At 65.1% G+C, this 55546-nt stretch carries 52 protein-coding genes (1 of these 52 cut by a window edge); 30 read left to right on the plus strand and 22 right to left on the minus strand.

All coding sequences use genetic code 11. The features are described 5' to 3' along the window. The first annotated feature begins 158 nt into the window (after window positions 1-158). On the plus strand, window positions 159-1490 hold the full coding sequence (locus tag ABIB95_RS39385; RefSeq protein ID WP_063985201.1) for an MFS transporter: 1332 nt from the start codon (window positions 159-161) through the stop codon (window positions 1488-1490). A gap of 101 nt (window positions 1491-1591) precedes the next feature. Here ABIB95_RS39385 and ABIB95_RS39390 read toward each other — a convergent pair whose 3' ends face one another. Both ABIB95_RS39390 and ABIB95_RS39395 read right to left on the minus strand, forming a co-directional pair. Further along, window positions 1592-1945 (minus strand): type II toxin-antitoxin system PemK/MazF family toxin, encoded by a 354-nt coding sequence (locus tag ABIB95_RS39390; RefSeq protein WP_063985200.1) that lies wholly within the window; start codon window positions 1943-1945, stop codon window positions 1592-1594. Further along, window positions 1942-2133, minus strand: coding sequence for an antitoxin MazE family protein (locus tag ABIB95_RS39395; protein WP_354098666.1), 192 nt, complete (start codon window positions 2131-2133; stop codon window positions 1942-1944). The genes ABIB95_RS39390 and ABIB95_RS39395 overlap by 4 nt, the downstream gene beginning before the upstream one ends. Window positions 2134-2342: 209 nt before the next feature. Here ABIB95_RS39395 and ABIB95_RS39400 point away from each other — a divergent pair, with 209 nt between their 5' ends. From ABIB95_RS39400 to ABIB95_RS39440, 9 genes are all read left to right on the plus strand, one after another. Then, a complete protein-coding gene (locus ABIB95_RS39400; RefSeq protein ID WP_354248011.1) occupies window positions 2343-3449 on the plus strand; it encodes an efflux RND transporter periplasmic adaptor subunit in 1107 nt (368 codons plus the stop codon). Between the two features lie 233 nt (window positions 3450-3682). Next, window positions 3683-6820 (plus strand): efflux RND transporter permease subunit, encoded by a 3138-nt coding sequence (locus ABIB95_RS39405; RefSeq protein ID WP_085399104.1) that lies wholly within the window; start codon window positions 3683-3685, stop codon window positions 6818-6820. Between the two features lie 33 nt (window positions 6821-6853). Beyond that, window positions 6854-7453, plus strand: coding sequence for a TetR/AcrR family transcriptional regulator (locus ABIB95_RS39410; protein ID WP_063985197.1), 600 nt, complete (start codon window positions 6854-6856; stop codon window positions 7451-7453). Between the two features lie 176 nt (window positions 7454-7629). Beyond that, window positions 7630-8253, plus strand: a complete 624-nt coding sequence (locus tag ABIB95_RS39415) for a flavin reductase family protein (RefSeq protein WP_282524423.1) — start codon at window positions 7630-7632, stop codon at window positions 8251-8253. 309 nt (window positions 8254-8562) lie between these two features. Then, window positions 8563-10830 carry an acyl-CoA dehydrogenase gene (locus ABIB95_RS39420; protein ID WP_354248015.1) on the plus strand — a complete coding sequence of 756 codons (2268 nt, stop codon included), beginning with the start codon at window positions 8563-8565 and terminating at the stop codon, window positions 10828-10830. After that, window positions 10830-12113 (plus strand): acetyl-CoA C-acetyltransferase, encoded by a 1284-nt coding sequence (locus ABIB95_RS39425; protein ID WP_354248017.1) that lies wholly within the window; start codon window positions 10830-10832, stop codon window positions 12111-12113. Before ABIB95_RS39420 ends, ABIB95_RS39425 begins: the two co-directional genes overlap by 1 nt. 2 nt (window positions 12114-12115) lie before the next feature. Continuing rightward, window positions 12116-14212, plus strand: coding sequence for a 3-hydroxyacyl-CoA dehydrogenase NAD-binding domain-containing protein (locus ABIB95_RS39430; protein ID WP_354248020.1), 2097 nt, complete (start codon window positions 12116-12118; stop codon window positions 14210-14212). A 7-nt stretch (window positions 14213-14219) separates the two neighbouring features. Further along, window positions 14220-14630, plus strand: a complete 411-nt coding sequence (locus ABIB95_RS39435) for an acyl-CoA thioesterase (protein ID WP_085398536.1) — start codon at window positions 14220-14222, stop codon at window positions 14628-14630. A gap of 221 nt (window positions 14631-14851) precedes the next feature. After that, entirely contained in the window at window positions 14852-15043 is a 192-nt protein-coding gene (locus ABIB95_RS39440; protein ID WP_282524419.1) for a hypothetical protein, read from the plus strand. 238 nt (window positions 15044-15281) lie between these two features. On the opposite strand, the gene ABIB95_RS39445 is transcribed toward ABIB95_RS39440, so the two are convergent. Both ABIB95_RS39445 and ABIB95_RS39450 read right to left on the minus strand, forming a co-directional pair. After that, the gene (locus ABIB95_RS39445; protein ID WP_155795382.1) at window positions 15282-15677 is read right to left on the minus strand and encodes a nuclear transport factor 2 family protein; all 396 of its coding nucleotides are present in this window, start codon (window positions 15675-15677) and stop codon (window positions 15282-15284) included. A 327-nt stretch (window positions 15678-16004) separates the two neighbouring features. Continuing rightward, window positions 16005-16454, minus strand: coding sequence for a nuclear transport factor 2 family protein (locus ABIB95_RS39450; RefSeq protein ID WP_354248023.1), 450 nt, complete (start codon window positions 16452-16454; stop codon window positions 16005-16007). Window positions 16455-16608: 154 nt separating this feature from the next. Between ABIB95_RS39450 and ABIB95_RS39455 the strand changes: the two genes are divergently transcribed. Both ABIB95_RS39455 and ABIB95_RS39460 read left to right on the plus strand, forming a co-directional pair. Continuing rightward, a complete protein-coding gene (locus ABIB95_RS39455; protein ID WP_354248026.1) occupies window positions 16609-17307 on the plus strand; it encodes an HAD family hydrolase in 699 nt (232 codons plus the stop codon). A gap of 91 nt (window positions 17308-17398) precedes the next feature. Next, window positions 17399-18247: a DeoR/GlpR family DNA-binding transcription regulator gene (locus ABIB95_RS39460; protein ID WP_063985191.1), complete on the plus strand. Its 849-nt coding sequence runs from the start codon at window positions 17399-17401 to the stop codon at window positions 18245-18247. Window positions 18248-18251: 4 nt separating this feature from the next. Here ABIB95_RS39460 and ABIB95_RS39465 read toward each other — a convergent pair whose 3' ends face one another. Then, window positions 18252-18677: a type II toxin-antitoxin system VapC family toxin gene (locus tag ABIB95_RS39465; RefSeq protein ID WP_354248029.1), complete on the minus strand. Its 426-nt coding sequence runs from the start codon at window positions 18675-18677 to the stop codon at window positions 18252-18254. Then, window positions 18674-18955: a type II toxin-antitoxin system Phd/YefM family antitoxin gene (locus ABIB95_RS39470; protein ID WP_028148610.1), complete on the minus strand. Its 282-nt coding sequence runs from the start codon at window positions 18953-18955 to the stop codon at window positions 18674-18676. The genes ABIB95_RS39465 and ABIB95_RS39470 overlap by 4 nt, the downstream gene beginning before the upstream one ends. A 229-nt stretch (window positions 18956-19184) precedes the next feature. Between ABIB95_RS39470 and glpD the strand changes: the two genes are divergently transcribed. The 7 genes from glpD (at window position 19185) to ABIB95_RS39505 (ending at window position 26901) form a co-directional block, all read left to right on the plus strand. Further along, the gene (gene glpD / locus ABIB95_RS39475) at window positions 19185-20735 is read left to right on the plus strand and encodes a glycerol-3-phosphate dehydrogenase (RefSeq protein WP_135216339.1); all 1551 of its coding nucleotides are present in this window, start codon (window positions 19185-19187) and stop codon (window positions 20733-20735) included. After that, window positions 20732-21808, plus strand: coding sequence for an ABC transporter ATP-binding protein (locus tag ABIB95_RS39480; protein ID WP_354248031.1), 1077 nt, complete (start codon window positions 20732-20734; stop codon window positions 21806-21808). Before glpD ends, ABIB95_RS39480 begins: the two co-directional genes overlap by 4 nt. A gap of 14 nt (window positions 21809-21822) precedes the next feature. Further along, window positions 21823-22908, plus strand: coding sequence for an ABC transporter ATP-binding protein (locus tag ABIB95_RS39485; RefSeq protein ID WP_354248034.1), 1086 nt, complete (start codon window positions 21823-21825; stop codon window positions 22906-22908). Further along, window positions 22908-23882, plus strand: a complete 975-nt coding sequence (locus ABIB95_RS39490) for a carbohydrate ABC transporter permease (RefSeq protein WP_354248038.1) — start codon at window positions 22908-22910, stop codon at window positions 23880-23882. Before ABIB95_RS39485 ends, ABIB95_RS39490 begins: the two co-directional genes overlap by 1 nt. After that, on the plus strand, window positions 23882-24688 hold the full coding sequence (locus ABIB95_RS39495; RefSeq protein WP_354248040.1) for a carbohydrate ABC transporter permease: 807 nt from the start codon (window positions 23882-23884) through the stop codon (window positions 24686-24688). The genes ABIB95_RS39490 and ABIB95_RS39495 overlap by 1 nt, the downstream gene beginning before the upstream one ends. A 10-nt stretch (window positions 24689-24698) precedes the next feature. Continuing rightward, window positions 24699-25028 carry a DUF2160 domain-containing protein gene (locus ABIB95_RS39500; RefSeq protein ID WP_085398528.1) on the plus strand — a complete coding sequence of 110 codons (330 nt, stop codon included), beginning with the start codon at window positions 24699-24701 and terminating at the stop codon, window positions 25026-25028. 130 nt (window positions 25029-25158) lie between these two features. Continuing rightward, the gene (locus tag ABIB95_RS39505; protein ID WP_208089314.1) at window positions 25159-26901 is read left to right on the plus strand and encodes an ABC transporter substrate-binding protein; all 1743 of its coding nucleotides are present in this window, start codon (window positions 25159-25161) and stop codon (window positions 26899-26901) included. 222 nt (window positions 26902-27123) lie between these two features. On the opposite strand, the gene ABIB95_RS39510 is transcribed toward ABIB95_RS39505, so the two are convergent. The 3 genes from ABIB95_RS39510 to ABIB95_RS39520 form a co-directional block, all read right to left on the minus strand. After that, entirely contained in the window at window positions 27124-28224 is a 1101-nt protein-coding gene (locus tag ABIB95_RS39510) for an alkene reductase (RefSeq protein WP_354248042.1), read from the minus strand. A gap of 173 nt (window positions 28225-28397) precedes the next feature. Next, window positions 28398-28901, minus strand: a complete 504-nt coding sequence (locus ABIB95_RS39515; protein ID WP_354248044.1) for a DUF1993 domain-containing protein — start codon at window positions 28899-28901, stop codon at window positions 28398-28400. Window positions 28902-29008: 107 nt separating this feature from the next. After that, window positions 29009-30310, minus strand: a complete 1302-nt coding sequence (locus ABIB95_RS39520) for a lytic murein transglycosylase (protein ID WP_354131829.1) — start codon at window positions 30308-30310, stop codon at window positions 29009-29011. 334 nt (window positions 30311-30644) lie between these two features. On the opposite strand from ABIB95_RS39520, the gene htpX reads away from it, so the two are divergent. Together htpX and ABIB95_RS39530 are read left to right on the plus strand one after the other, a co-directional pair. Continuing rightward, complete coding sequence (gene htpX / locus ABIB95_RS39525) at window positions 30645-31601, plus strand: zinc metalloprotease HtpX (RefSeq protein WP_063985179.1); 957 nt, start codon at window positions 30645-30647, stop codon at window positions 31599-31601. A 149-nt stretch (window positions 31602-31750) separates the two neighbouring features. Next, window positions 31751-32392 carry a tetratricopeptide repeat protein gene (locus ABIB95_RS39530; RefSeq protein WP_028158277.1) on the plus strand — a complete coding sequence of 214 codons (642 nt, stop codon included), beginning with the start codon at window positions 31751-31753 and terminating at the stop codon, window positions 32390-32392. 247 nt (window positions 32393-32639) lie between these two features. Here the strand turns inward: ABIB95_RS39530 and ABIB95_RS39535 are convergent, their stop codons facing one another. Then, entirely contained in the window at window positions 32640-32984 is a 345-nt protein-coding gene (locus ABIB95_RS39535) for a hypothetical protein (protein WP_063985177.1), read from the minus strand. 162 nt (window positions 32985-33146) lie between these two features. Next, the gene (locus tag ABIB95_RS39540; RefSeq protein ID WP_354248047.1) at window positions 33147-33953 is read right to left on the minus strand and encodes a hypothetical protein; all 807 of its coding nucleotides are present in this window, start codon (window positions 33951-33953) and stop codon (window positions 33147-33149) included. Window positions 33954-34177: 224 nt separating this feature from the next. On the opposite strand from ABIB95_RS39540, the gene ABIB95_RS39545 reads away from it, so the two are divergent. Beyond that, complete coding sequence (locus tag ABIB95_RS39545; RefSeq protein WP_014497428.1) at window positions 34178-34471, plus strand: antibiotic biosynthesis monooxygenase; 294 nt, start codon at window positions 34178-34180, stop codon at window positions 34469-34471. A gap of 181 nt (window positions 34472-34652) precedes the next feature. On the opposite strand, the gene ABIB95_RS39550 is transcribed toward ABIB95_RS39545, so the two are convergent. Further along, window positions 34653-36098: a helix-turn-helix domain-containing protein gene (locus ABIB95_RS39550; RefSeq protein WP_071916200.1), complete on the minus strand. Its 1446-nt coding sequence runs from the start codon at window positions 36096-36098 to the stop codon at window positions 34653-34655. A 241-nt stretch (window positions 36099-36339) separates the two neighbouring features. On the opposite strand from ABIB95_RS39550, the gene ABIB95_RS39555 reads away from it, so the two are divergent. From ABIB95_RS39555 to ABIB95_RS39565, 3 genes are all read left to right on the plus strand, one after another. Beyond that, complete coding sequence (locus ABIB95_RS39555; RefSeq protein ID WP_354248049.1) at window positions 36340-37974, plus strand: isocitrate lyase; 1635 nt, start codon at window positions 36340-36342, stop codon at window positions 37972-37974. 30 nt (window positions 37975-38004) lie between these two features. After that, on the plus strand, window positions 38005-38214 hold the full coding sequence (locus ABIB95_RS39560) for a DUF4170 domain-containing protein (protein ID WP_008137787.1): 210 nt from the start codon (window positions 38005-38007) through the stop codon (window positions 38212-38214). A 183-nt stretch (window positions 38215-38397) separates the two neighbouring features. Next, on the plus strand, window positions 38398-38952 hold the full coding sequence (locus ABIB95_RS39565) for a hypothetical protein (RefSeq protein WP_354248051.1): 555 nt from the start codon (window positions 38398-38400) through the stop codon (window positions 38950-38952). Window positions 38953-39086: 134 nt separating this feature from the next. Here ABIB95_RS39565 and ABIB95_RS39570 read toward each other — a convergent pair whose 3' ends face one another. Continuing rightward, the gene (locus tag ABIB95_RS39570) at window positions 39087-39968 is read right to left on the minus strand and encodes a metallophosphoesterase family protein (protein ID WP_354248053.1); all 882 of its coding nucleotides are present in this window, start codon (window positions 39966-39968) and stop codon (window positions 39087-39089) included. A 116-nt stretch (window positions 39969-40084) separates the two neighbouring features. On the opposite strand from ABIB95_RS39570, the gene ABIB95_RS39575 reads away from it, so the two are divergent. After that, entirely contained in the window at window positions 40085-40576 is a 492-nt protein-coding gene (locus ABIB95_RS39575) for an NUDIX domain-containing protein (protein WP_354248055.1), read from the plus strand. A gap of 50 nt (window positions 40577-40626) precedes the next feature. Here the strand turns inward: ABIB95_RS39575 and ABIB95_RS39580 are convergent, their stop codons facing one another. The 3 genes from ABIB95_RS39580 to ABIB95_RS39590 form a co-directional block, all read right to left on the minus strand. Continuing rightward, window positions 40627-41031, minus strand: a complete 405-nt coding sequence (locus ABIB95_RS39580; RefSeq protein WP_354248057.1) for a VOC family protein — start codon at window positions 41029-41031, stop codon at window positions 40627-40629. Window positions 41032-41086: 55 nt separating this feature from the next. After that, window positions 41087-41467 carry a DUF2304 domain-containing protein gene (locus tag ABIB95_RS39585; RefSeq protein ID WP_247314380.1) on the minus strand — a complete coding sequence of 127 codons (381 nt, stop codon included), beginning with the start codon at window positions 41465-41467 and terminating at the stop codon, window positions 41087-41089. A gap of 64 nt (window positions 41468-41531) precedes the next feature. Then, window positions 41532-42281 (minus strand): glycosyltransferase family 2 protein, encoded by a 750-nt coding sequence (locus ABIB95_RS39590; RefSeq protein ID WP_354248059.1) that lies wholly within the window; start codon window positions 42279-42281, stop codon window positions 41532-41534. A 125-nt stretch (window positions 42282-42406) separates the two neighbouring features. On the opposite strand from ABIB95_RS39590, the gene ABIB95_RS39595 reads away from it, so the two are divergent. From ABIB95_RS39595 to ABIB95_RS39605, 3 genes are read left to right on the plus strand one after another with little or no spacing between them, the layout of a single operon-like run. Then, window positions 42407-43579: a hypothetical protein gene (locus ABIB95_RS39595; RefSeq protein WP_354248061.1), complete on the plus strand. Its 1173-nt coding sequence runs from the start codon at window positions 42407-42409 to the stop codon at window positions 43577-43579. 53 nt (window positions 43580-43632) lie between these two features. After that, window positions 43633-44148 carry a GNAT family N-acetyltransferase gene (locus ABIB95_RS39600; RefSeq protein WP_063986635.1) on the plus strand — a complete coding sequence of 172 codons (516 nt, stop codon included), beginning with the start codon at window positions 43633-43635 and terminating at the stop codon, window positions 44146-44148. 30 nt (window positions 44149-44178) lie between these two features. After that, the gene (locus ABIB95_RS39605) at window positions 44179-44661 is read left to right on the plus strand and encodes a GNAT family N-acetyltransferase (RefSeq protein ID WP_354248151.1); all 483 of its coding nucleotides are present in this window, start codon (window positions 44179-44181) and stop codon (window positions 44659-44661) included. An 83-nt stretch (window positions 44662-44744) separates the two neighbouring features. Here the strand turns inward: ABIB95_RS39605 and ABIB95_RS39610 are convergent, their stop codons facing one another. The 6 genes from ABIB95_RS39610 to ABIB95_RS39635 all read right to left on the minus strand — a co-directional run bounded on the left by ABIB95_RS39610 (window position 44745) and on the right by ABIB95_RS39635 (window position 54904). Next, window positions 44745-47132, minus strand: coding sequence for a TonB-dependent receptor (locus ABIB95_RS39610; protein ID WP_354248063.1), 2388 nt, complete (start codon window positions 47130-47132; stop codon window positions 44745-44747). A gap of 147 nt (window positions 47133-47279) precedes the next feature. Further along, window positions 47280-47681, minus strand: a complete 402-nt coding sequence (locus ABIB95_RS39615) for a DUF2946 domain-containing protein (RefSeq protein ID WP_354248065.1) — start codon at window positions 47679-47681, stop codon at window positions 47280-47282. 399 nt (window positions 47682-48080) lie between these two features. Beyond that, window positions 48081-50144, minus strand: coding sequence for a hypothetical protein (locus ABIB95_RS39620; RefSeq protein WP_354248067.1), 2064 nt, complete (start codon window positions 50142-50144; stop codon window positions 48081-48083). A gap of 7 nt (window positions 50145-50151) precedes the next feature. Next, window positions 50152-52965 (minus strand): DUF4159 domain-containing protein, encoded by a 2814-nt coding sequence (locus ABIB95_RS39625; protein WP_354248069.1) that lies wholly within the window; start codon window positions 52963-52965, stop codon window positions 50152-50154. After that, complete coding sequence (locus tag ABIB95_RS39630; protein ID WP_071916190.1) at window positions 52962-53906, minus strand: DUF58 domain-containing protein; 945 nt, start codon at window positions 53904-53906, stop codon at window positions 52962-52964. Before ABIB95_RS39630 ends, ABIB95_RS39625 begins: the two co-directional genes overlap by 4 nt. Next, window positions 53906-54904 (minus strand): AAA family ATPase, encoded by a 999-nt coding sequence (locus ABIB95_RS39635; RefSeq protein WP_071916189.1) that lies wholly within the window; start codon window positions 54902-54904, stop codon window positions 53906-53908. Before ABIB95_RS39635 ends, ABIB95_RS39630 begins: the two co-directional genes overlap by 1 nt. Before the next feature lie 257 nt (window positions 54905-55161). On the opposite strand from ABIB95_RS39635, the gene ABIB95_RS39640 reads away from it, so the two are divergent. Continuing rightward, window positions 55162-55546, plus strand: the 5' portion of a protein-coding gene (locus ABIB95_RS39640; RefSeq protein ID WP_208085092.1) for a DUF1285 domain-containing protein. The gene runs 227 nt beyond the window's last position; the window shows 385 of its 612 coding nt (coding positions 1-385); it begins with the start codon at window positions 55162-55164; its stop codon lies beyond the right edge, outside the window.

A 55546-nucleotide genomic window follows, 5' to 3' on the forward strand; every position in this document is an offset into this window, starting at 1 on the left:
CCCCACCCCCCCACACCCCCCCTCTCCACCCCCGCACCGCCACCCCCCCCACAACCCCCCCCCCCCCCCCACACCCCCCCCCCCCCCCCCCCCCCCCCCCACCCCCCCCCCCCCCCCACGGCTCTAGCCCATAAAAGCAACAACCCTGGGGGGAAGCCATGAGCCAGACCACGACCTATGCCGGTTCCGCCGGCTCAGCCAAGTCGGAAATCGAGACCTCGACGATCCGCGCCATCTCCTGGCGCCTGATTCCGTTCCTGGTGCTGGCCTACTTCTTCTCCTATCTCGACCGCGTCAATCTCGGCTTCGCCGCGCTGACCATGAACGCGGAGCTGAAGTTCACGCCGCTGATCTTCTCCTGGGGCGCCGGCATCTTCTTCATCGGCTATTTCATCTTCGAGGTGCCGAGCAATCTGGCGCTGGAGAAGTTCGGCGCGAGCCGCTGGATCGCCCGCATCATGGTGACCTGGGGCATCATCTCGGCGCTGATGGCGCTGGTCAGCGGCGTGACGAGCTTCTACGTCCTGCGCTTCCTGCTTGGCGTCGCCGAGGCCGGCTTCTTCCCCGGCATCATCCTCTATCTCACCTACTGGTACCCGGCCGAGTATCGCGCCCGCTTCCTCGCGGCCTTCGCCATCGCTGTCCCTGTCTCCACCGTGATCGGTGCGCCGGTCTCGGGCCTGCTGCTCGGGCTCGACGGCGCGATGGGGCTGAAGGGCTGGCAGTGGCTGTTCATCATCGAGGGCATCCCCTCGGTGCTGCTGGGCATCGTCACCTGGTTCTATCTCACCGACAGGCCGGAGAAGGCGGACTGGCTCTCGGCCGATCAGAAGGCTTGGCTCAAGTCCAGGCTCGATTCGGAAATCGCGGCCAAGCAGGCGGTGAAGCATCTGTCGCTCGGCGAAGCGCTGTCGTCGCCGAAGGTGATCATGCTGAGCCTGGTCTATTTCGGCTTCGTCGGCGCGCTCTATGGCATGCAGTTCTGGCTGCCGCAGATCGTCAAGGCGTTCGGCCTCACCAACGCCCAGACCGGCTTCGTCACCGCGATCCCGTATCTGTTCGGCACCATCGCGATGATCCTGTGGGCGCGGCATTCCGATGCGACGCGCGAGCGCGTGATGCATGTCGGCGCGCCGCTGCTGCTCACCGCCGTCGCGCTTGCCGTCTCCTCCTATCTCACCGATCCCACCATGACGATGGTGGTGCTCACTGTGGCGGCGATCGGCGTGTTCTGCTGCTTCGGCGTGTTCTGGACCCTGCCGACCGCCTGGCTCTCCGGCACGGCGGCGGCCGGCGCCATCGCGCTGATCAACTCGATCGGCAACCTCGCCGGCTTCGGCGGGCCGTACCTGATCGGCTGGGTCAAGGAAGCCACCGGCCAAACCTCGACCGGCTTGCTGGTGCTGGCCGTCCTGCCCCTGATCGCCGGCATTTTGGTTTTTGTCGGCGGCCACGAGAGTAAGCACGAGTTCGCCGGGCAGGGGCGGTAGAGCAGCACTCACCGCTGCGTAGCCCGGATAGAGCGAAGCGAAATCCGGGACTGCTCGTGCTACAGCCTGCAGGCCGCGGATTGAGCTGCGCTCCATCCAGGCTAATCTGCACTGGCGCTTCTCTGCGAACCAGCCAGTCCGAGAAACACCAGAATAGCGCGATTGAGACGCAGCAGGTCGTCATCGTCTAGGCGTCCCACTAACGTTCCTACCTTGGCTTTTGGCACTGTAGTAATCTTGTCGACCATAAGTCGAGACGGAGCTCGAAGGCCGTTGCCGTCGTTCGGCTCGACCTTGAGCCGGAAAAGTGGCGCCTCGGTTTCGTCGGTCGTGAAGGCGCAGACAGTGATGGAGTTCGTCGCGTCAAAGCTGTCGTCCTGCACGATGACGACGGGGCGCGGCTTGCCCGCATAGTCCTTGCCGCCTGCCACCGTCCAGACCTCACCTCGCTTCATTCATCGGTCCAATCGGATACGGCATCAATGAAGCCTTGGTCTTCGGATTCATGTGAGCTCGTTGCGACCGCAAGCGATTGGCGATGGGCTTCCGATTGGAAGGAGGGCGAGCGGATATCCGGCACCCAGATCTGGATCGGCCGCAGGCCTTGTGCACGCAATCGATCGCGGTGGGCCTGCACCTTCATACGAGACGGCTTGGGCTTTGAAGGGCTCATATGTATTTCCGTTGGTTACATGTAACCCTATCAAGAAATGGTGCGCGTTGCCAGCGGCACAAGGCTCACCAATCCTTACCACCCCTTAACGATCACGCTTTCCTGATGACTGACGATTATTGACTTTTATCAGTGATTAGTCGACATTCCTCTCATTGCAGTCGCGGGAGTGTCCTCCGATGTTCGTTCGGTCAGTTTTGTCCAGCTATTCCAAGCTCTTGTCAGGTGTGTCGCTGGCCCTGATGGCCGCCGCGCTGGCCGGGTGCAATGACACCGTCGCTGAAAAGGCCGAGCCGCCGCGGCCGGTTCTGGTCGCGACCGCCCATTATGATGCCGAGACGCCGGAGCGCAGCTTCGTCGGCACCGTCAGGCCCCGGATCGAGAGCGATCTCGGTTTCCGCGTGGCCGGCAAGGTTGCCAAGCGCCTGGTCGAGGTCGGCCAGACCGTCGAAATCGGCCAGCCGCTTGCGACCCTCGACGAGGTCGATCTGAAGCTCCAGGCCGAGCAGTCCGTCGCCGAGCAGACTGCCGCGACCGGCGTGCTGGCCCAGGCCGCCGCGGCCGAGCAGCGCGCCAAGGATCTGAAGGCCAAGGGCTGGACTACGGATGCGGCGATGGATTCGAGCCGCGCCGCCGCCGATGAGGCCCGCGCGCGCCTGGACCGGGCCGTGCGCTCGGTCGAACTGACCAAGAATTCTCTTTCCTACGCGACGCTCAACGCCGACGCCCGTGGCGTCGTCACCGCAACGCTGATCGAGCCCGGCCAGGTGGTCGCCGCAGGCCAGACTTCGATCCGTGTTGCCCGCTTTGCCGAGAAGGAAGCGGTCGTCGCGATCCCTGAGACGCTGGTTGGACGTGCCAAGTCGGGCGCCGCCAGCGTCACTCTTTGGTCGGAGCCGGACAAGAAATATGCGGCCAAGCTGCGCGAGATCGCGCCGACGGCCGATCCGTCGACGCGCACCTATCTTGCAAAGTTCTCGCTGCCTGAGGCCGACGACAAGGTTTCGCTCGGCATGACCGCGACGCTGACGCTGTCGGATGCCGCGACCGAGCGCGTCGCGCGGCTGCCGCTGTCGGCGCTGTTCAACGAAGGCGGCAAGCCCTCCTTTTACGTCGTCGACGACAACGGCGCCGTCACGCTCAAGCCGGTCGTGGTGAAGTCCTACGAGAGCAACGACGTCATCATCACCAGCGGTGTCGAAGAGGGCGCCAAGATCGTGGCCCTCGGGGTGCAGAAGCTCGATCCGGGCCAGCGGGTGCGGATCGTCTCGTCACTGTCTTTCTAGAGTTTAGCGCATGATCCGGAAAAGTGAGCAGCGGTTTTCCGAGAAGATCATGCGCAAAGAATACGAGTCACGTCGTGTGAGGTGAGTTTCGGCCCAAGCGCAAGTGCCGGGGCTGAAGCGGCGAAGCGATCCAGAACCTGCCCAGCCCCCTGGATTGCTTCGCTGCCTCGCGACGACGGTTTGAACAGAGTGGCTGTGGTTTTTTTGCAATTGGATCATCTTTGGAGAGTGCGATGAAGCGCTTCAACCTTTCGGCCTGGGCCGTCAGCCATCCGACGCTGGTCCTGTTCCTGATGATCATACTCGGCGTCGCCGGCTTCTTCTCCTATCAGAAGCTCGGGCGAGCCGAGGATCCGTTCTTCACGGTGAAGGTGGTCAACGTCTCCGTGATCTGGCCGGGCGCGACCGCGCAGGAGATGCAGACGCAGGTCGCCGATCCTATCGAGAAGAAGATCCAGGAGCTGCCCTATTTCGAGAAGGTGCAAACCTATTCCAAGCCGGCCTTCACCGCGCTCCAGGTGACCTTCCGCGATTCCACGCCGCCGAAGGACGTGCCGTATCTGTTTTATCTGCTGCGCAAGAAGCTCGCCGACGTGCAGGGCCAGTTGCCTTCGGGCATTCTGGGACCCGTCGTCAACGACGAGTTCTCCGACGTCGATTCCATCCTCTACATGATGACCGGCGACGGCGCCGACTATGCCCAGCTCAAGAAGGTCTCGGAAGGCTTCCGTCAGCGCCTGCTGAAGGTGCCTGGTGTGACCAAGGTCGACGTCTACGGCAACCAGGACGAGCGCATCTTCGTCGAATTCTCGCACGCCAAGCTCGCCACTCTCGGCATCACGCCGCAGGCACTGTTCGATTCGCTCGCCAAGCAGAACAATGTGACCCCGGCCGGCACGGTCGAGACCTCGTCGCAGCGCGTGCCGCTGCGCGTCACCGGCGCGCTCGATGGCGCCAAGGCCGTGGCCGAGACGCCGGTCGAGAGCAACGGCCGCGTGTTCCGTTTGGGTGATATCGCCACCGTCACCCACGGCTATGTCGACCCGCCGAGCTTCATCGTGCGCCAGGAAGGCAAGGCCGCGATCGGCATCGGTGTCGTCACCGCCAAGGGCGCCAACATCCTCGATCTCGGCAAGGAGGTCGAGAAGGCCACCGCCGAGTTCATGAAGGCGGTGCCGCAGGGCATCGACGTCAAGCTCATCGCCGACCAGCCCAAGGTGGTCGAGCACGCCGTCGGCGAGTTCGTGCACTCCTTCATGGAAGCCCTCGTCATCGTGCTGTTCGTCTCGTTCCTGGCACTCGGCTGGCGCACCGGCATCGTGGTCGCGCTGTCGGTGCCGCTGGTGCTCGGTATCGTCTTCGTCGTCATGAACATGATGTCGCTCGATCTGCACCGCATCACGCTCGGTGCGCTGATCATCGCGCTCGGCCTGCTGGTGGATGACGCGATCATCGCGGTCGAGATGATGGTGGTGAAGATGGAGCAGGGCTGGGACCGTTTCCGCGCGGCCTCCTTTGCCTGGGAATCCACTGCGTTTCCGATGCTCACGGGAACGCTGGTCACGGCCGCTGGCTTCCTCCCCATCGGCTTTGCCAATTCCGCGGTCGGCGAATATGCCGGCAGCATCTTCTGGATCGTGGCGATCGCGCTGGTCGCCTCCTGGTTCGTGGCGGTGATCTTCACGCCCTATATCGGCGTCATGCTGCTGCCCAACATCAAGGTGCACCACAATCACGATCCGCACGCGGTCTACGAGACCCGCATGTACCGCGGCCTGCGCGCCATCGTGCAATGGTGCGTCAACCACCGCATCACCGTGGTGGCCGCGACCGTCGGCGTCTTCATCGCCTCGATCGTCGGCTTCGGCCATGTCCAGCAGCAGTTCTTCCCGCTGTCGGAGCGGCCCGAGCTGTTCCTCCAGCTCCGCCTGCCCGAGGGCACCGCCTTCAACGTCACCGAGAAGGCAGTGAAGAAGGCCGAGACGCTGCTCAAGGACGACAAGGACATCGAGACCTATACGTCCTATGTCGGCCAGGGTTCGCCGCGCTTCTGGCTCGGCCTCAATCCGCAGCTTCCGAACGAGGCCTTTGCCGAGATCGTCATCGTCGCCAAGGGCGTCGAGGCGCGCGAGCGCATCAAGGCCAAGATCGAGAACGCGGCTGCGGAGGGCATGCTGACCGAGGCGCGCGTGCGCGTCGACCGCTTCAACTTCGGTCCGCCGGTCGGCTTCCCCGTCCAGTTCCGCGTGATCGGCCCCGACGCCAACAAGGTGCGCGAGATCGCCTATCAGGTCCGCGACGTCATGCGGCAGAACAAGAGCGTCAAGGACGTCCAGCTCGACTGGAACGAGCAGTCGCCCTACCTCAAGCTCGTCGTCGACCAGGATCGTGCCCGCGCCATGGGCCTGACGCCGCAGGACGTCTCGCAGGCGCTGTCGATGCTGATCTCGGGTGCGCAGGTCACGACCATACGCGACGGCATCGAGAAGGTGGCCGTGGTCGCTCGTGCGGTCCCGTCCGAACGACTCGATCTCGGCGGCGTCGGCGATCTGACCATCACCTCGAAGAACGGCGTCGCCGTGCCGCTCCAGCAGATCGCCAAGATCGAGTATGCCCACGAGGAGCCGATCATGTGGCGGCGTAACCGCGACATGGCGATCACCGTGCGCTCCGACGTCGTCGACGGCGTGCAGGCGCCCGACGTCACCAGCCAGATCACGCCGAAGCTGAAGGCGATCAAGGACAATCTCGAGCCGGCCTACCGTATCGAGCCGGGTGGGGCGTTCGAGGAATCCGCCAAGGGCAACGCCTCGATCTTCATCCTCTTCCCGCTGATGGTCATGGTGATGCTGACGCTGCTGATGTTCCAGCTGCAGAGCTTCTCGCGCCTGATCCTGGTGTTCCTCACCGCGCCGCTCGGCATCGTCGGTGCCTCGTTTGGCCTCAACGTCGCCAATGCCCCGTTCGGCTTCGTGGCGCTGCTCGGCCTGATCGCACTCGCCGGCATGATCATGCGCAACACCGTCATCCTGGTCGACCAGATCGAGACCGACGTCTCCCACGGCCTGACCCGTCGTGAGGCGATCGTGGAGGCAACCGTCCGCCGCGCCCGGCCGGTGGTGCTGACGGCGCTCGCCGCGATCCTGGCCATGATCCCGTTGTCGCGCTCGGCCTTCTGGGGCCCGATGGCGATCACGATCATGGGAGGCCTGTTCGTCGCGACCTTCCTGACGCTGCTGTACCTGCCGGGCCTCTACGCCCTGTGGTTCAGGAAGAGCCTGGACGAGGCGGGCACCCCCGAGCAGCCTGCCGCGCCGCAGCATGGGAGCGATGACCAGCACGCAATTCCGCTTGCTGAAGCGGCTGAATAAATGAGAAGACTGCTGATGGACGAGTCCTGACACATGACACTGGTTGCGGAACATATCGAAGGCGACACCCGGGATCGTATCCTCGAGGTGGCCGAGCGGCTGTTCCGCCAGATCGGCTACCAGAAGACCACGGTCGGGGACATCGCCAAGGAGCTCAGGATGAGCCCCGCCAACGTCTATCGCTTCTTCGAATCGAAGAAGGCGATCCACCAGTCGGTGGCGCGGGCCTTGATGGGCGAGGTCGAGATCGAAGCGCAGCGGATCGTGGCGAGGCCTGGTCCGGTGCTCCCGCGCTTCCGCGAACTGCTCACCACCATCCATCGCATGAACACCGAGCGCTATGTCGGCGATAACAAGCTGCATGAGATGGTCGAGATCGCGATGCAGGAGGACTGGGACGTCTGCGTCGCCCATATGGAGTGCATTGCCGGCGTCATCGGCCAGGTGATCGCGCAGGGTACCGCGTCCGGCGAGTTCGAGGCGCCGGACCTGCAACTGGCCTCGATGTGCGCCTGCACCGCGATGATGCGCTTCTTCCACCCCCAGATGATCGCCCAGTGCGCCACCAAACCGGGCCCGACCATCGACCAGATGATCGATTTCGTCATCGCCGGTCTGTCGCCGCGCCACTGACGGGCGCTGGAATTTCCCCTATAAACTGCTTAGCGCCGCCCTTAACGGGTGGATGGCGGGAAATGACGGACCAACAAACTCCGTCATTGCGAGCGCAGCGAAGCAATCCAGACTGTCTCCGCGGAGGGATTCTGGATTGCTTCGCTGCGCTCGCAATGACGAAAAGGAAGCAGCGCGTGACCGACAAAGACCTCTATTTCTACGAGCCCTCCAAGGGCCACGGCCTCAAGCACGATCCCTTCAACGCCATCATCGCGCCGCGGCCGATCGGCTGGATCTCCTCCCGCGACACCAAGGGCCACGTCAACCTCGCGCCCTACAGCTTCTTCAACGCCTTTTGCTACGTGCCGCCGATCATCGGCTTCTCTTCCACCAACTGGAAGGACACGGTCTCGAACATGGAGCAGACTGGCGAGTTCGTCTGGAATCTCGCCACCATGGACCTTGCCAGGCACATGAACGCGACCGCCGCGCATGTCGCCCCCGAAGTCGACGAGTTCGAGATCGCGGGCCTCACCGCCGTGCCCGGCAAGCTCGTCAACGTGCCACGCGTGGCTGAGAGCCCCGTCGCCTTCGAGTGCAAGGTGTCCGACATCGTCCGCCTCAAGGGGGCCGACGGCAAGGAGGCCGATGCCTGGCTGACGCTGGGCGAGGTCGTCGCCGTCCATATCGACAAGGCCATGATCAAGGACGGCGTCTACCAGACCGCCGCCGCCCGCCCCATCGTCCGCGCCGGCCGTCGCGGCGACTACTTCGAGATCAAGCCGGAAAACATGTTCGAGATGGTGCGGCCGGACTGATCTGATCCAGGTTAAGCCACTCTCTCCGCATCGTCATTCCGGGGCGCGCCGTTAGGCGCGAGCCCGGAATCCATACTCCCGATGGTGGTTATGGATTCCGGGCTCGACGCTTGCGCGTCGCCCCGGAATGACGACGGGGCATTCAGCCCGATTCCCCTCCCCGGAACTGCCCCCACGCCCCGGCCGTTATGGTCCCCGGGGCGGTCGCCCGGCCGCGTCAATTCGCGTCTTTTTGCTCGCGAAGTGTTCACTTAGCCCGGCCACTTTCCGCTAAAATGCCGATAACCGCGCCGATGCATGAGGTCAGCCATGAGCTTCCGCCGCGACACCATCACAAAGCCGATCTTCTCCTGGGCGCGCGGCGTGCTGCCGGCGATGTCCGACACCGAGCGCGAGGCGCTGGAGGCCGGTGACGTCTGGTGGGATGCCGATCTCTTCACCGGCAACCCCGATTGGTCGAAGCTGCTGAAGGTGCCTCAGGCGACGCTCACCCCCGAGGAGCAGGCCTTCCTCAACGGCCCGGTCGACGCGCTCTGCGCCATGCTCGACGAGTGGAAGATCTTCTGGGAATGGCGTGACCTGCCGCCAGACGTCTGGCACTTTGTCAAGCGTGAGAAATTCTTCGGTATGATCATTCCGAAGGAATTCGGTGGTCTCGGCTTCTCGCCCTATGCCCATTCGGAAGTGGTGCGAAAAATCTCGACCCGCTCGATTGCGGCGGCCGTCACCGTGATGGTGCCGAACTCGCTCGGGCCCGGCGAGCTTCTGATGCGCTTCGGCACGAAAGAGCAGCAGGAGCGCTGGTTGCCGCGCCTCGCCGACGGCCGCGACATTCCCTGCTTCGGCCTGACCAGCCCCGAAGCCGGCTCCGACGCCGCCTCGATGGTCGACACCGGCATCATCTGCAAGGGCGAGTTCGAGGGCCGCGAGGTCATTGGCCTCAGGCTCAACTGGCACAAGCGCTACATCACGCTCGGCCCGGTCGCGACGCTGCTCGGCCTCGCCTTCAAGGCCTACGATCCTGATCATCTCGTGGGCAGCCAGGAAGAGCTTGGCATCACCGTCGCGCTGATCCCGACCAATCTGCCCGGCGTCAAGATCGGCCATCGTCATCTGCCGTCGATGCAGGTGTTCCAGAATGGCCCGAACTGGGGCCGCGACGTCTTCATCCCGCTCGACTATGTCATCGGCGGCAAGGAGAGACTCGGGCAGGGCTGGAAGATGCTGATGACGGCGCTCGCCGCCGGCCGCGGCATCTCGCTGCCGTCGCTGTCGGCGGCAGGCGCTGCCTATGCCGCCCGCACCACCGGCGCCTATGCCCGCATCCGCGAGCAGTTCGGCATCTCCATCTCCAAATTCGAGGGCGTCGAGGAGCCGCTCGCGCGCATCGTCGCGACCGCCTACCAGCTCGACGCGGCGCGCCGGCTGACCTGCGCGGCGCTGAATGCCGGCATCCATCCCGCCGTCATCTCCGGCATCATGAAGCTGCACGCGACCGAGCGGATGCGCACCGCGGTCGACGACGCCATGGACATCCATGGCGGCAAGGCCGTGATCGACGGTCCGCAAAACTATCTCGGCAATCTGCACCGCGCCGTGCCTGTCGGTATCACCGTCGAGGGCGCCAACATCCTGACCCGTAACCTCATCGTGTTCGGGCAGGGCGCGATACGCGCGCATCCCTATCTGCTCGACGAGATGAACGCGTTGGCCGACACCGACCGCGAGCGCGGGCTCACCGCGTTCGACAAGGCGTTCTGGAAACATGCCAGCCACAGCTTCCAGACGCTGTTGCGTGCGTTCGGCCGGAGCTGGACCTTCGGCGCCTTCGCGCTTGCGCCGGATGCGGGCGATGCCACGCCATTCTACCGCCAGCTCGCGCGCTACTCCGCGGCCTTTGCGCTCTGCGCCGATATGGCGCTGCTCACGCTCGGCGGCGCGCTCAAGCGCAAGGAGATGCTGTCGGCGCGCTTTGGCGACATCCTCTCCGAGCTCTATCTGCTCTCGGCCGCGCTGAAGCGCTGGCAGGACGAGGGCCGACAGAAGGAAGACTTCGCTGCGCTGGAATGGTGCATGGCGACCGGCTTCAAGACCATCGAGAACCGGCTTGCCGAAATTCTTGCCAATCTGCCCAATCGTTTTGTCGCTGTCATCCTCAAGCTCGTCGTCCAGCCCTTCGGCGCGCGGGTGCTCGGCCCGTCCGACCGTGTCGTGCACCAATGCGCCAGCCTCGTGCTGGAGCCGTCGGCCGCGCGCGAGCGTATCACGCCGGATCTTGCCCATGTCGATGATGACGGCGGCTTTGCCCGGCTGGAGCGCGCGTTCAAGCTCGTTGCGGGCACGGATGCGATTGCCAAGCGCATGCGCGCCGCGCACATCCGCGACTGGAAGGACGCCGTCACCAAGGGCGTGATCACGCAGGCCGAGGGTGAGCAGCTTGCCGCCGCTCACGAAGCCGTCACAAAAGTGATCGAGGTCGATGATTTTGCGCCGGAAGCGCTGTCGCCGATTTACAAGAAAACCGGAGATGTGCATCAGTTCTTCCAGGAACTCGGTGAACAGAGGGCGGCGAGCTGATGGCACGACCGGTTTTCATCGTCGACGGCAGCCGGACGCCGTTTCTCAAAGCGCGTTCGGGGCCGGGACCGTTCACGCCGGTCGATCTCGCCGTGCAATGCGGCCGGCCGCTGCAGGCGCGTCAGCCGTTTTCACCCGATGATTTCGACCAGGTCATCCTCGGCTGCGTCAACGTGATCGCGGACGAGATGAACCCGGCCCGCGTCGCCGCGCTCCGGCTCGGCATGGGCGAGGACATGGTCGCCTTCACCGTGCAGATCAATTGCGGCTCCGGCATGCAGTCGATCGACACGGCCTACCGCTACATCCGCGAGGGCCATGCCGACATGGTCCTCGCCGGTGGCACCGAGGCGCTGAGCCACGCGCCGCTGGTCTGGCCGAACTCCGGTGTGCGCTGGTTCGCCGGCCTTGCCACCGCCAAGGGCGTGGCCGCGAAGCTCGCTGCCGCCTTCAAGCTGCGGCCGCGCTATCTCAAGCCGATCATCGGGCTCGAGCGCGGTCTGACCGATCCCATCACCGACTTGAACATGGGCCAGACCGCCGAGGTCGTCGGCCATCTCTTCGGCATCACGCGGGCACAGTCCGACGCCTATGCCGCCGAGAGTCATCGCCGGCTCGCGCATGCGCAGGCCGAAGGTTTCCTCAAGGGCGAGGTCGAGACCGCGTTCTCCCGCGACGGAAAATTCTTCGACCATGACGACGGCGTGCGGCCGGACTCGACGGCCGAGACGCTGGCAAAGCTCCGGCCGGTGTTCGAACGCCCGTGGGGCCAGGTCACCGCCGGCAATTCGTCGCAGATCACCGACGGTGCCTCCTGGGTGATCCTCGCCTCCGACGCGGCAGTCGCAAAACACAAGCTGACGCCGAAGGCTGTCATCGTCGACAGCCACTGGACCGCGCTCGATCCCAGCATCATGGGACTTGGACCCGTGATGTCGGCGACGCCGCTGCTCCAGCGCAACGACCTCACCGTCAACGATGTCGAGACCTGGGAGCTGAACGAAGCCTTCGCGACGCAGGTGCTCGGCTGTCTCGCCGCCTGGAACGACGACAAATTCTGTCGCGAGATCTTGGGCCTCGACGGCGCAGCCGGCGAGATCGACCGTGACAGGCTCAACGTCGATGGCGGCGCCATCTCGCTCGGCCATCCCGTCGGCACCTCCGGCAACCGCATCGTGCTGCATCTCGTCAATGCGATGAAGCGGCTTGGCACGCGCCGCGGCGTCGCCACCGAATGCATCGGCGGCGGGCTCGGCGGCGCCATGCTGATCGAGGCGGTGTGACCATGGATTCCAGGATCATGACCGCGCTCGGCGACCGCGTGCTGGAGCTTGGGCCCAAGCCCGCGACCGACAGCGCCTATAAGCACTTCAAGCTGACGCGCGACGCCGACGGCGTCGCCTGGCTGCTGTTCGACCGCGCAGATGCCAGCGCCAACACGCTGTCCGCGGACGTGATGGAGGAGTTCGATGCCGTGCTCGCGGCGATCGAGACCGAACGTCCCGCAGGCCTCGTGATCCGCTCGGCAAAGCCGTCCGGCTTCATTGCCGGCGCCGACGTCAACGAATTCTGCGGCGCCAGCGATCCCGAAATGGTCGAGACACGCATCCGCGCGGCGCATGCCGTGGTCGATCACCTGGAAGCCTTGAGGTTGCCGACGGTCGCGGTCATCCATGGCTTCTGCCTCGGCGGCGGGCTGGAGGTCGCGCTGGCCTGCCAGTCGCGCATTGCGATCGATGGCGCGCGCTTCGGCTTTCCGGAGGTGATGCTCGGCCTGCATCCCGGCCTCGGCGGCACCGCGCGCTTCACCGCGCTGGTGAACCCGACGCAGTCGATGGCGCTGATGCTGACCGGCCGCACCATCGATGCGCGCCGCGCCAGATCGCTCGGCCTCGTCGATACCGTGACGCAGGAGCGGCACGTCCGCAACGCGGTGAAGGATGCGCTGTTCGGCCGCTTGAAGCGGGCGCGTCCGGGCCCTCTGACTCACGCAGCGAATTTCGGTCCCGTGCGCGGGCTGCTGGCCAGGCGCATGCGCTCGGAGGCGGCAAAGGCCGCGCCCCGCGAGCATTATCCGGCGCCTTACGCGCTGATCGATCTCTGGGAGACCCATGGCGGCAGCAAGGCCGCGATGCTGAAGGCCGAGCAGGCGTCATTTGCCAAGCTGATGGTGACGCCGACCGCGCAGAATTTGATCCGCGTGTTCTTCCTGCGCGAGCAGATGAAGAAGGTCGCGGGCAGCGGCAACACGATCAAACATGTTCACGTCATCGGCGCCGGCGCCATGGGCGGTGATATCGCGGCCTGGTGTGCGGGGCAGGGGCTGCGCGTCTCGCTCGCGGACATGGAGGCGGAGCCGATTGCCGGCGCGGTGAAGCGCGCGGCCGAGCTCTACGGCAAGATCATCCGCAAGCCGACCGACGTGCGCGACGCGCTGGATCGTCTGATCCCCGACATGGACGGCGAGGGTGTCCGCAACGCCGATCTCATCATCGAGGCGGTGCCGGAAAAGCTCGAGCTGAAGCAGAAGGTCTATGCGGGCCTCGAGCCGAAGATGAAGCCGGGCGCGATCCTTGCGACCAACACGTCGAGCATTCCGCTCCAGGATCTGCGCACCACGCTGGCGCGGCCCGAGCGCCTCGTCGGCCTGCACTTCTTCAACCCGGTGTCGCGGCTGCAACTGGTCGAGGTCGTCAGCCATGACGGCAACGACGCGCAGGTGCTCAAGGAGGCGCTCGCCTTCGTCGGCGCGATCGACCGTCTGCCGCTCTCCGTGAAGAGCTCGCCCGGCTTCCTCGTCAACCGTGCGCTGACGCCCTACATGCTGGAGGCGATGGTGATGCTGGACGAGAAGATCGACCAGCGCCTGATCGACGCGGCGGCCGAGCAGTTCGGCATGCCGATGGGGCCGATCGAGCTCGCCGACCAGGTCGGGCTCGACATCTGCCTCGACGTCGGCGACATGCTGCGGACCAAGTTCGGCGATCTCCTCCCGCCGACGCCGGCCTGGCTGCGCGAGAAGGTCGCCAAGGGCGAGCTTGGCCGCAAGACGGGCAAGGGATTCTACACCTGGAAGGACGGGAAGGCGGAGAAGGCGCCGTTGCCCGAGACCGGCCTGCGCGTCACCGACCAGATGATCGACCGCCTGGTGCTGCCGATGTCCAATGTCTGCGTCGCGGCGCTTCGCGAAGGTATCGTCGACGATGCCGATGCGGTCGACGGCGCCATGATCTTCGGCACCGGATATGCACCATTCCGCGGCGGTTCGCTGAATTACGCGCGCACGCGCGGCGTGGAAAATGTCGTATCCACCCTGCGCGCGCTGGCCGAGCGATTCGGCGGGCGCTTTGCGCCCGACCCGGGCTGGGACAATTTTAGGTGAGACCGAAATGACCGAAACGTCCGACACCGAGCCGCGCGGCGATCTCTGCATTCGCACGCTGGCAATGCCCGCCGACACCAATGCCAACGGCGACATCTTTGGCGGCTGGCTGCTCAGCCAGATGGATGTCGGCGGCGGCGTGTTCGCATCGAAGCTCGCGAGGTCGCGTACGGTCACCGTGGCGATCGAGGCGATGAATTTTCGCAAAGCGGTCTATGTCGGCGATCTCGTTTCGGTCTATGCCAATCTCGTCCGCGTGGGCCGCACCTCGATGACCGTGCATCTCGAAGCCTGGGCGCTACGGCGCAGGGAGCTCCAGCCGATCCTCGTCACCGACGGTCATTTCACCTACGTCTCGATCGATGATGACGGTCGTCCGCAAGCGATCCAGCGCAACGATCCGCCGATCGCGACGTAATCGCGCGCGACGCTCTGCCCTATCTCACGCAAACTTGCGGCGCGCCAAACGCGGCACGACTGAGTCAACGCGTCGCGGCTTCGCCAAGAACAAGTCATAAAACGGATGAGGTCCCGGCGTACTCAATTGCGTGTCGATTCGGGGTGGAAACGGCCTCAAGTGCTCAGGAACCTTTGGGCAGGACTGCCGTTATTTGCCCGCACTGAGGGAATCCACGGACCATGTCGGACAGCTACATTATCGAAGTCGACTCGCAAACCGCAGGTATCGTCGTTCGTTCTCAGGGAGGCTATTGTTTCTTCGCCTCGTCGCACCGCTTCAATCGCCTTGAAGGCCAGCTTTTCCGCAACGCACGCGAAGCCGAGCGTGCCGCGCGCAAGCTGGTTAACGGCGATGTGAAGGAAGCGGCGTAGGCGCCTTCCGCTGGTGATTTCTGACGCGCAAAGCGTGGTCGGAATTTTTTGCAGCCCTTGATGCCGCTGCCTTTTCCTTCTCCCCCTTGTGGGAGAAGGTGGCGCGAAGCGCCGGATGAGGGGTTCTATCGGCGCATTCGGAAGCGAGAGAGTTGCTCGCGGAAGCATACCCCTCACCCGTCTCGCCGCCGCGCGGCGAGCCACCCTCTCCCGCAGGGGGAGAGGGAAAGAATCGCAATCACAATTTCGTCGCGGAGCGCGACAACAACTTCCACTCGTCGCCTTGCTTCAGCCAGTTCATCAGGATGTGAAGGCTGTTTGCCACTTTCTGTCCGCCGGTCATCATCTCGGCCAACCAGTGGAAGCGCACGATCGCGGCGGGACCAACGATCTTGATGGTTGGATCCTTGTACGTAATCGACAGGAATTCGGTCTTGCCGTCGGTGGCGTTGGCGATAAAGGCCGCCTTATCCTCGAGGAAGCCGCTGGAATGGCTGTAGCTCAGATCGTCCGCGCACAGCGCGCCGAGGGCCTTCGGATCGGCCGCGATCTGGGCGAGGCGAAATGCCTCGACGTTCTTTGCCACCGCCTCGTGGTCCGTCGTGGCAGCATGGTCGCGATTGAGTGTCATCATATCCTCCGTCCTTGATCTTGCGCCCACTGTTGCAGCCGCACTTGATTGTGTCGAGCGCCAGGTCGCAATCGTCGTCGCAATACGCTGCATTGCGAGAGGTGGCGCGATTTCTGACGCGCAAAGCGTGGTCGGAATTTGATGCTGCCCTTGATGCCGCTGCCTTTTCCTTCTCCCCTTGTGGGAGAAGGTGGCGCGAAGCGCCGGATGAGGGGTTCTATCGGCGCATTCGGAAGCGAGAGAGTTACTCGCGGAAGCATACCTCTCACCCGTCTCGCCGCTGCGCGGCGAGCCACCCTCTCCCACAGGGGGAGAGGGTAAGAGTCGCCATCACAACTTTGTTGCGGCCCGCGACAGCAGCTTCCAATCGTCGCCCTGCTTCTGCCAGTTCATCAGGATGTGAAGATTGGTCGATACTTTTTTCCCATCGTCCGCCATTTCCTGTTCGCCCATCCAGTGGAAGCGCACGATCGCGGCGGGGCCGACGACCTTGATGGTCGGGTCCTTGTACTCGATCGACAGGAATTTTGATTTGCCGTCGGTGGCGTTGGTGACGAAGGTCGCCTTGTCCTCGACCTTGCCGTTGGAATGGCTGTAGCTCACCTCGTCGGCGCAGAGCGCGCCGAGCGCCTGGGGATCGGCCGCGATCTGGGCAAGGCGGAAGGCCTCGACCTTCTTCGCCACGGCTTCCTCGTCCGCCGAAGCGGCCAGCGCCGGTGTGAGAGCAAGCGCAGAGACCGCCAGAGTTGAGAGAGCCAGATCGCGTCGGTTGATCGTCATCGTTTCCTCCTTTTTGATCTTGCGCGGAGTGTTGCAGCCGCGCGCGACTTTGTCGAGTGTCGCGTGGCGGTCATGTCGATGCGTCATTGCGCGATCGGGGCTGCATTGATACGTGTTTCGCATTGATGCATCGTGCATTCGGGAAAGTACGGAAATGATCGAGGCCAAAGGGCAGGCGCAGGGGCAAGTGACGGGCAGGGCGCTGCTGTTCGACATCGACGGCACGCTGGCCAACACCGACCCGCTGCACCTCAAGGCGTTCAACCAGGTGCTTGGGCCGCGCGGCCATATGTTCGATCACGCGCGCTTTTCCAGAGAGCTGCAAGGCTTCGCCAATGCGTCGATCGGCGAGCGCTTTCTACCCGACGAAACCGTGGAACGGCGCGCCGTGATCCTCGGCGAGAAGGAGGTCGTCTTCCGCACACTCGTCGCCGGACAGATCGAGCCGCTTCCGGGTCTGATGGCGCTGCTCGACCGCGCGGACGCCGCTGGCATTCCCATGGTCGCCGTGACCAACGCGCCGCGTCTGAATGCCGAGCTGTTGCTCTCCGGTCTCGGTATCACGCACCGCTTCAGGGCGCTTGTGATCGGCGACGAGCTGCCGCACGGCAAGCCGCACCCGCTGCCCTATCAGGAGGGGCTGCGTTTCGTCGGCGGGAGCGCGACGGCTTCGATCGCGTTCGAGGATTCCCGCTCCGGCGTGCAGTCGGCGACGGCCGCCGGCATTCCGACCATCGGCATCCGGACGAGCCTCAGCCATGCCGACCTCGTTGGCGCCGGCGCGGTTGCCTCCGCCAGCGCGTTCGACGATCCGGAACTGCTCGCGCGTCTCGCCGCCGCGATGGCATGGTGAGAGGCTTTGTCCGTTAACCGTGATCGCCGAGCGCATTGACCGAACGTGCGAACCGCCGCACCATGCGGTTTCCTGATTTGAGGCCATCGCCGTGACCGGATTGACCCATCGCCAAGCCGAAATCCTCAACATCGCGCGCGCCTCGGGGCGCGTCATGGTCGAGGAGCTCGCGCGCCGGTTCGAGGTCTCGGCGCAGACGATCCGCAAGGATCTCAACGATCTCTGCGAGCGCCGCTCGCTGACCCGTATCCACGGCGGCGCCATCATCGCCTCCGGCGTCGAAAACCTCGCCTACGAGGCGAGGCGGTTCGTCGCCGCCGACGAAAAGAAGGCGATCGGGGCTGCGGCCGCCTCGCTGATCCCGAACGGCTGCTCGCTCTTCATCAATATCGGAACCACGACCGAGGAGGTGGCGAGCGCGCTGACCTCGCACGAGGACCTCCTCGTCATCACCAACAATCTCAACGTCGCGATGCTGCTCTACCGCCATCCCCGTATCGAGGTGGTGGTCGCCGGCGGCACGGTGCGGCGGGCCGACGGCGCGGTGGTCGGCTCGACCGCGACGCAGCTCATCGGCCAGTTCAAGGTGGACTACGCCATCATCGGGGCGTCCGCGATCGACGAGGAGGGCGCGCTGCTCGACTTCGACTATCGCGAGGTGCAGGTGGCGCAAGCCATCATCGCCAATGCCCGCAGCGTCATGCTGGTTGCCGACTCCACCAAGCTGCGCCGCAGCGCGCCGGTGCGCATCGCCCATATCACCCAGATCCAGACCTTCGTGACCGACCAGGAGCTGCCCGAGCGCCTCGCCACCATCTGCCACAGCAAGGGCATCGAGGTGATGGCGGCGATGCCGAAGGATGCGGCGGATATCGATGATGCGCAGGCCGAAGCGCAGGATGCCGCGCCCGAAGCCGCGCCGGTGGTCCGGCTGAGATAGCGGCTTAGGCGTCGCTCCATGGGTCGAGCAGCGGAACGCCGAAGGCCGCAAAATCTTTCACATTGCGTGTGACGAGCGTGAGATTGTTGGCGAGCGCGGTGGCCGCAAAGAAGCCGTTCATCACGGACAACGCGACGCCATTGCGACGGCTCTGCGCCATCAGGTCGCCCCAGCGCTCGGCGACCGCGTGGTCGATCGGCAGGATGCGCTGCGCGAACCGAGCCGGCAGGTCGTGGGCGAGCCAAGCGGCCAGCGCGGCGCGCCGACGGCCATCATCCAGCAGGGCGATACCGCGGCGAAGCTCGGCGATCGAGGCAACGCTGATGAACGAGCGATCCTCATCGACCGTATCGAGCCATGCCAGGACTTTCGCGGAAGGCGCTGGCCGCTGAACCTCCGACAGCACGTTGGTGTCGAGGAGCAGGTTCACGGCATCTCGTCGCGCGGTTCGTCCTGCACCCGTTCAAGTTCGAGGTCGGCACCGCGCAGCGGCGAAGCCAGCAGGAATTCGGCCAGCGTGCCTTTGCGCGCCGTCTTTCGCGCCCATTCATCCGCGGAAACGACCACGGCATTGGGCCTGCCGTGTCGGGTGATGATCTGGGGGCCAGTTTGGGCGCGATCGACCACCTCGGACAGGCGTGCCTTGGCATTGGCGAGCGTCCACGTGTCAGTCGGGGGCGAATCGGGGGCGGTGCTGCGGTCTGTCATGCCGAATATAACTAATGTGACTATTATGACTATATTGGCTCTACGTGACTATTCAAGATCGTATTGCGGTTTCGATTGGCGTCCGAACTGCCCATTTCCACGGCTGATTGCCCACCAGAAAGTTCCTCTTTCACTTCCTTTCGCCTCTCTTTCATCTTGCTTTCGTTTTTCGGTGTGATCTAATCAAAAACGAAAGTAGTCGCTCGAAGGAACGAGCGGTCGCCGGGGGATGCGTCTGTTGGAGCGTATTTTCGACCTCGCCATTATCGGAGGCGGTGTTAACGGCTGCGGCATCGCGCGCGACGCGGTGGGCCGTGGCAACACGGTCTTCCTGTGCGAAATGAACGATTTGGCGAGCGGGACCTCGTCCTGGTCGACCAAGCTGGTGCATGGCGGCCTGCGCTATCTCGAATATTACGAGTTTCGCCTGGTCCGCGAGGCGCTGATCGAGCGCGAGATCCTTTGGGGCATCGCGCCCCATATCATCCGTCCCCTGCGTTTCGTTTTGCCGCATCACGCCGGCCTGCGTCCGGCGTGGCTGCTGCGCCTCGGCCTCTTCCTCTATGACCATATCGGCGGCCGGCACCTGTTGCCGGCGACGCGTTCGGTCGATCTCAGGCGCGACGAGGTCGGCCGTCCGCTGATCCCGAACCGCTACAGCCGCGCGTTCGAATATTCCGACTGCTTCGTCGACGACGCCCGTCTCGTCGTGCTCAACGCGCGCGATGCCGCGGACAAGGGCGCCGAGATCCGCACCCGCACCCGCGCGACGGATATCAAGCAGTCCGGCGGCATCTGGACCGTCAGCATGCTCAACACGCTGACCGGCGAGCGTTCGCAGGTCCAGGCCCGCGCGGTGGTCAATGCCGGCGGCCCCTGGGTCGAGGATGTGCTCGGCCGCGGCGCCGGCGTGAACGCGAAGGCCAAGGTGCGCCTGGTGCAGGGGTCGCACATCGTAGTCAAAAAGCTCTACGACCACGACCGCGCCTACATGTTCCAGAACGCCGACGGCCGCATCATCTTCGTGATTCCGTACCAGGACGATTTCACGCTGATCGGCACCACCGATCGCGATTATGACGGCGATCCCGCCAAGGTGAAGGCGACGCCCGAAGAGATCGAGTACCTTTGCGCCGCCGCGAGCGAGTATCTGGCCAAGCCGGTGACTTCAGCGGACGTGGTCTGGACCTATTCCGGCGTGCGACCGCTCTATGACGACGGCGCCAGCGAAGCCAAGGCCGCGACGCGCGACTACGTGTTCGAGCTCGACACACCCGGCGGCGTGCCGCTGCTCTCGATCTATGGCGGCAAGATCACGACCTACCGCCGGCTCGCCGAAGAGGCGCTGGAACGGCTCGCGCCCTATCTTCGCAGTGCAAAAGCGCGCGAAGGCTGGACCGGCAAATGGCCGCTGCCCGGCGGCGACATGGGCGTGTCCGACGTCGACGGCCTGATCGCCGAACTCCAGCGCGGCTATCCCTTCCTCAGCCATGAGCATGCGCGGCGCCTCGCGCGCGCCTATGGTACCCGCGCCATCAAGCTGCTTGGCGATGCCAAGTCGGCCGCCGATCTCGGCCAGGCCTTCGGCGCGACACTGACCGAACGCGAGGTCCGCTACCTCATGGCCAATGAATGGGCGGTCACGGCGGAAGACATCGTCTGGCGCCGCTCCAAACTTGGCCTGCGACTATCTGCCGACGAGGTTGCTGCATTGAACGACTGGATTGCAACCCACGCTGTGCCGCAAAGTCCCCTGCTGGAAGCGGGAGGACGCTCATGACCGTGACGCTCGATCATGTGACCCGGGCCGTCGAGGGGATATCGCACATCCGCGACGTCTCGCTGACGCTCGAGAGCGGCACGCTTAACGTGCTGCTCGGGCCGACGCTGTCAGGCAAGACCTCGATCATGCGGCTGCTCGCCGGCCTCGACAAGCCGACGACGGGCAAGGTGCTGGTCAACGGCAAGGACGTCACCGGTGTCGACGTGCGCAAGCGTTCGGTCGCGATGGTCTATCAGCAGTTCATCAACTATCCCTCGCTGACGGTCTACGAGAACATCGCCTCGCCGCTGCGCGTGCAGGGCAAGCCGCGCGAGGAGATCGAGAAGCGCGTGGCGGAAGCCGCGCGGCTGCTCCGGCTCGAGCCGTTCCTGAAACGCACGCCGCTCCAGCTCTCCGGCGGCCAGCAGCAGCGCACCGCGATGGCGCGCGCGCTGGTGAAGGGCGCCGATCTCGTGCTGCTCGACGAACCGCTCGCCAATCTCGACTACAAGCTGCGCGAGGAGCTGCGCACCGAGCTGCCGCGCATCTTCGAGGCGTCCGGCGCGATCTTCGTCTATGCCACGACCGAGCCGACCGAAGCGCTGCTGCTTGGCGGCAACACGGTCTGCATGTGGGAGGGGCAGGCGCTCCAGATCGGCGAGACCCCGAACGTCTACCGCCGTCCGCAGACGCTGCGGGTCGCCCAGGTGTTCTCCGATCCGCCGCTCAACCTCGTCGGCATCGAGAAGAAGAACGGCTCTGTGCAATATGCGGGCGGCATCGCCGCGCCGGCCTCCGGGCTCTATTCATCGCTCGCCGACGGCGCCTATCGCGTCGGTTTCCGCGCCCATCAGCTTGCCCTCGCCAACGGCGAGACCGACCGCCACGCCTTCCACGCCACGGTGACGGTGACCGAGATCACCGGTTCGGAGAGTTTCGTGCACCTGACCCGCGACGGATCGAACTGGGTGGCAGTGCTGCACGGCGTGCACGAGTTTGAGCCCGGCCAGACCATCGATGCCGTGCTCGATCCCAATGATATCTTCGTCTTCGACGCGGCCGACCGTCTGGTCGCCGCGCCGAGCTCGTAAGGGGGAGATGCGACATGGCCCGCATTGACCTCGTCGATCTCGCCCACTCTTACGGCGGCAACGATGCGCCGCAGGACAGCTTTGCGCTGAAGCCGGTGACCATGACCTGGCGGCAGGGCGGTGCTTACGCGCTGCTCGGCCCGTCCGGTTGCGGCAAGACCACGCTGCTCAACGTCATCTCCGGCATCATCACGCCGTCGCGGGGGAAAATCCTGTTCGACGGCCAGGACATCACACCGCTGTCAACCCAGAAGCGCAACATCGCCCAGGTGTTCCAGTTTCCGGTGATCTACGACACCATGACGGTGGGGCAGAACCTGGCGTTTCCGCTGAAGAACCGCGGCGTGCCGAAGGCCGAGATCGACAAGCGCGTCGCCGAGATCGGCCGCCTGCTCGATCTTGAGCCCTATCTCAATCGCAAGGCGACGCGCCTCACGGCGGATGCCAAGCAAAAAATCTCGCTCGGCCGCGGCCTGGTCCGCTCCGACGTCGCCGCCGTGCTGTTCGACGAGCCGCTGACCGTGATCGATCCCGAGCTGAAATGGCAGCTCCGCTCCAAGCTGAAGGCGCTGCATCGCGAGCTCGACCTGACGATGATCTACGTCACACACGACCAGACCGAGGCGCTCACCTTTGCCGACACCGTTGTTGTCATGCATGACGGCCGCGTGGTGCAGAGCGGCACGCCCGCCGAGCTGTTCGACAAGCCGGCGCACACCTTCGTGGGCTATTTCATCGGCTCGCCCGGCATGAACATCCTGCCGGCCGAGGTGAAGGGGCGCGAGGCGCGCATCGGCGGGAATGTCATCGCGCTCAACCGCAGCTATGACAGCCTGCCTGCCGGCGCCAAGATCGAGATCGGCGTGCGTCCGGAGTTCGTCGATGCCGTCGCGCCCGCACCCGGATTGCTCAGTGCGAAGATCGACCGCATCGACGACCTCGGCCGCATCCGCTTCGCGCGCGTCCGCATCGGCGAGGCCAAGATCGCGGCGCGCGCGCCGGCGGGCTTCACCAGCGCGGACGGCAGCGCCGGGCTGAAATTCGACCCGGCGCATGTCCACGTCTATGCCGACAGCCTTCTGGTGGAGGGAGCCGCCTGATGGACAAGACCGTCAACCAAAAAGCCTGGTTCCTGGTGCTGCCGGTGTTCCTGGTCGTGGCCTTCTCGGCGGTGCTGCCGCTGATGACGGTCGTGAACTATTCGATGCAGGACACCTTCGGCAACAACCAGTTCTTCTGGAACGGTGTCGGCTGGTTCAAGGAGCTGCTCGATCCCTCGACCGATCTCGGCGGCCGCTTCCTCGCCTCGCTCGGCCGCAATCTGTTCTTCTCGATGGTGATCCTCGCGATCGAGGTGCCGCTCGGCATCGTCGTCGCGCTGTCGATGCCACGCCAGGGCTGGACGGTGGCGGCCTGCCTCGTCATCCTCGCGCTGCCGCTGCTGATTCCGTGGAACGTGGTCGGCACGATCTGGCAGATTTTCGGCCGGCCCGACATCGGTCTGATGGGCTATACGCTCAATGCGATGGGCCTCGACTACAACTACGTGTCCAACGCAGTCGACGCCTGGATCACTGTCATCGTGATGGACGTCTGGCACTGGACCAGCCTCGTTGCGCTACTCTGCTATGCCGGCCTGAAGTCGATCCCCGAGGCCTATTACCAGGCAGCTCAAATCGACGGCGCCTCGCGCTGGGCCGTGTTCAAGGCGATCCAATTGCCGAAGATGAACCGCGTTCTGCTGATCGCGGTGCTGCTTCGCTTCATGGACTCGTTCATGATCTACACCGAGCCCTTCGTGGTCACCGGTGGCGGGCCTGGCAACTCGACCACCTTCGTCTCGATCGAGCTGGTCAAGATCGCGCTCGGCCAGTTCGACCTCGGCAAGGCCGCCGCGTTGTCGCTGGTCTACAATCTGATCATCCTGATCGTCTGCTGGATCTTTTACACCGTCATGACAAATGCCGGCGTCGAGCGTAAGGCACAGGCGGAGAAGGAGCCGGCGGCGGCGCCCAAGCCCGCAGGCGCGCTCCAGCCTGCGCCCGCGCTCAAGCCGAAGGAAGGAGTGGCCTGATGCATTCGATTCCCGGCCGCCGCCTCATCATGGGGCTGTTTTTGATCTTCCTGCTGTTGCCGATCTATTGGCTCGTCAACATGAGCTTCAAGACCAACGCGGAAATCGTCTCGACGATGACGCTGTGGCCGCATACCCCGACGCTGCAGCACTACAGGCGCATCTTCACCGACGAGAGCTGGTATTCCGGCTACATCAACTCGCTCGAGTACGTCGTCATCAACACCATCATTTCGATCTCGGTGGCGCTGCCCGCGGCCTACGCGTTCTCGCGCTACCGCTTCCTCGGCGACAAGCACCTGTTCTTTTGGCTGCTGTCGAACCGCATGGCCCCGGCGGCGGTCTATGCGCTGCCGTTCTTCAACCTCTATTCGGCGATCGGCCTGTTCGATACGCCGTGGGCGGTCGCGCTCGCGCATTGCATCTTCAACGTTCCGCTGGCGGTGTGGATCCTCGAAGGCTTCGTCTCCGGCGTGCCGCGCGAGATCGACGAGACCGCCTTCCTCGACGGCTATTCCTTTCCGCGCTTCTTCATCAGGATCTTGGTGCCGCTGATCGCGAGCGGCATCGGCGTCGCCGCCTTCTTCTGCTTCATGTTCTCCTGGGTCGAGCTCCTGCTTGCGCGGACGCTGACCTCGGTGCAGGCCAAACCGATCGCGGCGATCATGACGCGTACGGTATCGGCCGCGGGCATGGACTGGGGCCTGCTGGCCGCAGCCGGCGTGCTTACCATCATCCCGGGCGCCCTCGTGATCTGGTTCGTCCGCAATTACATCGCGAGCGGTTTCGCGCTCGGTCGGGTTTAGGGAGGCATCGATGGAATCTATTGCATGGATGGCCTGGACGCTGCCGACCGCGATCTTCTTCGTGGCGCTCGCCTGCACCCTCGCGGTCATGACGTACCTTGCCGCGGTCAATCCGGAAGCCGAGCGCGTCGGCGTGCTCAGCATTCCGACGACGCGGGGCGACCGCCTGTTCATCTCCCTGATCACGGCGGCCGTCATTCACCTTCTGTGGATCGCCTTCGCCGGCACCGATACACTCGCCACCCTGCCGATCGGCGAGGAAGGTTTTGAGATTTCGAGCCTCTGGCTCGCAAGTGGAATTTCGCTGGCCACGGCCGTGCTCATTTTTCGCACGGTCTGAAGCTCGCGAAGGGACGGCCAGATCCGGGGGCAACCCGGGCCTGTATAAAATTTTGTCGCTGCAACGGAGGAACAACATGCGACAGTTTAGGAGAAGGAAAGGTCCATTGACCAAGAATAGCTTTCTGACCATGTCCAGCGCCGCCGCCATCGTTGCGGTGTCGTTCGCCGTCTCGGCGCCGGTCCGCGCCGCCGACGACGCCGCGATCCAGAAGTGGATTGCGGAATTCCAGCCCTCGACGCTGTCGAAGGACGAGCAGAAGAAGGAGCTGGAGTGGTTCGCCAAGGCCGCCGAGCCCTTCAAGGGCATGGAGATCAACGTCGTCTCCGAGACCATCGCGACCCACGAATACGAGTCGCAGACGCTGGCAAAGGCGTTCTCCGAGCTCACCGGCATCAAGCTCAAGCACGACATCATCCAGGAAGGTGACGTCGTCGAGAAGCTGCAGACGCAGATGCAGTCCGGCAAGAACGTCTATGACGGCTGGATCAACGATTCCGATCTGATCGGCACGCACTTCCGCTACGGCCAGACCATCGCACTGTCGGACTACATGACCGGCGAGGGCAAGGACGTCACCGATCCCCAGCTCGACGTCAACGACTTCATCGGCAAGTCGTTCGGCACCGCGCCGGACGGCAAGCTCTATCAGCTGCCCGACCAGCAGTTCGCGAACCTCTATTGGTTCCGCTACGACTGGTTCACCAACCCGGACTACAAGGCCAAGTTCAAGGCCAAGTATGGCTACGAGCTCGGCGTGCCCGTGAACTGGTCCGCTTATGAAGACATCGCCGAGTTCTTCACCAACGACATCAAGGAGATCAACGGCGTCAAGGTCTACGGCCATATGGACTATGGCAAGAAGGATCCCTCGCTCGGATGGCGTTTCACCGACGCCTGGCTGTCGATGGCCGGCAACGGTGACAAGGGCATTCCGAACGGTCTGCCGGTCGACGAATGGGGCATCCGCATGGAAGGCTGCCGTCCGGTCGGCTCCTCGGTCGATCGCGGTGGCGACACCAACGGTCCGGCCGCGGTCTACTCGATCACGAAGTATCTGGAGTGGATGAAGAAGTATGCCCCGCCGCAGGCCCAGGGCATGACCTTCTCCGAATCCGGTCCCGTGCCGGCGCAGGGCAACATCGCCCAGCAGATGTTCTGGTACACCGCCTTCACCGCCGACATGGTGAAGCCCGGCATCGCCGTGATGAACGCGGACGGTACGCCGAAGTGGCGTATGGCTCCGTCGCCGCACGGCTCGTACTGGAAGGAAGGCATGAAGCTCGGCTACCAGGACGCCGGCTCGCTCACGCTGTTGAAGTCGACCCCGGCTGACCGCCGCAAGGCGGCCTGGCTCTATCTCCAGTTCATCGTTTCCAAGACGGTGTCGCTGAAGAAGAGCCATGTCGGTCTCACCTTCATTCGTGAATCCGACATCTGGGACAAGTCGTTCACCGAGCGTGCGCCGAAGCTCGGCGGCCTGATCGAGTTCTACCGCTCGCCCGCGCGCGTGCAGTGGACCCCGACCGGCAACAACGTGCCTGACTATCCGAAGCTCGCGCAGCTCTGGTGGCAGAACATCGGCGATGCGTCGTCCGGTGCGAAGACGCCGCAAGCCGCGATGGATGCACTCGCGGCCGCTCAGGACTCCGTCATGGAGCGCCTCGAGAAGTCCGGCGTGCAGGGCGCCTGCGGTCCGAAGCTGCACAAGAAGGAGACGGCCGAGTACTGGTACGCCAAGGCCCAGAAGGACGGCACCATCGCGCCGCAGCGCAAGCTCGCCAACGAGAAGCCGAAGGGTGAGACGGTCGACTACGACACGCTGATCAAGTCGTGGCCGGCATCCCCGCCCAAGCGCGCGGAAGCGAAGTAAGCGGCGCATAGCGTCGTCAAATACGAAAGGCCGGGAGCGATCCCGGCCTTTTTTTGGCGGATGTCGAGAATGGCGATTGTGCCGACTACACACTCGCTGTCATCGCCCGACTTGATCGGGCGATCCAGTATTCCAGAGACGGTCGTGATTGAACCGAAGAGCCGCGGCGTACTGGATGCCCCGCCTTCGCGGGGCATGACAGCGTCATGTGTGGAGAGGAAATTACTCCGCCGGCTCGGTCGCGAGCGTCGGGTAATCCGTGTACCCCTTCGCGCCGCCGCCGTAGAACGTGTTCTTGTCCCAATCGTTCAGCGTCGCGCCCGTCTTCAGCCGCTCGACGAGGTCGGGGTTGGAGATGAACGGCTTGCCGAAGGCGATGAGATCGGCCGCGTTCGCGTCCAGCACCTTGGTGGCGAGATCGAAGTCGTAGCCGTTGTTGGCGATGTAGGCGCCGGTGAAGCGCTTGCGCAGGCCCGCATAGTCGAACGGGGCGATGTCGCGCGGGCCGCCGGTGGCGCCTTCGACAACGTGTAGATAGATCAGCTTGAGTGCGTTGAGGCCGTCGACGATGTGATCGAACAAGGCCTGCGGATTGGAGTCGGAGAGGTCGTTGGCCGGCGTCACCGGCGAGATGCGGATGCCGGTGCGGTCGGCGCCGGCCTCGGCGGCAACGGCCCTGGAGACCTCGAGCATCAGCCGCGCGCGGTTTTCGATGGAGCCGCCGTAAGCATCGGTGCGCTTGTTGGCGCCGTCCCTCGCGAACTGGTCGAGCAGATAGCCGTTGGCGCCGTGGATCTCGACGCCGTCGAAACCGGCCTCGAGCGCATTCTTCGTGGCGCGCTTGAAATCGTCGATGATGCCGGGAAGTTCGGAGAGCTCGAGCGCGCGGGGCTCGGAGACGTCGGCGAAGGTGCCGTTGACGAAGGTCTTGCCCTTGGCGCGGATCGCGCTCGGCGCCACCGGGGCTGCGCCATTGGCCTGGAGATCGACATGCGAGATACGGCCGACATGCCAGAGCTGGATGAAGATCTTGCCGCCGCGCTCATGCACGCGGTCGGTGACCTTGCGCCAGCCGGCGACCTGGTCCTTGCTGTAGATGCCGGGCGTGTCCTGGTAGCCCTGGCCCTGCTGTGAGATCTGGCTCGCTTCGGTGACCAGGAGACCTGCGGAAGCGCGCTGGCCGTAATAATCGGCGGCAAGAGGGCTCGGCACGAACGTGCCGGGCGCGGCGCGGTTGCGCGTCAGCGGCGCCATCACGAGGCGGTTGGCCAGCGTGATCGGGCCGAGCTTGTAGGTCTCTAGCAATTTGGTCGGGCGGCTCATGGGAATGCTTCCAGGCGGTGAGAGATCACGAACACTTGTGCATCGCGACATCAGGCGCAAGGGAGGAGCCATACGGAAAGTGCGGGCGAGCTACGCGGCCCGGTCCGCGTAGCAGGATTCATGTGCAATCCCGGCCATGACAGCGGATTTGCGCTGCCATGGCCTGCGATCCCTCAGTTCGCGCCGAGGAAATCGCGCTTGCCGATCTCGACGCCGTTGTGACGCATGATGCCGTGAGCGGTGGTGGCGTGGAAATAGAAGTTCGGCAGCGAGACCCCGCTGAAGAACTGCTGGCCCTTGAGCGTGATGGTCCGGTCCGGGCCCGCCGGGAAGGTCACGTCCTTGGTGTCGGCGCCTTCGAACTGCTCCGGCTTGTACGATTTCACGTAGTCGATCGTCTTGGCGAGCCGCTGCTTCAGCTCCTCAAACGTCTTTTCCGTGTCGGGCATCGAAGGCACCTCGCTATGGGTCAGCCTGGCGCAGCCCTTGGCGGCGAAATCGCTGGCGAGCTGGATCTGCTTCGACAGCGGCAGCATGTCCGGGAAGAGGCGCGAGCCGAGCAGGACGCCCGGGTCGATCTTTTTGGCCGCGCAATGCGCCTCGGCTTTGGTGAGCAGGCCGGTCAGGCTGTTCAGCATTTGCAAGTACGCGGGGACGACGGCGTCGTGGAAGGACATGTGATGCTCGCTTGTGAATGGGAAATCTCAGGAGAAACCTGAGCCACTCACATGGGAGCATCACGGAAAATTACAATCGCGAGAGCGGCTTGTGCGGTGCGAAAATTCTACCGGATCATCCCCGCCGGCTGCGCCTGGGCCGTGCCGCCGCGCATCCGCGCGAGCAGCTCGGCGGTCGGCCAGGAATCGGCGGGCAGGCCGTATTTGATCTGCATCGCCTTCACGGCGGCGCGGCTCTGCTGGCCCAGCACGCCGTCGACCTTGCCGACGTTGAAGCCGGCCTGGACCAAGAGCTGCTGCAATTGCTTCAGCTCGTTGAACGGCAGTTGCGCGACCGGTTGGGCCGGCTTGCGCATCGGAGCCGCGCCCGCGATGCGGGTGGCGAGATAACCCGCGGTGGTCGAATAGATCAGCGAGTTATTCCACTCGGTGTAAGCCGCGAAATTCGCATATGCCATGAAGGCCGGACCAAAGCGTCCCATCGGCAGCAGCACGGACGCCGCGAGATTGTCGTTCGGCAGCGGCCGGCCGTCGGGATAGGTGACCCCCAACTGCGCCCATTTCGAGCGCGGCTGCTGCACCGTGAGGTCGGTCTGATCCCATGGTAGGTTTTGCGGCACCTTGATCTCTTCGAGCCACGGCTCGCCGCGCCGCCACTTCAATCCGTTGGCGATGTAGTTCGCGGTCGAGCCGATCACGTCGTCCTCGCTGCGCAAGAGATCGCGCCGTCCGTCGCCGTCATAGTCGACGGCGTAGTTGACGTAATGCACGGGCAGGAATTGCGTCTGCCCGAGCTCGCCGGCCCAGGAGCCGACCATCTCGTCGGGTGTAAGATCGCCACGGTCGATGATCTTCAGCGCGGCGATGGTCTCGTTCACGAACATCTCCGAGCGGCGGCAGTCATAGGCCAGCGACACCAACGATTTCAGCGTCGGCAGATTGCCCATGTTGACGCCGAAATCGCTCTCGAGGCCCCAGAACGCGGCGATCACCGCCGGCGGCACGCCGTATTCCTTTTCGGCGCGTGCGAACGCAGCCGCGTGGCTCTTGATGTGCTGCTGGCCGTTCTGCATGCGATAGGGCGCGGCCATGCGGCCGGCAAATTCGGTGAAGAGCTGGCCGAACACGCGCTGGCCGCGGTCGCGATTGACGATGCCCTGGTCGTAGACGAGGTAGGGCGAGGCTTCCGATATCGTCCGCTGCGACACGCCGGCGGTAACGGCCTGCTTTTTCACGTCGGCCAGGAAGCGATCGAAGCTCGCGCCATTGTGGCACGAGGCCGCGCGCGGCGACGGGGTTGTGGCTTTGGGCGCGATGGGCTTGGCGGGTGGTGGCGCGAACTGGGCGGAGGCGGGGAGGGCGAAGGCGAGCAGAGCGGCGGCCGCGATCGCAAATCGGGTCTGGAGCATGAGGTTTCCGGCGGGGAGAAGGGCGCGTGTGGAATCTTGCTAAAGCTTAAGTGAATTGAGCGCCTCAAACCATCCCTTCGTCATGGCCGGGCTTGTCCCAGCCATCCACGCCTTTCGGGCCTTGGGTAGAGGAAGAACGTGGATGCCCGGGCCTTCGCCGCGCCGAAGCGGCTTCGGCCGCGCAGGCGGGACAAGCCCGGCCATGACGGAAATGCAATGTTGGGCATAGCCGCGGCCCCGCGACGCACCTTGAAACCTTGCACCCGGGCCGGGGTCATCCCTACCTGAATAGCGCCGGCCGATGGCTCGCCTGCGGCCGCCTTGGGAGACGGCCATGAACTATCTGCGTACCGCAATGCTGCTCGCCGGCCTCACCGCCCTGTTCATGGGCGTCGGCTATCTGATCGGCGGCGCCACCGGCGCCATGATCGCGCTCGTCATTGCCGCCGCGACCAATCTCTTCACCTACTGGAACTCCGACCGCATGGTGCTCCGCATGTACGGCGCCCACGAGGTCGACCGCGCCAGCGCGCCGGAGCTGGTCGGGCTCGTCGCCGAGCTTGCGGGCCGCGCCTCGCTGCCGATGCCGCGTGTGTTCGTAATGGACGAGGCGCAGCCCAACGCGTTCGCGACCGGGCGCAACCCGCAGAATGCCGCGGTCGCCGTCACCACCGGCCTTGTGCATCAGCTCAGCCGCGAGGAGCTTGCCGGCGTGATCGCGCACGAGCTCGCACATATCAAGCATCACGACACGCTGCTGATGACTGTTACCGCGACCATTGCCGGCGCGATCTCGATGCTGGCGCAGTTCGGCATGTTCTTCGGTGGCCATCGCGACAACAACGGCCCCGGCATCGTCGGCTCGATCCTGATGATGATCCTCGCCCCGATCGGCGCCATGCTGGTGCAGATGGCGATCAGCCGTACCCGCGAATATGCCGCGGACAATCTCGGCGCGCGCATTGCGGGCCAGCCGATGTGGCTGGCGTCGGCGCTGCTGAAGATCGAAGGCGCCGCGCATCAGGTCCCGAACTACGATGCCGAGAGAAACCCTGCGACCGCGCACATGTTCATCATCAACCCGCTGTCGGGCCATGGTGTGGACAATCTGTTCGCCACCCATCCTTCGACGCAGAACCGTATCGCGGCGCTCCAGCAGCTCGCGGCCGAGCTCGGCGCGCAGGCATCTCCGTCGGTCGGTGCCAACGAAAACTATCCGCCGCGGAGCCCGTGGGGGCAGTCGTCCTCACGCGGCCCTTCACCTGGTCCTTCCCGTGGCCCTTGGGGCTGATGCGGAACCGGCCGGAATCGCGCCCGGCTTTGTGACCAGCTTTTGTGACCTGGCGCACACAGGATGGTCCCGGCCGGTGTTAACACCATGGCGAGACTGTTCCTTCGAAAGGGGATGCGTGGCCGGTCCTCTGCCTGCCACGGTCGAAGATGACCAAAGCTGCGGTACCATTGTTGATCGTCCTGGGCGTGCTCATTGGCCTGTCCACGCACACGGTCGTCAATTGCGGGGACGAGGACGAGCCCGACATCTGCTCGGCGGTGATCGGATTCTCGCCGCTGCGGGGATCGCTGATCGCGTTCGCATATGAAGGGCGCGGACGGATCGCGTTGCGCCACGGCGACTGGCGGCGGGCGATCGCGGATTTCGACGAGGCCATCCACCTCAATCCCAACCGCGCCTCGCTGTATCGCGACCGGGCGCAGGCGCGCCGGCAGAACGGCGACCTGGAGCTTGCCATCGAGGATTACGACGAGGCGATCGCACATGATCCCAGGCACGCCGCGCCCTATCACCAGCGCGGTCTCGCGCTCGCCGCCACCGGCGATCTCGATCGCGCGATCCTGAGCTACAACACGGCGGTCCGTCTCGACCCGTCGGATGCGCAGGCCCGCCTCGACCGCGGCCTTGCATTCCTCGCCCGCGGCCAGGCCGACGACGCACGCGCCGATTTCGAAGCGGCTCTCGCGCTGCCGGCCGGCAAGGACGGCCGCACCCGCGACGCAGCCCGCGCCAAGCTCGCCGAGCTCGCGAGCGCCGAGCCGAACCAGGCGCCCGCGCCGAGGCGGTAGAGATATCTAGAGCCGCATTCGCCGCTGCAACCCTCTCCCCTTGCGGGAGAGGGTGGCTCGCCGCGATAGCGGCGAGACGGGTGAGGGGTATCTCTCCACGATTGATCCTCTCGCAGACGAGTACGCGGCTAGAACCCCTCATCCGGCGCCATAGCCGAAGCTTCGCTTCGGCGTTCTTAAGAACGGCGACCGAAGGCCGCCTATGCCACCTTCTCCACAACAAGGGGAGAAGGAAGAAAGTGCGCGCTTACTTCGCTTTCTTGGCTTTGGCCTTCTTCGCCTTTTTCACCGGCTTCTCCTTCGCCTTCTTCTCCACCTTCGCCGGGATCGGCGTGCTGGCGACGAGGCGCATCGAGCGGGCGTAGCTGTCGGCGACGTTGTCGGCGGACATCTGGAGGCGCTTGGCGGCGGCGGTGGCCTGCTCCATCGTGGCCTTGGCCATCATCTTGAAGCGGTCGCCGGTCTCCTTGCCCTTGGCCTTGGCCGCAAGGCCGTTGAAGCGATCCCGGCGCTCCTTGGCGCGGGTCAAAAGGCCCGTATGCAGCTGTCTGGCCAGTTGCCGGATCACGACATCCAGGTCGGCGTCCGCCATGTTGTTCTATCCTCTTAAAACGGTATCGATGCGGGCGGGACTATGCAGATCGGGCCCCGCCTTGGCAATTCCCGGCGGTGCGTCATCCGCAGCTTCCGGTTACCAAACCAAAAAAGCCGCGCATTTTTGCGCGGCTTTCCGGGGTGGCTTGGCGCAGACGCCTTATTTCAGCGAGGCAACCGGTCCGCTCGCCGGTGCCGGATCGGGGTCGAAGCCGAACACGCCGACCAGATATTTGTAATAGTCCGGCATCTTCTCCTTGAGCGCCTCGCGCGACTTCGGGTCGTGGAATTCGCTCTTGCCGGCCAGGAAGATGCTGGCGGTCACGGCAAAGAATTCCATGGGATTCTTCATCGCATAGGATTCCTTGGGTAACATATCCTTGGACTTGGCAAGGGCGTAATAGCCGATCACGCCCTTGTTGGCGTAGCCGTCCGGCAACAGCCGCGCGTGATAGGCGTGCAGCAGCTCGTGCAGCAGCACGGCTTCCTTCTCGTAGCGCATCATGTCCGGCCGCAGCATGATCACGCCGAGGCCCGAATCGACCGCGAGGTCGACGGCGTTCGGATTGGTCCAGCGCTGCTTGTCGGGGTCCCAGACCGTCAGCGTCCGGGGTGCGGTGCGCTGGATGTCCGGCGTGACCCGGCCGTAGCATGCGGTCGCGGCGCCTTCGTCGAGGCAGGCGAGCTCGCTCGCGACGATCGGAACGGTGTGGAAGAAGCGCAGCACGCGCGGCGACAGGCCGGAAGCTTCGACGACGTCGATCTGCTGCTTCAGATTGTCGGTGAGCTTGTCGACGTCCTTGCGCTCGGAATTCTCCGTCAGGTCGAACATGTAGCCGCGGTAGCTCTGGAAGCCCGGCGGCAGCGCCTGCGCTGCCCCGGCCGACGCGTCGAGCGCTCCGGCATGGGATGGATTGGCGAAGAGCGCGCCCACAACGGTCGCGGTCAGCAGCAGCGCAACGCGCATGATGAACCCCCTGATGTCACTTCACCCGGCAGAATAGGCCGTCGCCGTTTGCGAAAAGTGAGTGGGGCGAGACTAAGGCACCGATGTTGAGGCGTGCTTAACCGTTGGTTGCAGATCGCGGAGACGGATTAGTGCCGGGTTAACCAAGCGTGGATTGGTCGCGCGCTTCGGCGTAGGATCGAAGCCGGGCACATGCCCGACAGCAATAGCCGGAGGAGGATGCCATGTATGCCGCCATCCGTCAGGCCAAGGCGAAAAGCGGGAGCGCCGAAGAGCTGGCGCGCCGCATCAAGGACGGCGCCGTTCCGATCATCAGCGACGTCGACGGTTTCCGTGCCTACTACGTCGTCTATGCCGGCGACGACACGGTCACCGCGATCTCCATTTTCGACAAGTTCGAGCAGGCGGAGGAGGCGAACCGGCGCGCGATCGCCTGGATCGAGAAGGATCTGGGGCCGCTGCTTGCAGGGCATGCGAGCGCCGCAGCCGGGCCGGTGATCGTGCATACGCTGGCGTAGTTGGACGGATCGCTCTCGCCTCACACTCAACTGTCATCGCCCGGCTTGACCGGGCGATCCAGTACTCCGAGACGGCTGTGATCGAACCGATAAGCCGCGGCGTACTGGATGCCCCGCTTTCGCGGGGCATGACAGCGGTGGGTGTGGCTTGCGCCTTCCGCCAAAGGCGTAGCCGTGCCGCTCACAACTCCCGTGCGTTCGAGAACGCGAAAGAGCTCACCCGTCTTGTCGTCTCATCCAAAATCAGCGTGCGCGTGATCGGCGGCTCGGCGCGCTGGGCGCAGTTTTCGCGTTCGCAGAGGCGGCAGTTGACGCCGATCGGCGTGCCCTCCGTTTTCTCCAGATCCAGGCCGGAGGCGTAGACGAGGCGGGCGGCGTGACGGATCTCGCAGCCGAGGCCGATGGCGAAGCGCGGCTGCGGCAGCGGATGCGGCGCGACGGGGCGGCGCACCATCTGTGCGATCGAGAAATAGCGCGTGCCGTCGGACAGCTCGATCACCTGCTTCAACAGGCGATCCGGCGTGTCGAAGGTCGAGTGCACGTTCCACAACGGACAGGTGCCGCCGAATTTCGAGAACGGGAACGTGCCGGAGGAAAAGCGTTTCGACACGTTGCCGGCATTGTCGACGCGCAGCAGGAAGAACGGAATGCCGCGCGCGTTCGGCCGTTGCAGCGTGGTGAGGCGATGGCAGACCTGCTCGAAGCCGGAATTGAAGCGCTGCGCCAGCACGTGGATGTCGTAGTTCAAGGCCTCCGCCGCGGCGAGGAAGGCCGGGTAGGGCATCATCACGGCCGCCGCAAAATAGTTGGCGAGCGTGATGCGGAACAGGCGGCGCGGCGCGTCGTCGAGCGGGCCGGCACGGCCGATGATGGTCTCCAGGGCTTGCGCGCATTCGCCCAGGCCCAGCTGGAAGGCGAGCTGGAAGGCGCGGCCCGGCGGATCGACCAGCTCGGAGATCAAGAGCTGGCGGCGATGGCGGTCGAAACGCCTGAGCGTCTCGCGCATCACGTCGACCGGCATGATGCGGGTCTGGATCGAATGCTTTTCGCGCAGGCGTGCGGCGAGCGCGGCATAGAGCCCTTCGGCCGGCACGTTCAGTTCGTCGCGAAGAGTCTCCGCGGCCTGCTCCAGCTCCGGAAAATAATTGCGGTTGGCCTCGATCAGCTCGCGCACGCGCTCGACGGGATTGGCCTCATAGCGCGTGCCGACGTCGCGGTCAGCCATGTGCGCCGCGGCCAAGGTCTCGCCCTGGCGGGCCTCGGCATAGGCGGCATAGAGCCGTTGCAGCGCATGGGTGACGCCGGGACAGAGTTCGGCAAGGTCGCGCAGTTCCTGCTTGGGAACGTCGATCTGGCGGAACAGCGGATCGGAGAAGATCTCGTTCAGCTCGGCGAAGAAGCGGTCCTCGTCGGCGGTCGCGAGGTCGCGCAGGTCGAGGTCATAGGTCTCGGCCAACCGCAGCAGGATCTGCGCCGTCACCGGGCGTTGGTTACGCTCGATCAGGTTGACGTAGCTCGGCGAGATCCCGAGCCCCTCGGCGATCTGGGTCTGCGACAGCCCCAATTGCTGCCGGATCCGCCGGAAGCGCGGGCCGACGAACAGCTTTTTCCCAGAGACGGCGGGCATTTTCTGATCTCCCAAGGGTACGACAAGCGCATCAAGGACAGTCTTATTGACCTATATTCTTTACAAGATTTACAAAATAACATCTATTACATGTTCTGATGTTACATGACATCACCATTCGAATACAAGGCCTCTGTACGAACTTCGCTTTCTGGCGTTTAGCTCATGACACGCATTTCGCAATGCACTGTCAAAAATGTCGATGACAAGTTGAGTTGTCATCAGCGAAAGGATCGAGCAGATGAATTACCAGCCCCGTGGCATCAACGCCCTGCAGAGCCCGGCCTCGTATCAGAGCGAGATCGAGGCAGCCCAGGCGCTCCTCAAGACCCAGCCGACCTGGAACGGGGTGTCCGCCGAGGCCGTCGCGCGCATGCGCCTGCAGAACCGCTTCAAGACCGGTCTGGACATCGCTCGCTACACCGCGGCGCTGATGCGGACCGACATGGCCGCCTATGACAACGATCCGACCAAATACACGCAGTCACTGGGCTGCTGGCACGGTTTCATCGCCCAGCAGAAGCTGATCTCGGTCAAGAAGCACTTCGGCGGCAAGACCGATCGCACCTATCTGTACCTGTCCGGCTGGATGATCGCGGCGCTGCGCTCCGAATTCGGCCCGCTGCCCGACCAGTCGATGCACGAGAAGACCTCGGTGCCCGCGCTGATCGAGGAGCTCTACACCTTCCTGCGTCAGGCCGACTCGCGCGAGCTGAACGACATCTTCCGCAGCCTCGATAAGGCGCGCGAGGAAGGCGACAAGACCAGGGAGAAGGAGCTGATCGAGAAGATCGACAACTTCCAGACCCATGTCGTGCCCGTCATCGCCGACATCGACGCGGGCTTCGGCAACGCGGAGGCGACCTATCTGCTCGCCAAGAAGATGATCGAAGCGGGCGCCTGCGCGCTCCAGATCGAGAACCAGGTCTCGGACGAGAAGCAGTGCGGCCACCAGGACGGCAAGGTCACCGTGCCGCACGAGGTGTTCCTGGCGAAGATCCGCGCCTGCCGCCATGCTTTCCTCGAGCTCGGCATCGAAGACGGCGTCGTCGTGACCCGTACCGACTCGCTCGGCGCCGGCCTGACGCAGCAGATTGCCGTCAGCCACAAGCCCGGCGACCTCGGCGATCAGTACAACAGCTTCCTCGATTGCGAGGAAATCACGCCGGAGAACGCCCGCAACGGTGACGTCATCATCAACCGCAACGGCAAGATGATGCGTCCGAAGCGGCTGCCCTCCAATCTCTACCAGTTCCGTCCCGGTACTGGCGAAGACCGCTGCGTGCTCGACAGCATCACCTCGCTGCAGAACGGCGCCGACCTGCTCTGGATCGAGACCGAGAAGCCGCATATCGAGCAGATCGCCAAGATGGTCGATCGCATCCGCAAGGTGGTTCCGAACGCGAAGCTGGCCTACAACAACTCGCCGTCGTTCAACTGGACCCTCAACTTCCGTTGGCAGGTCTACGACGCAATGAAGGAAGCCGGCCAGGACGTCAGCAAGTACAACCGCGCCGAGTTGATGAAGCCGGAATACGACGATACGCCGCTGGCGAAGGAAGCCGACGAGCGCATCCGCACCTTCCAGGCCGATTCAGCCAAGCGTGCCGGCATCTTCCATCACCTGATCACGTTGCCGACCTACCACACCGCGGCGCTCTCGACCGACAATCTGGCGAAGGAATATTTCGGCGACCAGGGCATGCTCGGCTACGTGAAGAACGTGCAGCGCGCCGAGATCCGCCAGGGCATCGCCTGCGCCAAGCATCAGAACATGGCCGGCTCCGACATCGGCGACGACCACAAGGAATACTTCGCCGGCGAGGCTGCCCTGAAGGCGGGCGGCGCCCACAATACGATGAACCAGTTCGGCTAACGTACCACGCTATTCGACAGGAGACTGACAATGACCAAAGGCAGCAATTTCTGGGTGATCGGCGGCGAGTTCGGTTCGATGAACTTCCACAAGCTCGTGGAAGGCTCGGCCCAGGTGCAGGGTCCGTTCAAGACCCGCAAGGAAGCCGAGGATGCCTGGCGCTCGGTCTCGGAGGAGAACCGCCACAAGGCCGGCGTCCGCTTCTCGATCGTGGAAGAGCCGTCACGGGTCTCGGCCTGACAATCTGAACTAAGAAGACGTCCAAGGACGGAGGGTCCCATCCGGCGCAAGCCGGGTGGGATCGTCTGTTTTTGGCACAGGTCAATCGGCTGTGGGCGCCGTAAGTCTCTGGAATTGTGGACCCTTTGCGGAGGGTGTGGTTGCTGATAGGTTAATGAAGGAAAGTCGAGGACGAGGCCGACAATGTCAGAGCCTGAGACCAGCGGGACCCATCCCAGCCAGCCGCGCCCGGTACGGCTGCGCGACGCGCTGCTGCGCGCACGGATCGAGGCCGCCGACCGGACCGGTGTGGTGGTCGATTTGCGCGACGCAGAGGTGGCGCGGCTGGAGATCCTCAACGACGCGCTCGATCCCCTGTTCGCGCAGGTGCCCGACCAGATCGACCTGTTCGATCGCGGCATCAGCCAGGGCGATACGCCCAGGCTCTGGATCGATGTCGTCGCACACATCATGATGGGGCGCGACAAGCGGATGTACCGCTTCGTCCAGGACACCCGCTTCGGCCGCATCGTGCTCGCCGAATCGCACGACACCGCAATGATCGCCGAAGCCGTGACGGACTACGTCGCCCGCCGCATGATCGAACGCGAGCACGCCATGGTGGTGCCATCAGAGCCGAAGCCCGCGGCCGCCGAGCCGCCGCGCCGCTCGCGCCTCTGGCCGTTCGCGTTCGGATTCATTTTCGGCGCGGCCGCCTTGTTCGGCCTCGCCGTGCTGGCGGCCCTGCGGAGCTGGTGAGACGCTCGCCGTCGTCATTGCGAGCGCGGCGAAGCAATCCAGGAATCTTTCCGCGGAGAAACTCTGGATTGCTTCGCGGAGCCTGTCATCGGGCCGCGCTTCGCGCGGACCCGTTGGCTCGCAATGACGGCGAACTAGATCAACCTTGCCTGCTTGATCTGCCGGATCTGAAATCCGGACCCGAGGCCCCGCACCGTCTGCTCGCAGCGCCAGCCGGCATTGTCTTTCTCGATCGTGAACAGGTTATACGCTGCCGCCGGGTAGCGCCCGTGGGCGAGCGCGGAGGCCGACGGCACGCCGACCGCGGGGATGTTGCCGTTGGGGCCCTCGAACCACATCGTCGAATGAATGTGGTCGTGCCCGTGCAGGATCAGCTCGACGCCGTGACGCTTGATCAGTGCCAGCAGCGCACCCGCATCGGTCATCCGTTTCTGCCGCGCGCCGGACTTCAGGGGATGATGCACCAGCAGCACGCGGAAGGCGTCCTCGGCGGCGACGCGGTCGAGGACCGCTTCGAGGGATGCGAGCTGATCGCGGCCGAGCGTGCCCGTCGCCATCAGCGGCAGGGTCGGCACCGCCGTGGACAGGCTGATCAGCGCGAGCGGCCCGCGCCGGCGCAGCGAAGGAAAGCCGATGCTGCCGTCGTCGCCCGCAAGATAGGGTGCAAAGGTCTCGCCGAAGCGGTGAGAGGTGGCTTGGACATAGGCATCATGATTGCCGGGAATGGTGGTGACGCGGTCGGGCGGACCGACGCCGTCGAGCCAGGCGCGCGCCGGCGCGAACTCCGCCTCCAGCGCCAGATTGACGAGATCGCCTGTGACCGCGATGTGGTCGGGCGTCTGCGCCTGGACGTCGGCGACGAGCGCGTCGAGCACCTCGCGGCGCTGGTACTTGTGGCGGTTGCGCGTCCAGTTGACGTAGCCGAGCGCGCGCTTGCCCGCGAGCTCGATCAGCCGTGGCTTCGGCAACGGCGGCAGATGCGGGTCGGACAGATGGGCGAGCGTGAAGGGGGCCATGGCGCGCGATTGCCTCGCTATTCGTCCGCTGTAATGGCAAGGTCGCGAGGACTGTGCAAGCGGGGCCCGGGCAGGGGCCTCTTGGGAGTCTTCTCGGGAGTTTTCTTGGGAGCCTGATGGGGGATCGTCTGAACAGCGTCCGACGGACATTCGAACCGCTGCTGCGGCGAATCTTCCACGCCTATTTCCTGCTTGTCCGCGGCATGACGCTCGGCGTCCGCGCCGTGGTGCTTGATTCCGAGAACCGGGTGTTCCTGGTCAGGCACAGCTACGTCACCGGCTGGTATCTGCCCGGCGGCGGCGTCGATCTCGGCGAGACCATGGAGCAGGCGATGCGGCGCGAGCTCAAGGAGGAAGGGGACATCGATCTCACCGGTGACGCGGTGCTGCACGGCATCTTCCTCAACAGCCACGTCTCCCGCCGCGACCACGTCGCGGTCTACGTGGTCAGGCAGTTCAAGCAGGATCGCGTCCCTGAGCCCAACCACGAGATCGTCGAATGCGGATTCTTCGCGATCAATGCGCTGCCCGAGGGCACCACGCACGGCACGCGGCAAAGGCTCGCGGAAGTGCTGGATGGCAAGCCGCCGACCGCGACGTGGCGGTGAGGAGATTTGGCGTTGAAGCGATCTGACGTTGAAGCGATCCGGCCGAATCCTCAAGCCCGAACCGGCTGCCCGATCCCCAGCAAGTTACCTTCGCTGTCGCGGAACCAGGCGCCCCGCTCACCAGTACCCTTGCTCGGATAGTTTCCCGCGATCTCCGCAATTCCATCGACGGTCTTCAAGCCGGGCAAATCATAGTCCTCGAACGCGACGCCGCGTGTGCGAAGTTCGCGAACGGTTGCCTCGATATCCTCGACTTCCCACCCCATCTGCGTGTGCGTGCCGGATTGCGTGCCGGCCGAGACGAATATCGCAAACTCGCCGGCCGCACAGACGTAGCGGAGCCCACCCTCGCGCTGTTCGACCGGCTCGAGCCCGAGCTTTTCCGAATAGAACGCCCGCGCGCGGTCGAGGTCTTTGGCCGGAAGCCGGGTTGCCACCCTCGCGTTCTTCAGCATGCCCGCTCTCCCTGTCTTTGCCTCGCGACGACGCTGGATTTCCTCGGCTACGCGGTCATGACTCGACGCCCTGACGGCCCTGCTTCGCCTGCAACTCCAGCACCAGCAGGCTCTGCTCCTGGATCAGCGCGCAGTTCTGCCGCTCCAGCCTGTGCAGTCGCGCCGTCATGTTGTGCATGAACGCGAACACCACCAGGAACAGGGCGCCGAACATCACGACGAACGGAAACACGACGCCGGTCAGATGGCTGACGAGATAGGCCAGTGTCGGAAACAGCGTGAAGCCCGCGGGGATGATCGCCACCATGGACAGCATCAGGAAGTCATAGAGATCGAACTTGCCCTGCATCGTCTTGCGCAGCAGCACCAGCATGTAGATCAGCGCAAAGGCGGAGATGACGACGACCGTCTCCGGACTTGGAAGGGCATCTGTCACGGCTGCCTCCTCAGAATGTTCGACGAGATGATGAGACCACAAATCGGGGCGGGGATGCTCGGCGTCATGACGCCCTCACGAGGCGCGCGAGCAGGATATAACCGAGCACGCGGATCATGTAGCTCGCCGACTTCAATCCGTCGATCGAGCTGACGCCGGTCTCCCGCGCCCGCATCTCGACCGGAACTTCGCTGACCGTGAGGCCTGCGCGCATGGCCCAGGCCAGCGAGATCGGCTCCGGAAAATCCGTCGGATACGCTTTTGCAAAGAAGGCGATGGCGGAACGGTCGAGCAAGCGCATGCCGCTGGTCGGATCGGTGATGCGGCCGCCGCTGAACAGGCCGTTGAGCGCGAGCACGATCAGCCTGATGCCGGCGCGCCGCATGCGCGTGGAGCAGAAACCGGCATGGTCGATGAAGCGGCTTCCGATGGTGATGTTGGTCGGGTCGTTGCGATAGGCCTCCAGAAGCGTCTCGATGGCGCGCGGATCATGCTGCCCGTCGCCGTCGATCTGGATGCAGAAATCAAAATCCTGACGCGCCGCGTATTTGATGCCGGTCTGCACGGCGCCGCCGATGCCGAGATTCTGCGCGAGGCGGGCGACCGGCGAGCGGCAGCTTGCCACCGCGGACGTCGCGTCCGACGAGCCGTCGTCGACGACCAGGGTGTGGTAGCCGCGACCGGTCGCCGCAATCTCGCTCAGGAGGCCGCCGACCGAGGCCTCCTCGTTGAAGCAGGGAATGATGATGAGGACTCGCGACGTGCCCTGCTGCGGTGCGGCAGCACCGTTGCGGTACGCGTCAGTTGAACCCAAGCCCAGTCCCGTATCGGCCACGTCTGCCTCACCTCCAGAATCCCCACTTTGCTATACTTGCCGGTGCTTTTCCTGTACAGGCGGCGGGCCATTTCAAGCTGTGTGGGGCCGCCCGGCGAATGCCGATGAGAGCTGTTAAAGTATTTTTTTCAATTGTGTTCCTGGCAATTCTGGCCAGCAACATCAGGCTGATCTCGCACTGGAGCGAGAGCCGCGGCGTCTATGACGACATCTGCTATCTCAGGCAGGCGCATCTGTTCCAGCGCTTCGGCTGGCAAGGGCTCGACACCAGTCTCGCCCGTGAAACCGACGGCTATCTCGCGGCCAAGTTGCGAAGTATCGATTTTCCGAACTGGAACGAACCGACGCGGGCACCCTGCCACACCCAGACTGCTGACGGCAGCAAATGGGTGATGACGCCGCCGCCGGGCACGGGCTTCGTGCTGGCGCTGTTCCCGGAGGGGTTCCAGGTCGTTCCGCTCTATATGCTGGCCAACGCGATCGTCGCAGGCCTTGCGCTGTTCGGCCTGTGGCGGGCGCAGGAGAAGGTCGGCTTGACGCTCGCCGCATCGCTCGGCGCGCTCTCGATCTACTTCATGATCAATCCGACCAAGGCGAGCTATTCGATGGCGCCGACCATGGTCGTCTGCGCGCTGGCGGGTCTGTTCACCGCAAGACTGTTCGTCGATGAAGGCCGGCGCCGCCTGCTGATAGTCGCTGCCGTCGGCGTGCTGCTCGGCCTGTCCGCGAGCTTTCGGATCGCCAACGTGGTTCTGTCGGCCGGCTATTTCCTGTTCTTCGGATTGTCGTTCCTGATCTGGCGTACCCGCGAGACGTTCGTTTCAGGACTCGCGCTCGGCCTTTCGTTCCTCGTCGGGCTGTTGCCGGTGTTCGCGGCGAACCTGGTCAACTCAGGCAATCCACTGGTCTCGGCCTATGGCGGCCAGGATACGGCCCCGCGGAGCCTCGACCCGGCCGTGCTGTTGGCCTATCTCCGCGACACGCAATTCCCGTTGATCGTGATCGCCTGCGTCGGGACCGCGCTGTTGTGGCGCTTCGCCGGCCCTGGCGGCGTCAGGAAACTCGCGTTGCTGGTGGCCGGCAATCTCGCGCTGAATCTGGCGTTCTTTGCCACGCATCCGGTCTTCACGCAGTACTATGTCATCCCGATCCTGATGCTGTCGCTCTGGACGCTGCTGTTCGCGGCCGTCCTCAGCCGCGGCCCGGCACACGGTGTTATCGCCCACGAGGCCGATGGACCGCGGCCGTCTGAGATGTTATCCCGCATCTCGCATTGACGCGTTTTCCTGACGCGAACCTGAAACCACTTCGCTCGAAGACGCATGCCGACATGACCGATCTCTCGCTCACCATCCTTCCGGAAGCCGCCGGCGACGCCCAGGCGATCGAACGGCTGCACGAGCGCACCTTCGGCCCCGGCCGCTTCGTGCTCAGCGCTTACCGCATCCGCGAGCATGTCGACCATCTGCTCGAATTGTCTTTCACCGCCCGCATCGGCACGCTGCTGGTCGGCTCGGTCAGGCAATTGCCGGTGCTGGTCGGCGAGACGCAGGCCCTGCTGCTCGGGCCGCTCACCGTCGAGCCGCCGTTCCGCGACCGCGGCATCGGCCGTCTCCTGATGGAGCGCGCGCTGAAGGACGCCAAGGAGAAGGGGCACCGTCTGGTGCTGCTGGTCGGCGACGAGCCCTATTACAGCCGCGTCGGCTTCAAGCCGGTGCCGAAGGGCCGCGTCACCATGCCGGGCCCGGTCGACGCCGCGCGCGTGCTGGTGTTCGAGCTCGTCGACGGCGCATTCGAGGGCGTGTCGGGGCAGGTAACGCCCGACTGGAGCAAGGCACGAGGCTAGGGCTACGATACCTTTTGCGGAGTATCCATGATGCAGGTGCGTCCCGCTGACGCTGGTGAAACCGATCATCTCGCTCAGCTATGGCACGATGCCTGGCATGGGTCGCATGCCTCGCTTGCGCCGCCAGAACTGGTCCGCCTCCGCACGCTCCCGAATTTTCGCGATCGGCTGGCGGTCATGCTTCCCGACATCCGCGTCGTCGGCCCGGCCGGCGCGCCGCTCGGCTTCTGCGCCGTCAGGGCTGACGAATTGTATCAGCTCTTCGTATCGCCGAAGGCGCACGGCGCGGGCGTGGCCGCGGCGCTGATCTCCGACGCAGAGGCCCGCCTTGCCGCGCGCGGCGTGGAGCTGGCGTGGCTGGCCTGCGCCGTCGGCAACGCGCGCGCTGCGCGGTTCTACGAGAAGAGCGGTTGGCGCAACGCCGGCACCTTCGTGATGATGACGGACACCTCGAACGGGCCGTTCCCCGTCGATCAATGGCGCTTCGAGAAGCGGCTGACGCGCAGCCCGTAGCCCGGAATTCGCTCCGCTCCATCCGGGCTACGGCTCACTCAACGCGCGTGTGCCGGGGCCCGCAGGCCCCGACTGAGTCGCGGCTAGAACTTGAAGTTGGCGAACGCCCGCACGCCGATGCCGGGCATCAGAACCTCGTCCTTGGTGTAGGACACCGAGTTGCGGATGTTTTCGTTGAGGAGATTGTTGCCGACGATGCCGGCCGTCATCTCGCGCGCGCCGAACAGACGCGGATCGAGCTTGGTCTTGTAGCTGACCTCGGCCTTCAGCAAATTGTAGCCCGGCGTTGGCGTCTCCGCGATCACGGCGACGTTGTTCTGCGCGAAAGCGTGCAACAGGTTGACGCGCATCAGCCAGTTGTCGTCGCGCCAGAACACGCCGCCGCCTATCCGCAGCGGCGGAATGCGCGGCACGTTGGTGCCGTCGGTGAAGGTGGCGCGCACCACGTCGAACTGGTTCTCGATGCCCCAGATGCCGCCCTGGAATGCGCCGACGTCGAGCTGCGACTGGAATTCGCCGCCGCGGAAGTTGGCGTTGGCCTGCGAATAGACGGCCTGGTTCAACTCGGCGCCCGGCGTGCCGCAGGACGCGAAACTGTCGTCGCACATCACGCCGGTGAGGCGGCGAAAGATGAAATTGTCGAAATGCGTGTAGTAGACGGTCGCCTCGAACCGGAACGGCCCCGTCGCCTTGCGCAGGCCGACCTCGACCGACTCAGCGGTCTCGATCGCGAGGTTCGGATTGCCGATGTCGAACGTCGCGGTCGCATCATGCGCACCGCGCGAGAACAGTTCGGCCGGCTTCGGCGCGCGCTCGACATATTGTGCGGTGATGCTGCCGACCATGCCGCCCGGCAGGTCCTGCAACAGGCCGATGCTGCCGCTCTTCGGCGTGAAGGACGGATTGCGTGCGATGCCCACCTGCGGCGTGCCGTCGGGTAGATAATCCGGCGGGAAGTTCGGCGTCGTGCCGTGCAGCTCGACATGCTCGACGCGGCCGGCGATCTGGGCTCGCGTCGCGTCCGTGAACTTGAACTCGTTGAAGGCGTAAGCGGCAACGCGGGTGTTGTTGTTGGGGTCCCACAGGCCGTTGAACAGCGTACCGGGATTGTCAGGGCTCGGCGCGGTCAATTCCTGATGGCCGACCTGAAAGCCCAGCGCCGTCGTCACCTCGGCGAAGCGCGCGTTGAACGGCATCAACTGCACCTCGGTGCGGATCTCCTGCTCCTTGTTGGTGAAGGTCTGCCGCACACCGTCGGTGTTGGGATCGGCGGGATCGGCAAGGCCGATCTCGTTGTGTCGATAATCCGTGGCGCCAGCCCAGAAGCGGATGGTATCGATCGCGGCGGCATCGGGCCGGTACTCGCCCTTGACGTTGATCTTGGTCTGGTGCGCGTCGATCCGGGTGTTGTGGTCGGCGCCGTCGATGCCGGGGATATGGTAGAGCGAGTCGTTCTGCGTGATCGACGCGCCGATATAGCCGCCCTGGAAGAAGTAGGAGCCGCCGATCGAGGCGCCGTCCGTGCGCGACGCCGAATTGGGCTGGCGCCCGTTTGTGATGGTCCGGGTCTGGTCGGTCAAATAGGGGTAGCTCGGGATGCCGTAATCCGTCGTGTTGCGGCCGTAGACGTCGGCATGGAACGCGAAATTGCCGGCGCCGGTGTCGAGCAGCACGCCGCTCTCGACACCGCGATCGACCGAGCTGAACGCGGAACGTGTCTCGGCCGTGACGCAGGGCGATGTCCCGGCGGTTGCGAGTGGCGCCTTCACCGGCATGCCATAACTCTGGAACGGCTGGGCACCGCAGGTTGGCAGCGCGTCCGGAATCCGGTTGTTGGTCGCGCTGACGACGCCGCCGATCGAGGTCGAGCCGTAGCGCAAGGCGGCCGGCCCGCGCACCACCTCGACCTGGTTGGTCGCGAGCGTATCGATCGGGACGAAGTGATCCTCGCCGAGATCGGATGCGCCGTTCGCATTGGTGCCGTTCTCGACGATGCCGACGCGGTTGACGTCGAGGCCCCGGATGATCGGCCGGCTGGAGGCGCCGGGTGCGAAGCTCGAGCCGGTGATGCCGGGCTTGGAGAACAGGAGATCGCCGAGCTGGCCGCCGCCCTCGCGGCGGATCTCCTCGTTCGGCACCACGGTGACGGTGGCGAACTGGTTGGTCACGATCGGCAGCACGCCCTGCTGGGGCGTGGCGGCCGTCGCTGGCCCTGCCGGCGTTGCTTCGGCCGCGCGTTGCTGGCCGCGCGACCGTCCGGTGCGCGCGACATGGACCGGGCTGCGGGTCGGCACCACCCTGCGCACGATCGGGCTCGGCGCCGTCACGGTGACGGCGGGGATCTCGGTCGATGATTTATCTTGCGCGGGCTGTTGTACCGGCTCTTGGGCGAGCGCCGATGTGGCGGCGGCGCCGAGCAGGAGCAGGCTTGCTCCACCCAGACGCTGCGCGCGTCGCAATTCAAATGACATAGTCCTGATTCCAGTCAGGCGCCGTCCGCAAGATTTGGTGCTGATCGGAGGCGGCCTGCCGTCGCAGCGCGACGGAATTCGACTTCAACTTCTCCCGTGCGTTCGCCGGAAAGCGGCGAGCCGGGCGTGATCAAGTGATGTCTGGAGTCAGGACGCGGGAGGGGCGCGGGGCTGGAACGCCGTGCCGGCCGATTTCAGATGGACGAACTCGGCATCGGTGGTGAGCTGAAGCAGCTCGATCGCCTGCGGCAGCAGGAGCACAGGCGGCGTCGCGGATACGACGGTGCCCGCCATCGCGACGACGGCGCAGATCGCGCAATTGTCCTCGCCCGGCTGCTCTCGGTCGGGGCCGGCGGGCGATTGCTTCTGGACCGCGGCGCGGTCGATCGAAGCGATGCTGCTGCTGTCGGTCTGCTGGAGCGAGGACTGGGCGAGGGGAGCGGCCTGGGCGAACCAATGGCTGTGGCCGAACGTCAACGCGAACTGCACCAGCATCGCGAACAACGCGAGCCGGGCGCCGTGCCTGATATTCGACCGGAACCACTTCATCTGGAAAAGCCACCCCACATCGCGAGGATCAATTCCCCTGATCTCGTGATGTTATAATGTAACATCGCAGCATCGATCAGCGGATGTCAACAGCGAGCGGACCAATGCGCGCAGGCGACCGAACCGATGTGTCGTTCGGGCAACTAGAGCGCGATGGGGTGAAGTCGAATCGAGTTGGGCCAACGGCGGTGCTCTCTCCGTTCCCTCCCCCCTTGCGGGGGAGGGGCAGGGAGAGGGGTGCCACACGGGGACTCTTTCCGTCGCGCACTCACACGCGATGCATCGCTAACAATCGGCACCGTTTGCTGGGCCACCCCTCTCCCTAGCCCTCCCCCGCAAAGGGGGGAGGGAATGCACCGCCGTCGCGGTGCTAGGCGAGTCTCATCACGCCAAGAGAGTTCAGCGCCCTTCGCGGACCCAGGTGGCGGCAAACGCGCCGAGCAGCAGCAGCAGGCCGATCAGGCCGGCGAAGATCGGCAGCACGCCGACGCCCTTCACGACGCTGGCGTCGCGCATCCGCACGCCCATCCAGCCATCGCCCGCGAAGACGCTCGCCGAACGCACCGGCACGATGCGCGGCAGCTCGACGCTGGTGCCGTCGACCACGCGCACGGCATTGCCGCCGGTCGCCTGCGTCAGCGGCTTCAGGGTTTCGGTCGTCGAGGTGACTTCCGAAAACTCCTTCGGATTGGTCGGACCGACATTGATCAGCGCCTTCAGCGTGCCGTCGGTCGCCTGCCACAGGCCGAGCTCGCTGGCCGGCAGGCTGGCGCGCCACTCGCCGGGATCGGCAGGCGCGAGTGTCAGGTCCTGCGATACGCCCGACGGCGAGGTCACGCTGACCGGCTGGACGCTGTCCGACATGGTCTGGCGCACCACGACGAGGTCCTTGCCCTGCACCTGGAGGCGCAGTGCCTCTTCATCGAGGTCCGGCTGCTTCATCAGCCAGTGCGACATCCGCCGCAGCAGGTCAAGATGCGGGCCGCCGCCTTCATAGCCGCGCGCCCACAGCCAGATATGGTCGGAGAGCAAGAGCGCGACGCGGCCCTCGCCGAAGCGCGAGAGGAACAGGAGCGGCTTGCCGTCGACGCCCGTCATCACCGGCGGGTTGACCGCATTGCGGGTGTCGACGGTGCGGAAGAAGCGGCTCCAGCGCGGCGGTTCGCTGGCGGAGCCTTCGAGGCCGCGCGTGACCGGATGGCGTTTGCCGATCTCCGACAGATGCGCATAGAACGGCTTTTCCGTCACGCCGACCGGCTCAGCCGGCAGCACCGAATCCAGCGGAGTGCGCCAGATGCTGGTGTTGGAAGCATAGTCCGGGCCGGCCGAGACCAGCACCGCGCCGCCCGCGCGGACATAGCGCGCGATGTTGTCGAAATAGGCGATCGGCAGCACGCCCTGGCGGGCATAGCGGTCGAAGATGATCAGCTGGAATTCGTTGATCTTCTGCTGGAACAGCTCGCGGGTCGGAAACGCGATCAGCGACAGCTCGTTGATCGGCGTGCCGTCCTGCTTCTCCGGCGGACGCAGAATGGTGAAGTGCACGAGGTCGACGCTGGCGTCGGACTTCAGCAGGTTGCGCCAGGTGCGCTCGCCGGAATGCGGCTCGCCCGAGACCAGCAGCACGCGCAGCTTGTCGCGCACGCCGTCGATGGCGACGACGGCGCGGTTGTTCACCGGCGTCAGCTCTTTCTCGAGCGGCGAGGCCTCGATCTCGACGATGTTGGGGCCGGCATGCTTGATGTCGACGTCGACACTCGCGCTCTGGCCGCTTCCCAGCGTGCGCTCGCCCAGGACCTCGCCGTCCCTGCGGATCGTGACCTTGGCGCGCTCGCCGGTGACGCCCTGGTCGTCGAGGCGGTAGGTAATGGTCTGGGTCTGTCCGACGATGCCGAAGCGCGGCGCGGCCGTGATCGCAATGCGGCGGTCGCGCTCGTCCTTCTGCCCGGTGATCAGCGCGTGCACCGGCGCCTGGAAGCCGAGCCCGGCGGTATTGGCCGGGATGTCGTGGACCCGGCCGTCGGTGATCAGGAACGCGCCGGCGACGCGGTCAACCGGCACGTCCGACAGCGCCGAGGACAGCGCCCCGAACAGTTTTGTGCCGTCGGTCTCGCCATCGGCCTGTCCGGCGTCGACGACGCGGACTTCGAGGCCCTTGATCTTCTTCAGGCTGTCGACCAGCGCTTCCTGCGCTTGTGCGGCCTCGCGATTGCGGTTGCCGAAATTCTGGCTCGGGCTCTTGTCGACGACGACGGCGGCGACCGAGGTGAGCGGATCGCGGTCCTCGCGGGTGAAGGAGGGATTGGCAAGCGCCAGCAGGAACAGCGCCAGCGCGGCCACGCGCACGGCTGCGCCGCGCGCACGCGCCACCAGCAGCACGAGCGCAACGACCACGATCGCTGCGAGCGCGAGCCACAGGACGATCGCGGGAACAAGCGGCGTGAACGCAATGCCGTAATTCATGTCGATCCTATTGCCCCAGCCGTTCGATCAGGGCCGGTGCGTGCACCTGGTCGGCCTTGTAGTTGCCGGTCAGGGTGTACATCACGATGTTGGCGCCGGCGCGGTAGGCGAATTCGCGCTGGCGGGCGTCGCCGCCGGACATCGGCAGCATGAACTGACCGTCGAGCCGCTGCGCCCAGGCGCCGGCCAGATCGTTCGAGGTGATGATGATGGGCGAGACGCCGTCGCCGCCGCGGGCCGGCCGCTGCGCGCTGTCGTCGTCCTCGTCGCGCGGCAAGGCCTCGACCCAGGTCTGGCCGGTGCTGAAACGGCCCGGGAAGTCGCGCAACAGATAAAAAGTCTTGGTCAGCACGTGCTCGCGCGGCACCGGTTCGAGCTCGGGCACGTCGAGCGACGACAGGATCTCGCGCAGCGTCTGCATGCCCGGGGTCTGTGCGGCGCCGTTCTCGCCGGGCGGCGCTTCGATCGCGTCGCGGGTGTCGAATAGCACGGTGCCACCCTGCTTCATGTAGGCGTCGATCTTGTTGATGGCATCCTGCGGCGGCTTGGGCGCGCCCGGCACGATCGGCCAGTAGATCAGTGGGAAGAAGGCGAGCTCGTCGCGTCCGGGATCGATGCCGACGGGATCGCCGGCCTCCAGCGCGGTGCGCTGCGCAAGGAATTGCGTCAGACCGGACATGCCGGCCTTGACGATGGAATCGACGTCGGCATTGCCGGTGACGACATAGGCGAGGCGGGTTTGCGACACCGCCTTCATGGCGAACTCGTCGGACGCGCCATCGGCGCGCGACGGCGCGGGCGCAAGCGACACCAGGCCTGCAAGCGCCAGCCCGACGACGATCATGGCTGTCGCGGCGCGCCGGCGCAGCAGCGCGGCGATGCCGCCGCCGAGCACCGCGACGATGATGGCGTCGATCAGGAACAGCGCGAGCGCCGTCGACAGCAGCCAGCCGCGCAGGTCGCGCGGTTCGGCATTGGTGTAGGTCGCGTGCCGGGCGCGCAGGCCTGCGGTGCTCAGCGCGGCGATGCGGTCGGAAGCTGCGAGCGTATTCACGGCGAGCGGTCCTTCTGCCGGACCATAGAAGCCGGGCGGATGATCAGGCGTAGCGCGGTCGCGATAATCCGCGGGCAGCGGCTTTGCGGTGGCCGGCGGCGGACCGAACGCGCCGAAGCCGTCGAGGATGTGCAGCGGCGCCACCGTCTCGGTGCTCGCCTCGGCCGCGACCCCGGGCCCGGGCTTGGCGGTGTAGCCGGACATGTCGACGACCCGGCGCAGCATTTCGACGAAGGTGCCCGACATCGGCAGGTCAGACCAGCGCATGTCGGCGCTGACGTGGAACAGGCTGACCAGGCCCTTGCCGCGATGCTCGCCGGTGACGAGCGGCGTGCCGTCTTCCAGCGAGGCCCAGCTCTTGGTGGCGAGCACCGCGTCGGGCTCGGCCAGCACTTGGCGGTTCACGGTGACGTCCTTGGGGACTGCGACGCCGGCGAACGGGCCGTTCGCCGCGAAGGCGGCGAGATGCTGCGGCTTCTCCCAGGTCAGGCTGCCGCCGAGCGTGCGGCCGCCCTTGCGCAGCTTGACCGGCACGAGATCGTCCTCGGCCTGCGCGAGCCTTGGACCGGCGAAGCGCACCAGCACGCCGCCCTGGTCGATCCAGGCGTTGAGGCGCTCGCGGATTTCAGGGGCGACGGTGCCGACATCGGCGAGGATGATCATCGGCAGCTTCTGGTCGAGGAATTGGGTGATGCCCTGCTGCGGCGAGCCCCGGTCGGCGAGCCGCACGTCGGCGAACGGCGCCAGCGCACGGGTCAGGTAGAAGGTCGGCGCCAGCAGCGGCTGCGCGGTCTCGCTGGTCGTGCCGGTGACGATGCCGATGGCGCGGCGGCGCCACCGCTTGTCGAGCAGTTGCACCGCGCCGGCCGAACGCTCGCCTGATATATCGAGCCGCGTGATGTCGTTGCGCAGCTCGACCGGCAGGTCGAACGAGGCTTCGGTTTCCTTGTCCTGCGGGCCGAACGAATAACGCGCTTCGCCGATCGGCGAGGACTTCTGGTCCAGCGCGCGCACGGTGCCGACGGCGATGCCGCTGTCGGTGCGCAGCACCTTCACCGTCATCTTGGCGGCGGCGTTCTCGGCGGCGACGAGCGCCAGCGGGGAAGACGTGCCGCCTTCGAACACCGTCAGGCTGCGATCTCCGATGGTCTTGCCCAGGCCCTGCACGAAATCCTCGCCGCGGCCGGTGTCGACGCCATCCGACAGCCAGGCGATCTCGCAGTCGCCGGTGGCCTTCAGGAAACGGTCGATGGCGGTCAGGGTTTCAACGCGATCGATCGAGTAGGGCTTCGGCGCGAGCTGGCGCAGTGCGACGCGCGCCGCACCCGCCGGCATCAGGGTGATGTCGCGGTTCGGCTCGGACAGCGGCACCAGCGCGATGGCGCGGCGGTCGTTGTCGGCATTGGCGATCAGCTCGTCGGCGGCCCTGACCCTGACATCCCAGTGCGATGCGGCGCTCCAGCCGTCGTCGAACATGATCATCAGCGGCGCCTTGCTGCCGGCCGCGCCGGTCTGCGGATTCCAGATCGGGCCGGCGGCGGCGAAAATGACGAGGGCCGCAGCCAAAAGCCGCAGCGCGGTCAGCCACCACGGCGTCCGTGAGGGCGTCTCTTCGCGAGGTGCGATGTCGAACAGCAGGCGCGTCGGCGGAAACTCGATGCGGCGCGGCCGCGGCGGCATCACGCGCAGCAGCCACCACAGCACCGGCAGGCTGACGAGGCCGATCAGGAGCAGCGGTTCGGTGAAGGCGAGCGGCAATCCCATCATGCGGCCGGCCCCACCTTGATCGTCGTGGTGCGGGTGCCCGATTTGCTCACCTGCATGCCGGCATGCAGGAACAGCAAGAGCTCGGCGGCGGAGCGGTCGGTCGCATGGGTCGTGAACAGCCAGTTGAGTCTGCTGGTCTCGGCGCGGATCTGGTCGCGGTGCAGCGCGAGCCGCGCGGTGTAGTCCTGTGCCCAGCTCTCGGCGCGGCCCGCCGTGATCACGCCGAAGCCCTCGGGCTCGACGAACTCGACGCGGCCGGAATAAGGGAACGACTCTTCGGCGGGATCGACCACCTGTACCATCGTGCCATGCGCGCCGGAACCGGACAGGCCCGCGAGCGTGGATTTGATCTCCGCGATCGGCGACCAGAAATCCGACAGCACGATGATCTCGGCGAGCGCGGAAGGCACGAAGGACGGCGGCAGGCTCAGCCGGTCGGCATCGTCATGCAGCATCGCCTGCGCCATCTTGTCGATGACGCTGCGGCTCGCGGTCGGCGCCATCAGTCCGGGAATGCCGACGCGTTCGCCGCCCGAGACCAGCAGCTCGGCCAGCGCGAAGGCGACGATCAGCGTCCGCTCGAGCTTGGATTCGCGCGCCTGCTTTGAAGCGAACGCCATCGAGGGCGAGCGGTCGGGCCAGATCCAGACCGTGTGCGAGGCTTCCCATTCGAGCTCGCGCACATAGAGATGGTCGTCACGCGCCGAGCGGCGCCAGTCGACGTTCTGCGCCGGCTCGCCGGAGACGAAGCGGCGGTATTGCCAGAAATTTTCGCCGGAACCGGCGCGGCGCCTTCCGTGCAGGCCGTGGATGACGTTGGCGGCGATACGGCGGGCTTCGAGCACCAGGCGCGGCAGCGAAGCGGCGAGCGTACGGCTTTCGCCATCGGCACGTCGGATCGCGATGATCTCCTTCGCTGTGTGCCCGTTGTCTGCGGCCATCAACCGATCCGAGCCTTCAATTGTTTGATCACGTCCGGAATCGTACGGCCTTCGGCGCGCGCCTGGAACGTCAGCGCCATGCGGTGCTTCAATATGGGCTCGGCAAGGTCGAGCACGTCGTCGATCGAGGGCGCCAGGCGTCCGTCGATCAGCGCGCGTGCGCGCACGGCGAGCATCAAGGATTGGCTGGCGCGCGGGCCGGGACCCCAGGCGATGAACTTGCCGGTCTCGCCGCTCTCCTCGCCCGGACGGGCCGAGCGGACCAGCGACAGGATCGCCTCCACCACAGAATCGCCGACCGGCAGACGGCGGATCAGCCGCTGCGCGGTGATCAGCGCGTCTGCGTTCATCGATCCCTTCGCCAGCGTCTCCTCGGCACCCGTGGTCTCGAACAGGATGCGGCGCTCGGCGTCGCGATCGGGATAGTCGACGTCGATCTCCATCAGGAAGCGGTCGAGCTGGGCTTCCGGCAGCGGATAGGTGCCTTCCTGCTCCAGCGGGTTTTGCGTGGCGAGCACGTGGAACGGCTTCGGCAGGTCGTGACGCGCGCCGGCGACGGTGATGTGCTGCTCCTGCATCGCCTGGAGCAGCGCCGACTGCGTGCGCGGGCTGGCGCGGTTGATCTCGTCAGCCATCAGGAGCTGCGCGAACACGGGACCGGAGATGAAGCGGAAGGAGCGCTTGCCGGCGGTGCTCTCGTCGAGCACTTCGGCGCCGAGAATGTCCGACGGCATCAAATCGGGCGTGAACTGGATGCGCTTGGCGTCGAGACCCAGCGTGATGCCGAGCGTCTCGACCAGCTTGGTCTTGGCGAGGCCGGGCACGCCGATCAACAGCGCATGGCCGCCGGAAAGGATGGTGACGAGCGTGTTCTCGATCACCCGATCCTGGCCGAAGATGACGGACGCGATTGCGTCTTTCGCCGCGCGAATCTGGCTCGACACCTGTTCGGCCGAACGGACGATTCCGTCTTCCAGTTTCTCGACACTTTCCGCCATCCGTCAGCTCCTTAAGTCCGCCACGCGGCCCGCTTGCGTCGTCAGATCATCACAAGTCGCACATGGGCCCTATGCTAGACTTGCAGGAAGGCCATGTATTCGTTGAATTAACCTATCCCCACCTTATCGGCTTAGGGATATGTAGGGCATCACGAAGTGGCGACCTCCACACCGGGTTAATCCGGTGTGGAACCGCGCACCCGGGTACAACGTAAAACCTGCACCAATCGTGCCAACAGACAAAGTCAGGGCAAACCATGGCGAACCAAGGGCAGAGCGCCGATCGAGGTCTTGAGGGGCTGACTGCCGCCGCCAAAAGTGCCGCCAATGCCGAAGGCGCTAAGAAGGGCCTGCCGCCGGTGCATCTGTGGAATCCGCCGTTTTGCGGCGATCTCGACATCCGAATCGCGTCCGACGGTACTTGGTTCTACATGGGCACGCCGATCGGCCGCCCTGCGCTGGTTCGCCTGTTCTCGACGGTCCTGAAGCGCGAAGGCGACAAGCACTTCCTCGTCACGCCTGTGGAGAAGGTCGGCATCCGCGTCGACGACGCGCCGTTCATGGCGGTCGAGATGCAGAAGGACGGCGAGGACAACCATCGCGTGCTCCGCTTCCGCACCAATGTCGACGACTGGGTCACCT

The sequence above is a fragment of the Bradyrhizobium sp. LA2.1 genome (assembly GCF_040547725.1).
GTDB classification, from domain to species: domain Bacteria; phylum Pseudomonadota; class Alphaproteobacteria; order Rhizobiales; family Xanthobacteraceae; genus Bradyrhizobium; species Bradyrhizobium barranii.

What these genes read in the sequence shown, in the direction of transcription:
- ABIB95_RS39555 (WP_354248049.1), top strand. Translation starts at nt 36,340, where the DNA reads ATGAATTACCAGCCCCGTGGCATCAACGCCCTGCAGAGCCCGGCCTCG.
- ABIB95_RS39480 (WP_354248031.1), top strand. Translation starts at nt 20,732, where the DNA reads ATGACCGTGACGCTCGATCATGTGACCCGGGCCGTCGAGGGGATATCG.
- ABIB95_RS39435 (WP_085398536.1), top strand. Translation starts at nt 14,220, where the DNA reads ATGACCGAAACGTCCGACACCGAGCCGCGCGGCGATCTCTGCATTCGC.
- ABIB95_RS39470 (WP_028148610.1), bottom strand. Translation starts at nt 18,955, where the DNA reads ATGACAGACCGCAGCACCGCCCCCGATTCGCCCCCGACTGACACGTGG.
- ABIB95_RS39450 (WP_354248023.1), bottom strand. Translation starts at nt 16,454, where the DNA reads ATGACGATCAACCGACGCGATCTGGCTCTCTCAACTCTGGCGGTCTCT.
- ABIB95_RS39530 (WP_028158277.1), top strand. Translation starts at nt 31,751, where the DNA reads ATGACCAAAGCTGCGGTACCATTGTTGATCGTCCTGGGCGTGCTCATT.
- ABIB95_RS39500 (WP_085398528.1), top strand. Translation starts at nt 24,699, where the DNA reads ATGGAATCTATTGCATGGATGGCCTGGACGCTGCCGACCGCGATCTTC.
- ABIB95_RS39390 (WP_063985200.1), bottom strand. Translation starts at nt 1,945, where the DNA reads ATGAAGCGAGGTGAGGTCTGGACGGTGGCAGGCGGCAAGGACTATGCG.
- ABIB95_RS39635 (WP_071916189.1), bottom strand. Translation starts at nt 54,904, where the DNA reads ATGGCGGAAAGTGTCGAGAAACTGGAAGACGGAATCGTCCGTTCGGCC.
- ABIB95_RS39395 (WP_354098666.1), bottom strand. Translation starts at nt 2,133, where the DNA reads ATGAAGGTGCAGGCCCACCGCGATCGATTGCGTGCACAAGGCCTGCGG.
- ABIB95_RS39625 (WP_354248069.1), bottom strand. Translation starts at nt 52,965, where the DNA reads ATGATGGGATTGCCGCTCGCCTTCACCGAACCGCTGCTCCTGATCGGC.
- ABIB95_RS39600 (WP_063986635.1), top strand. Translation starts at nt 43,633, where the DNA reads ATGACCGATCTCTCGCTCACCATCCTTCCGGAAGCCGCCGGCGACGCC.
- ABIB95_RS39610 (WP_354248063.1), bottom strand. Translation starts at nt 47,132, where the DNA reads ATGTCATTTGAATTGCGACGCGCGCAGCGTCTGGGTGGAGCAAGCCTG.
- ABIB95_RS39510 (WP_354248042.1), bottom strand. Translation starts at nt 28,224, where the DNA reads ATGAGCCGCCCGACCAAATTGCTAGAGACCTACAAGCTCGGCCCGATC.
- ABIB95_RS39620 (WP_354248067.1), bottom strand. Translation starts at nt 50,144, where the DNA reads ATGAATTACGGCATTGCGTTCACGCCGCTTGTTCCCGCGATCGTCCTG.
- ABIB95_RS39515 (WP_354248044.1), bottom strand. Translation starts at nt 28,901, where the DNA reads ATGTCCTTCCACGACGCCGTCGTCCCCGCGTACTTGCAAATGCTGAAC.
- glpD (WP_135216339.1), top strand. Translation starts at nt 19,185, where the DNA reads ATGCGTCTGTTGGAGCGTATTTTCGACCTCGCCATTATCGGAGGCGGT.
- ABIB95_RS39385 (WP_063985201.1), top strand. Translation starts at nt 159, where the DNA reads ATGAGCCAGACCACGACCTATGCCGGTTCCGCCGGCTCAGCCAAGTCG.
- ABIB95_RS39575 (WP_354248055.1), top strand. Translation starts at nt 40,085, where the DNA reads ATGGGGGATCGTCTGAACAGCGTCCGACGGACATTCGAACCGCTGCTG.
- ABIB95_RS39630 (WP_071916190.1), bottom strand. Translation starts at nt 53,906, where the DNA reads ATGGCCGCAGACAACGGGCACACAGCGAAGGAGATCATCGCGATCCGA.
- ABIB95_RS39410 (WP_063985197.1), top strand. Translation starts at nt 6,854, where the DNA reads ATGACACTGGTTGCGGAACATATCGAAGGCGACACCCGGGATCGTATC.
- ABIB95_RS39440 (WP_282524419.1), top strand. Translation starts at nt 14,852, where the DNA reads ATGTCGGACAGCTACATTATCGAAGTCGACTCGCAAACCGCAGGTATC.
- ABIB95_RS39420 (WP_354248015.1), top strand. Translation starts at nt 8,563, where the DNA reads ATGAGCTTCCGCCGCGACACCATCACAAAGCCGATCTTCTCCTGGGCG.
- ABIB95_RS39560 (WP_008137787.1), top strand. Translation starts at nt 38,005, where the DNA reads ATGACCAAAGGCAGCAATTTCTGGGTGATCGGCGGCGAGTTCGGTTCG.
- ABIB95_RS39405 (WP_085399104.1), top strand. Translation starts at nt 3,683, where the DNA reads ATGAAGCGCTTCAACCTTTCGGCCTGGGCCGTCAGCCATCCGACGCTG.
- ABIB95_RS39490 (WP_354248038.1), top strand. Translation starts at nt 22,908, where the DNA reads ATGGACAAGACCGTCAACCAAAAAGCCTGGTTCCTGGTGCTGCCGGTG.
- ABIB95_RS39485 (WP_354248034.1), top strand. Translation starts at nt 21,823, where the DNA reads ATGGCCCGCATTGACCTCGTCGATCTCGCCCACTCTTACGGCGGCAAC.
- ABIB95_RS39455 (WP_354248026.1), top strand. Translation starts at nt 16,609, where the DNA reads ATGATCGAGGCCAAAGGGCAGGCGCAGGGGCAAGTGACGGGCAGGGCG.
- ABIB95_RS39615 (WP_354248065.1), bottom strand. Translation starts at nt 47,681, where the DNA reads ATGAAGTGGTTCCGGTCGAATATCAGGCACGGCGCCCGGCTCGCGTTG.
- ABIB95_RS39540 (WP_354248047.1), bottom strand. Translation starts at nt 33,953, where the DNA reads ATGCGCGTTGCGCTGCTGCTGACCGCGACCGTTGTGGGCGCGCTCTTC.
- ABIB95_RS39495 (WP_354248040.1), top strand. Translation starts at nt 23,882, where the DNA reads ATGCATTCGATTCCCGGCCGCCGCCTCATCATGGGGCTGTTTTTGATC.
- ABIB95_RS39580 (WP_354248057.1), bottom strand. Translation starts at nt 41,031, where the DNA reads ATGCTGAAGAACGCGAGGGTGGCAACCCGGCTTCCGGCCAAAGACCTC.
- ABIB95_RS39595 (WP_354248061.1), top strand. Translation starts at nt 42,407, where the DNA reads ATGAGAGCTGTTAAAGTATTTTTTTCAATTGTGTTCCTGGCAATTCTG.
- ABIB95_RS39550 (WP_071916200.1), bottom strand. Translation starts at nt 36,098, where the DNA reads ATGCCCGCCGTCTCTGGGAAAAAGCTGTTCGTCGGCCCGCGCTTCCGG.
- ABIB95_RS39535 (WP_063985177.1), bottom strand. Translation starts at nt 32,984, where the DNA reads ATGGCGGACGCCGACCTGGATGTCGTGATCCGGCAACTGGCCAGACAG.
- ABIB95_RS39605 (WP_354248151.1), top strand. Translation starts at nt 44,179, where the DNA reads ATGCAGGTGCGTCCCGCTGACGCTGGTGAAACCGATCATCTCGCTCAG.
- ABIB95_RS39425 (WP_354248017.1), top strand. Translation starts at nt 10,830, where the DNA reads ATGGCACGACCGGTTTTCATCGTCGACGGCAGCCGGACGCCGTTTCTC.
- ABIB95_RS39400 (WP_354248011.1), top strand. Translation starts at nt 2,343, where the DNA reads ATGTTCGTTCGGTCAGTTTTGTCCAGCTATTCCAAGCTCTTGTCAGGT.
- ABIB95_RS39430 (WP_354248020.1), top strand. Translation starts at nt 12,116, where the DNA reads ATGGATTCCAGGATCATGACCGCGCTCGGCGACCGCGTGCTGGAGCTT.
- htpX (WP_063985179.1), top strand. Translation starts at nt 30,645, where the DNA reads ATGAACTATCTGCGTACCGCAATGCTGCTCGCCGGCCTCACCGCCCTG.
- ABIB95_RS39565 (WP_354248051.1), top strand. Translation starts at nt 38,398, where the DNA reads ATGTCAGAGCCTGAGACCAGCGGGACCCATCCCAGCCAGCCGCGCCCG.
- ABIB95_RS39445 (WP_155795382.1), bottom strand. Translation starts at nt 15,677, where the DNA reads ATGATGACACTCAATCGCGACCATGCTGCCACGACGGACCACGAGGCG.
- ABIB95_RS39505 (WP_208089314.1), top strand. Translation starts at nt 25,159, where the DNA reads ATGTCCAGCGCCGCCGCCATCGTTGCGGTGTCGTTCGCCGTCTCGGCG.
- ABIB95_RS39520 (WP_354131829.1), bottom strand. Translation starts at nt 30,310, where the DNA reads ATGCTCCAGACCCGATTTGCGATCGCGGCCGCCGCTCTGCTCGCCTTC.
- ABIB95_RS39570 (WP_354248053.1), bottom strand. Translation starts at nt 39,968, where the DNA reads ATGGCCCCCTTCACGCTCGCCCATCTGTCCGACCCGCATCTGCCGCCG.
- ABIB95_RS39545 (WP_014497428.1), top strand. Translation starts at nt 34,178, where the DNA reads ATGTATGCCGCCATCCGTCAGGCCAAGGCGAAAAGCGGGAGCGCCGAA.